The sequence below is a fragment of the Kitasatospora sp. NPDC001540 genome, assembly GCF_042894345.1.
Classification (GTDB): Bacteria; Actinomycetota; Actinomycetes; order Streptomycetales; family Streptomycetaceae; genus Kitasatospora; species Kitasatospora phosalacinea_C.
On the sequence record NZ_JBIAVO010000002.1, the window covers coordinates 428094 to 484284 of the forward strand.

Consider the following 56191-nt stretch of genomic DNA (forward strand, 5'->3'; position numbering starts at 1 on the left):
GCGCGGGACGACTCCCTCCCGCCCAAGGGCTCCCCCGCCCCGTCGCCTCCCCGGCCCGCCCGGCCCGGCGGGGGGCCCCCCCCCCGGGGGGGGCCCCCCCCCCCGCCATGTCCGGGAGCCGGTGCGCCCGGGAGCCGTCGTGCTCAGTCGTCGGTGCGCTCCACGCCGCCGGTGCGCTCCAGGGTGCCGACGGTCAGCAGGTACTGCCCGGCCAGGTACGTCGCCATGATCAGGAAGGCGTGCGCGGGCAGGTGCCGCCAGTCCGCCAGGTCGGTGGCGATCAGGGTGTCGGAGAACAGGAACAGCGCCCCGCCCAGCCCCGCCCGCACGTTGACCTGCGAGGCGGTCACCGCGGTGGCGGTCAGCAGCAGGCTGTAGAGCGCCACCGGGACGCGCATCCCCGCGTCCAGGTCCGGCCAGAGCAGCACGATCAGCGCCGCCCAGAGCACCGCGTAGCAGCCCCCGACGATCAGCGCCCGGCGGCGGTCGGCCAGCGCGCCGAGTTTCACGAACATCGTCACGTAGCAGACGTGGCCCGCCGCGAACGAGGCCATCCCGGCCAGGAAGGCCACCGTCCCGCCGATCTCCAGCAGGATGTCGCCGCCCGCGCCGAACAGCAGCGCGGGCACCAGCAGTCGCGGCGTGCCGGGTTTGGCGAGGGCCCACACCCAGGCGGCCAGCAGCGGCATCAGCAGCGGCTTGGTGCCGTACTGCAGGGGTTTGATCCCGAAGCAGATCGCCAGCAGGTGCGCGGCCGAGACGACGGTGAAGGCGATCAGCAGGGCCCGCGCGGTGCGCGGGTCGCGAAGGGAAGTCATGCGGCGGCACTCTCCGGTCCGGTGGCGGCGGTGGTCTCGGTGCGGGGCGCGGGGTGCCAGCCGGGCCCCTTCGTGAGGTGGCGCAGCCGGTCGCCCCAGGTGCTCGCACCCCGTATGTCCCGGGCGATGGAGGCGTATTCGTGGGTGGCCACCCGCAGCGGGTTGAAGGTGCCGATGTTCTTGGTCAGGCCGTACACCGGGCGTTCGGCCTCGGCCGCGAAGGAGCCGAACAGCCGGTCGAAGACGATCAGGATGCCGCCGAAGTTGCGGTCCAGGTAGCCGCCCTGCGAGGCGTGGTGGACCCGGTGGTGCGAGGGGGTGTTGAAGAGGTACTCGACCGGGCGGGGCAGCTTGCCGATCCGCTCGGTGTGGATCCAGAACTGGTAGACCAGGTTCGCCGAGGAGCAGAACGCCAGCGCCGCCGGGTGCACGCCCGCCAGGATCATCGGCACGTAGAACACCCAGGTGGTGGCCGAGGTCCAGGGCTGGCGCAGCGCCGTGGACAGGTTGTAGTGCCGGCTGGAGTGGTGCACCACGTGGCAGGCCCACAGGATCCGGACCACGTGGTGGCCGCGGTGCGACCAGTAGTAGAAGAAGTCCTGGGCCAGCAGCATCAGCGGCACCGTCCACCACAGCACCGGCACCCGCAGCGGCGTCAACTCGTACAGGAAGGAGTAGATCGCCACGATCGGGACCTTCCACCCCGCGTCGAACAGCAGCGAGCCCAGACCCATGGTCAGGCTCGTCGCGGTGTCCTTCGCGGCGTACCCCTGCTCCTCCTCGTCCGGATGGAAGCGGTACGAGACGATCTCCAGGACGGTGAGCAGCACGAAGGCCGGTATCGACCAGAGCACGACATCGGGCAGGTGTGGCATGCCCGGAACCCTAGGGGACGGCGGCTACCTGCGGAAGAGGTTGTTACCGGCGCGTAGTGCCGGATTCGGTGTCTAGGCTTGGCACCGACATGGAGCGGCAGCAAGCAGCCGTCGGGGCCGTCGCGGCGACCGGCGGAACGGGGACGGGGCGCACGGGGACGGGGCGCGCGGGCGGGGCCGGACGGCCCGTCGCCCAGGCGCGCCCGGGCGCCCGCGCTGCCGCCCGCCCCGGGCCCGAACTCGCCGCGGCCGCCGAGGAGTTGGCCGCCCGCTTCGCCGCCGCCGCGCCCGCCGAGGCCGACCTGCTGGCCAGCGCCGTGTTCGGCGCGTACGGGGCCCGGCACCTCGGCGGCGCGCCCCGGCAGGCCGAACCCGCCCCCGGCACCAGCTGGTGGCACGGGCCGACCGTCCACCACAGCACCTCGCCGCTGTTCCGGCCGCTCGGCTACCGCCGGATACGCCGGGAGGGCCCCGTCCAGGCCGCGCCCCGCCCCACCGGCGGCGGCCGCCACCGCAAACCCGAACACCCCGCCGCCACCGGCGACCTGACCGCCGCCACCGAACTGCGCACCGCCGCCCGGCTGTTGATGGCCCACCCGCTGGTCACCGCCGACGGACCGCACGGCGCCGGACTGCCGCTGATCCGCCGTCACGCCGAGACCCTCGCCGAACGCTTCGGCGCCCTGCTCGGCTACCGCCTCACCCTCGGCCCCGCCCACGCCCGCCTGCACAAGGCCCCGCTGCCCGGCCGCCCGCTCCCCGGCCTCGACCCCGCCGGGTACGCCGCCCTCGCCCGCGCCCTGGCCGGCGCCCCCGCCCCGGCCCCCGTCCGCGCCCTGCTCGACGACTGGCGCCCGCCCGCGGTCCTCGCCGCGGACCTGCTCACCGCGCCCCCGCTGCCCGCCGTCGGCCCCGAGGTCACCGTCCGCCGTCTGCTCGCCGAGACCCCCGTCGTCCTGTACGACGACCTCGCGCCCGCCGCCCGCGCCCACCTGCTCGCGGCCGCCCCCGCCGAGACGGAACGGTTCGCCGACTTCCTCGGCCTCACCGCCGAGATCCGCGCCGAGGGCGTCGCCCTGCTCGACCCCGCCGACGAACTCACCGACCTCGCCCTCCCCGGCCCCGGCACCCTCGCCCAGGCCGCCCTGCTGCTCGCCGAACGCCTCGTCGAGGACCTCCGCCCCGCCGACACCGCGACCGCCCCGCCCGCCGTCCTGGTGCCCGACGCGCTCATCGACGGCACCCTCGGCGACATCACCGACGACTACGGCATGAGCGCCGGGTGGGACGCGGGCTACCTCGCCGACCTCGCCGCCTTCCGCCGCGACGCGCTCGACCTCCTGCACCGGATGGGCCTCGCCGCCCCGGCCGGCCGCACCTGGCTGCTGCGCGCCCCCGCCGCCCGCTACGCCCCCCGCGCCGAACCCGAACCCTCCACCGGCGGCGGACGGCACTCCCGCCCGCCGGCGGTCCCGGCCCCGGGGCGGGAACGGGACCGGCAGGGGGTGTGACGGGGCTCAGGGGCGGTAGGGCTCGGGGGCTCAGGGCGTGAGCGGTCGGACGTGCTCGGCGACCGGGCGGAACTCCTGGACGGTTCCGTCGTAGCGGACGCGCTGGCCCTGGTGCAGGAAGCGCTGCTCGTCGGTGTCGGCGACCACCGAGTCGTAGTAGACGGCGACGTCCGGGCCGCCGCCGTCCGGGGCGATGTAGCCGTAGGCGTGGTGGGTGTCGAACCACTTCACGGTGCCGGTCTCCATGGCGGGGCTCCCTTCGGACCGATCACCCCAGTATCGGCCGGGCCGCGGGCCTCCACCACTCGTTCGGCTCAGCGCCCGGCCGGGGCCGCGGCCCGCGCGGGCCCGCCCTGGTGGCGGACGGTCTCCACGGTCGCGCCGACGCCGAGCGAACCCAGGGCGACGGAGGCCGCGACAGCGGCGCAGGCGAGCAGGCGGCGGTGTCGGCGGGGCAGCGGGAAGCGCGGGTTCCGGGCCGACGCGGCGGTGCGGGCGTTCATGGCACCGAGCCTGGCAGCGGGGTGTTACGCGGTCGCGAAACGCGGGTGAAGTCTGGAAGGGATCTCGGCGTCGGAACCCCCACCCCCGCGTCCCCGCCGCGTCCCCGCCGCGCCCCCCCCGCGTCTCCGCAGGTCGAACGGGGTGGCGGGGCGCGGGTGGCGGCCACCGGCAGGCCCGGGCGCCCCCCGGCACGGCGGCCGCGCCGATCCCGGACACCGTCCGGTCCGGCGGGAAGGCGTCCGCGTCCGGCGCGGCGGGCTGACGTTCCGTCGGGGGATCGGCAGAGGTGGACACAACGGGAACCGGGTCCACGACCCGGAGCACGGCTCGGCGCGGCCCGCCGGAACCGGACGGGCCGACGGGCGGCTCAGGAGGGCAGCGGCGGGGGCGGCGGCTCGTACGGCGTCAGCACCAGCCGGACCATCTCCTCCAGCCGGGTGCGGGCGTCGTCCAGCGTGGTCCGCCCCGTCACCCAGGCGGTCAACTCGCCCTGCCAGGCGTGCCCCACCATGTGCCGCACCAACTCCCCGGAGGTCGGCGGGACCTCCGGGATCACCGCCCCCAGCGCCGCCCGGTCCGCCCGGGCCAGGCCCTGCAACGCCTCGCTGGCGAACGGGTCCGTGGACGTCGCCACCGCCACCCGCAGCCGGGCCAGTTCCGGCTGCCGCTGGTACGCCCGCATCCCCCGCCGCACGAACCGCACCGCCCGCTCGGTCGGCGAGGCGCTGCGCCCCGCCCCCACCTCGCCGACCAGGTCGGCGAGCAGCAGCCGGTGCCAGTCCGCTATCGCGGCGGCGAGCAGGTGGTCCTTCGACGAGAAGTACCGGTACGCGGTACCGAGGGCCACGCCAGAACGCTCCGACACCTGTTTCATCTGGAGCCGTTCCACGCCGATCTCGGTCACCAGGGCCAGGGCGGCGGACAGGAGGGAGCCGCGGCGTTCGAGCTGACGGGGGGACATCGCCTCCACCGGACGAGGTGACAGGTCAACCTTGGTCACCCGAACCATGATACGGGGCGCCCCCACGACGCGGTATGACGCGAGAGGTCACCGGTGGGTGACGACGGCCCCTCGGTCCGGGCTCCTCAGTCGGGCTCCTCAGCTCGCGCGGGAGCGCCCCGGGCGCAGTTCGCGCAGCAGGGTCTCCTGGACGGCGGAGGCCACCAGCGCCCCGTCCCGGTCGTAGAACTCGCCCATCGCCAGGCCCCGGCCGTCCGACGCGGACGGGCTGCGCTGCGCGAACAGCAGCCACTCGTCGGCGCGGAACGGGCGGTGGAACCACATCGCGTGGTCCAGCGAGGCCAGCGAGACCCGGGGCTCCTCGACCCGGTGCACCCGGTGCGGCTGGAGGTGCAGGGCGGCGGTCGAGGCCAGCGTCAGGTCGGAGAGGTACGTCAACGCGCAGACCTGGAGCAGCGGATCGTCCCCCGGCAGCGGCCGGTCCGTCCGCAACCAGACGAACTGCTGCGGGACGCCCGGCACTTCCGGCGGCAGGCCGGGGGCACCGGCCGGGACGAAGCGCATCTGCAGGGCGCGGAAGACGGCCGCGCCCGCGAACTCCTCCGGGGCGTCCCGCTCCCAGGCCAGGTACGGGTCCGGCAGCTCCTCCGGGCCCGGCACCGGCGGCATCGTGCGCTGCCGGTCGTCCGCCGCCTCCGGGCGCTTGAACGAGGCGGCCATGGTGAAGATCACCTCGCCGCGCTGGACCGCCGTCACCCGACGGGTCGCGTACGAGCTGCCGTCCCGGGCCCGGTCCACCTGGTAGACGATCGGGCGGCGCGGGTCGCCCGGCCGCAGGAAGTACCCGTGCAGGCTGTGCACCCCGCGGCCCACCTCCACCGTGCGCCCCGCCGAGGTCAGCGCCTGCGCCGCGACCTGCCCGCCGAAGGCGCGCAGCGGGGCGCCCGCGTGGCAGTGGCCCCGGAACAGGTTCTCCTCCAGCTCCTCGATGCCGAGCAGCTCCGCGAAGGAGCGCAGACCGGAGGGGTGTTCGGGTGTCGGGGCGGTGGGGGCGGTCACCCGGCTCATGCTAGAACAGGTTGCAGTGAGTGGGTCCTGTGGGGCCCGTCACGCGGCGGGAGACCCAGCGGCCCTGTCGGGGGCGGCGGTTAGCGTTCCGCCCATGACCACGGCCGTCCACGCCCTGCGCTACCCGCAGCCCTCCGCCCTGCGCCCCCACCGGCTGGACCTCGCCACCAGCGGCGGCGCCACCCCGCACGGCGCGGTCGACCACCCCCGGTTCTTCACCGGCGCGCTGCGCCACCCCGACGCCGCGGCCGCCGCCCTGCTCGCCGTCGCCGACATCGCCGCCGCCCGCTACCACCGGCCCACCGGCGCCGCCTCGCTCGACCCCGTGGTCACCGCCGACGGCGACCGGCTGCGCTTCGAGTCCTTCTCCGGCTGCGGCGGCGTGCACGCCCGGCTCGACGTCCTGCCCGAGGGCCTCGACGGCGCCGCCACCGGCCACGGCACCACCAACGTCGACGTCAACGCCCCGCTGCGCGAGGCGCTGCGGCTGCGCACCCCCGGCGAACGGCTGCGGCTCGCCGTCGGCGCCGAGGAGATGGCCGTCGGCGTCGGCACCGGGGAACTGGTCGAACGCAAGGTCCCGCTGCCGCAGCGCTGGCTCAAGGGCTTCGCCGAGACCCAGGTGCTCACCGCCCGCTTCGACCGGCGCGCCGAACTCACCGCCGCCGAAGCCGTCCGCTTCCTGCGCGCCCTGCCCGTCACCGGCCGCGGCACCGTCCGCTGGGTCGTCCCGGCCGGGCCCGGCCTGCGCCCCGCCTCCCGACCCGGCCCCGGCGCGATCTGCCTGCCCGGTCCCGAACGCCTCGTCGCGCTGCGCCCGCTGCTGCGCCACGCCACTGCCCTGTACGTCTACGCCCCGCCCGGCGCCCCCACCGGGCCCACCGCCTCCGCCTGGGAACTCACCTTCCCCGGCGGCCGGTTGACGCTCACCCTGTCGCCCGACAGCTCCCGCGGCTTCTCCGGCGAGGGCGGCCTGCTCGACCTGCTCGCCCACGCCACCGACCCGGACGAGGACGTCGAGGCGCTGGCCGCGCTGCTCGCCTGGGACCCGCGGATCGAACCCGCCGACCTCGCCGAGGACTCCGGCCTGACCCTCGATCGGGTCCGCACCGCCCTCGCCCACCTCGCCACCGCCGGCCAGATCGGCTACGACCTCGCCGAAGCCGCCCACTTCCACCGCCAACTCCCCTACGACAGCGGCCGGGTGGCGGACCGGAACCCCCGGCTCCGGTCCGCCCGCGCGCTGCTCGCCGCCGACGCCGTCGGCCCGGTCACCGGCGACTTCCGGGTGGTCGCCGTCGGCGACCACGCCCACCACGTCCGGACCGCCGCCGACGGCACCCCCCTCGGCTGCACCTGCCGCTGGTGGGCCCGCCACCGGGGCGACCGCGGACCGTGCAGCCACGTGCTCGCGGTCCGGATGACCGGTACGGACGGAGCGGAGCAGCGGTGAGCACCGAGATCACCGAGATCACCGAGGAGCTGGTGACCGCGGTCCGGGCGGGCGACTTCCCGGCGGTCGGCCGCCTCGTCGAAGCCCTGCCGGACGCCCGGCGCCGGGCCGCACTGCCCCGGCTCGGGCGACTGCGCCGCGAGCTGCGCGACAGCGCGACCTCCCGAGCCGGGGCGGCCACCGCCCTGCTGATCGCCGGAGCCGTCTGCCACACCGCCCCCTCCGGCGCGGCCGACTGGATCGGCGGCCGCGACTTCGACGTCCGGCACTGGGCGCACCCCCCGCTGGTCGCCCTGCTCGACGCCCGCCCCGCCGACTGGCAGCGGGAGGTGGCCCTCCGACTGGCCCGCCGCCCCGCCGACCGCACCGGCTGGGACAACCCCGCCCCCTACCAGATCGCCGAGCACCTGCTGCGCCGCAGCGACACCCCGCCCCCCGCCGAACCCGGCTTCGTCACCGACTGGATGCGCGACCGGGACCGCCCCGAGCCCCGCCCCTGGCGGCGCGCCCTGCCGCCCGGCCCCGACCTGTACGCCCGGCTGCGCGCCGACGGCTTCACCCCCGTCCTGGCCCCGCTGGTCTTCGACACCGGCAGCGTCCAGGAGCTCTCCGGCCCCTGGGCCGCCAAGGGCCCCGAACAGCGCTGGCCCGCCGTGCTGGCCCGGCTCGCCGCCGAGGGCGTCATCGACCGCGCGGCGCTGCTCGGGCGCGGCTTCGCCCGACTGGTGCGCGGGGGCGGACAGGGCGAGGTGCGGGCCTACCTGGGGGTGCTGCGCGAGCTGGCGCCCGGTGTCGCCGAACTGGCGGAGAACCGCCGGGCGTTGCTGGCGATGCTGGACGGTGACTCGGTGGTGGCCGGATACGCGCTGGAGTCGTTGGTGGCGCTGGACGCGTCCGGGTTGCTGGGGGAGGGGGAGGTGAGGGAGGCGGCCGAGGCGGTGTCGGCACGTCCGGAGAAGAAGTTGCTGCGGGCGCAGTTGGGTTGGCTCGACCGGGTGGCTGCCGGTGGCCGGGTGGAGGCGGCGCTGCGGGGGTTGGCGGGGTGCCTGGGGCATCCGGACCGGCAGGTGCAGGGGCAGGCGCTGAAGGTGATCAAGCGCTATGTCGACTCTGCGGCGGGGGAGGTGCTGGCGGAGCTGCGGGCGGCGGCGCTGCTGCTGGACCCTGCGCACGCCGGGGTCGCGGCGGAGGTGTTGGGGGTGGCCGTGGAGGCGTCGGTCGGCGGGGTGGCGGACCGGCTGCCGGAGGTGCCGCGTCCGGTGGCGGTGCCCGCGCCGTTCGGCACGCCCGCCGAACTGGCCGAGGAGCTGGCCGCCGCGATGGCCGCCCCCGACGAGAGCGTGGCCTTCGAACGCCTCCTGGACGGCCTGGTCCGCCAGGTCTGGACGGACCGGGCGGCCCTCGCCGCCGCCCTCGCCCCCGTCCTGCCCGGGCACGAGTGGCGGGTGCTCGGCGTCCTGGCCGGTGCCGCCACCGGTGCCGTCCCCCGGCCGCGCGTCCTGCGGGCGCTGCAGTCCCGGCAGGCCCGGCTGTTCAGCGCCTGGGAATTCCGCGGCCCTGTCGGCGAGTTCTTCGCCGCCCGCCTGCACGAGACCGCCTGGCGGCTCGCCGCCGATCCCGTGCCGTTCCTGCTGTCCACCCCGACCTGGTGCCACGGGGCCCTGGACGCGCGGGAGTTGGTGGCCCGGCTGGCCCGGTACGAGGAACTCGGCGTTCAGCCCGGTCCGGTGGACTTCGCGCAGGCGCTGCTGCGCACCGTCGGCGACGGGAGCGAGGGCGCGGAGGCGCTGACCTCGCCCGCCGGGCGGCAGTTGGCGGCCTGGCTGCGCGGCGGCGGACTGCCCCACCGGGAGAGCGTCGTGGTGCCGCCCGGCACCTGGAGGTTCGGCGTCCGGTGCGCGGACTCCCGCCGCTACGCGGAGCAACCCGAGCTGCCGGAACAGGACTTGGCGCACCTCGCGATACCCGCCCTGGACGTTCCCGGCGTGGAGCCGGCGGACGGGGTGCCCAGGGCGGTCCGGGAACTGCTCGGCCCGTCCGAGCCCTTCTTCCGCCGCTCCGCCGTGGAGGACTCCGTTCCCGGCGCCCGCTGGACCGCGCTGCTCCCGCACCACCGCGAGGAGTCGGCGCTGCGCCTCACCGGCCAACTCGCCGACTCCGCCCAGGACACCCCCGTCCGCGGGAACCCCCAGGTGCTGCCGCTGCTGGCCGAGACGGACGGCCCCTGCGGATTCGCCGTCCACCAGGCACTCGCCTACGGCCTCGGAGCCGGCCACGCCGAGGACCGCTCCGCGACGGTCGAGGCCGTGCTCTCCCTCGCCGCCCAACGGCAGCTCGACCCGGCCGCGTTGGCCCGCGAGGCGCTCGAACTGCTCACCCTCGGCGCCGTCAAGCCCAACCGCCTCGCCGCCACCCTCGCCGAACTCGCCGACCCCGCACCGGGGCTCACCTGGAGCATCCTGGCGATCGTCGTCCCCGGTCTGCTCGACGGCCGACCCCCGCGCGGCGCGGCCGACTTGCTCGCCGTCGCGGTCGACGCCGCCCGCCGCAGCGGCGCCCGCGGCCCGATCGACGCGGTCACCCGCACCGCCGCCCGCAAGGGCGCCACCAAACTGCTCGCGGAGGCCCGTAGCCTGGCGGCGCTGCTCGGGTGACCGCCGCTCGGGTAGCGCGGCCGGGGCGGCCGGTGCGCTGCGGCTACCGGTCCGCCTCCCGGCGGGCCCGCCGGACCTCCCGGTCGACGGCCCAGGCGTCGGCGACCGGGCCGAGGTGGCGGAGCTTGTCCGGGTTGATGACCGAGCGGACGGCCTGGACCTGCCCGTCGAGCACGTCCAGGACCAGGGTGTGCAGCACCCTGCCGTCGCGGTCGCGGAACAGCGCGCCCGGTTGGCCGTTGATCCGGTGCTGCTCGCAGGTGATGCCGGTCAGCGCCATGAACGGGTGGACGGTGGCCAGCAGCCGGGCCACCTGCTCGGCGCCGACCACGGTCCGGGCCAGCTGCGGGGCCTTGCCGCCGCCGTCCCCGACCAGCTGGACGTCGGCGGACAGCAGGCGCCGCAGCCCGTCCACGTCCCCCTGCGAGAGCGCCTCGAAGAAGCGCCGCGCCAGCTCCTGCTGCTCCTGCCGGTCCGCCTCGAACCGGGGTCGCCCCTCGCGCATGTGCCGCCGCGCCCGGACGAGCAGTTGGCGGCAGGCGGCCTCCGAGCGGCCCACCGCCGCGGCGACCTCGTCGAAGCCGAAGGCGAACACCTCCCGCAGCACGAACACCGAGCGCTCCAGCGGGCTGAGCCGCTCCAGCAGCAGCAGCGCCGCCATCGACACCGAGTCGGCCAACTCCGCCGCGCGGGCCGGGTCCTGGTACGGGTCGTCGAGCAGCGGCTCCGGCAGCCAGGCCCCGGCGTACTGCTCCCGCCGCACCCGGGCCGAGCGCAGGACGTCGATCGAGATCCGGGTCACCGTGGTCGACAGGAACGCCTTGACCGACGCCGGGCGGGTGGGCGAGGCGTCGTAGCGCAGCCAGCTCTCCTGCACCGCGTCCTCCGCCTCGCCCACGCTGCCCAGGATCCGGTAGGCGATCGAGAACAGCAGCGGCCGCAGCTCCTCGAACTCCTCGACCTTGCCCATGTCGCTCTCCCCCTCGTCCTGCGGCCGTCACGGTCGGCCCGGTCCATTGTGGTCACGGCGGTCGCCGCCGTGGCGGCGGCGGAGGCCGTCAGTGGAAGCTGCCCGCCCGGTAGTTGCCCGCCGGTTGCCGCGTGACGGCGTTCAGCCGGTTCACCATGTTCAGGAACCCGACCAGCAGGACGAGGACCGCGAGCTGGTCCTCGTCGTAGTGCCGGGCGGCCTCGGCCCACACCTCGTCGTCGACCCCCTCGGCCGCGTCCGCGACCCGGGTGCCCTGCTCGGCCAGCGCGAGCGCGGCGCGCTCCGCCGGGGTGAAGACCGTCGCCTCCCGCCAGGCCGCGACCAGGTGCAGCCGCACCTGCTCCTCCCCGGCCGCGACGGCCTCCTTGGCGTGCATGTCGAGGCAGGCCGCGCAGCCGTTGATCTGGCTCACCCGCAGCGCCACCAGCTCCTGCGTCCGGGCGGGCAGCGGCGAGTCCTTCAACTCCCGGCCCGCCGCCATGACGTACTTGAGGGCCTTGCCGGCGGCCGGGTTGGCGAAGTAGTTCAGTCGTGCGTCCACGGGGGGCTCCTCGGTGCTCGTCGGTGCTTGCACCCCCTGGGACGAGACGGGCCCCGCACCTGTGACACGGTGCGGGGCCGGGAGCTTCCGGAGGGCTCAGAACAGCGGGACCTCGCCGTCCTGCCCCGGTGACTTCCCCGGCGACTGCCCTCGGGACCGGTCGGCGGTGGGGCGGGCCTCGGCGAGCGGGGCGTCGGGGCGGGCCGGGGCGGTGGTGAGGGCGGCCGGGCTGTCCGGGACGGTGGTGGGGCCGGGGGCGAGGCCGTCGGGGACGAGCAGGTCGGCGCCGGAGGGGACGGCGGCGACGGAGCGCCACCAGAGCTTGGCGGCGGGCGGGTCCGCGGGCTCGAAGGGACGCCCGGGGCGGGGTAGGGCGAGCGTGACCCCGGCGTCCTGGGCGGCGGCGACGGTGCGCTCGGCGGGCTCCTCCCACGGGTGCGGGGCCAGGTCGAAGGTGGCCCAGTGCACCGGCAGCAGCACGTCGCCGCGCAGGTCGCGGTGGGCCTGCACGGCCTCCTCGGGCGTCAGGTGGACCTCCGGCCAGTGCTCGGAGTACGCGCCGACCTGCATCATCGTCGCGTCGAACGGCCCGAAGCGGCGTCCGATCTCGGCGAACCCGGGGAAGTAGCCGCTGTCGCCGCTGTGGAAGAGCCGGTGCCGCTTGCCCTCCACCACCCAGGACGACCAGAGGAACCTGCCGCTCGGCCGGGGCCCGCGCGAGCAGTAGTGCCGGGCCGGGGTCGCGGTCAGCCGCAGGCCGTCCAGCTCGGCGGTCTCCCACCAGTCCAGGTCGACGATCCGGCGCGGCGAGACCCCCCAGTGCTCCAGGTGCGCGCCCACGCCCAGCGGCACCGCGAACACCGCGTCGCCCGCGGCCAGCGTCCGCACGGTCGCCATGTCCAGGTGGTCGTAGTGGTCGTGCGAGATCACCACCACGTCCACCGGCCCGAGCTCGGCCAGCGGCAGCGGCACCGGGTGCAGCCGCTTGGGGCCGATCCAGTCGAACGGGGAGCAGCGCTCGCTCCACACCGGGTCGAACAGCACCCGGACGCCGTCCAGCTCGGCCAGCACGGTGGCGTGGCCCAGCCAGGTCAGCCGCAGGCCGGAGGCGGGCGGGGTGGCCAGCTCCACCGGCAGCAGCCGGTGCAGCGGGACGGCCGCGGCCGGGGCGCGGCGGTTCGGGTCGACCGCGAGCTTGGTGCGCATCAGCGCCAGCGGGGTGTACGCGTACGCGAGGCGGCGGGTCGGCACCGGGTTGCGGAACGAGCCGTCCACGAAGTGCGGGGAGTTGCGGACCCGGTGCAGGCGCCAGCCCGACGGGTCGGCGCCGAACGCGTCCGTGCGCATCCGCTGCCAGGTCTCCCGGGGCAGTGTCCGGTACGAGCGCTTCGCGTCGCGCAGCGCTAGCCCGGCTTCGGCGGCCAGCTCGCCGGCGCGGAACAGCCAGGAGACGGGGCGGGACACGGGAACCTCCACGGTCGGACACCGGACGGCGGCGCACCGGAAGGGACGGCGGGACGCAGCGCGCCCCGCGGCGTCGACGGCAGGCCGGAGGACGACACCCGGCGGCCGGGAGCCCCCGGCGCCGGACGGCGCATCTCGGACCGGGACATTACCGGCAGGAAGGTGAGAAAAGCGGCAAATCGTCGCCGACGCGCCGCGCACGGGTGACGAGGACCGGCCATGCGGAGCAACGAGAACGGACCGCCCCGGGGCACGGGGCGGTCCGTTCTCGTTGCTGCGGTGCTGCGGTGCCGCGGTCGGGGGCGGCGGGGTCAGGCGGCCGGGTAGAAGCGGGTGATGGTCTCCGCGACGCAGTGCGGCTTGGGGGAGGCCTCGCTGGAGATGGTGAACCGGACCACCGCCTGCACGACGCCGCCGGGCAGCTCGTCCGCCGAGACCAGCACCGCCGTCGCCCGGACCGCCGAGCCCACCGGCAGCGGAGCCGGGAAGCGCACCTTGTCGGAGCCGTAGTTGAGGGCCATCGCGACGCCCTCCACGCCGTAGCACTCCTTCGCCAGCACGGGCAGCAGCGAGAGCGTCAGGTAGCCGTGCACGATCGTCCCGCCGAACGGGGTCAGCTTCGCCCGCTCCGGGTCGACGTGGATCCACTGGTGGTCGCCGGTCGCCTCGGCGAACAGGTTCACCCGGTCCTGGTCGACGGTGTGCCACTCGCTGGTGCCGAGTTCGGTGCCGACCGCGGAGGTCAGGTCGGCGAGCGAGGCGAAGGTCGTCACGGGGCGCTCCACGGGTGCGTCGGGGCAGGGCACGGCCCGGGCGGGGCCGCCTCGCAGAGTATGCCTACTCGCCGGTCACATGTCAGCGGGGGAGGGGACGGGGAGGATCGGGGCGGTGGGGGCGGGGGCGGGTCGGGTCGCGTCCGGGAGGAGGCGGCGGCCGGAGACCAGTTCCGGGCTGATCGCCACGTACTCCGGGCCCGGCTCCGGGACCCACGGGCGCAGGCCGCCCGAACGCAGTGCCTCCCGCTCGCCGGTGTCGCGCACCACCTCGGCCCGGCCGTGCACCAGCACGCTCCAGCCGCAGCGGCCCGCCCGGTCGAAGTCGTCCACCTGGAACGCCGCCACCGTCCCGTCCAGCGCCCGGGCCGCCCGGGTGCCGGTGCGCAGGGCCAGGACCAGCCGGCCGTCGGCCGCCACCCGGAAGGCCACCGGCAGCACCGCGGGAAGCGCGTGCTCGGTGTACACCACCCGCCCCAGCGGCACGCTGCCGAGCAGCCGCAGGCACTCGGCCTCGCTGAGGGTCTCCACCCGGTCGTCACGGTCCATGCCGTCGATGGTGCCCCCGCCCGTCCCGCCCCGACCAGGGCCCATGGTCCCTGAGCTGGGGCTCATCGGGCCGATTCCGCCCCGCACCGACACCCCTCGGCGATACCTTGGCCTCCGGCGGCGTCCCGAGGACGAGTCGGCGGGCGGCGCCGCGGACCAGGGGCGGTACAGGCGGAGGGGGCGGTACGGGTGAGCGGTGGCATCGAACTGGTGACGATCGGCGCCGACGGCGGCCCCGAACGCGGCCACGGCGGCTCCGCCCGCGCCGCCGAGGGCGCCCGCACCCTCGCCGACGCCCTCCCCGGCCGCACCTTCGACGCCGGGACCCGCGGCAGCACCGTCACCCGCCCCCCGGCCGACGCCGACGCCAACACCCTCCTCACCGCCCTGCGCCAGGCCGCCCAGCGCCCCGCCCGCTGGCTCGTCGTCGGCCTGGTCGGCCAGCTCGTCGCCGACCCCCGCGGCCGCCGGATCGCCCTCGTCACCGCCGGCTCCACCCCCGACAACGCCTACCGGCGCGGCCTCGCCTGGGACTGGATCACCAGCGCCATGGTGCACGGCGAACAGGAGGAGACCCTGCTGATCGTCGACGCCGTCGCCGACCGCGACACCTGGGCCGCCCTGCAACGCGAGGACGGTGCGGGCGAGTTGCTCACCCACTCGCGCGTCCCGCTGTGGGGCCGGATCGGCCGCTGGAGCGCGGGCCGACGCGGCCGCGACGGCGTGCTCCCCGGCGCCGAGGGCTCGTTCAGCTGGGCCCTCGGCCGCGTCCTCGAACACGGCGTGCCCGGCGCCCCCGCCGCGCTCGGGCCGCTCGACCTCCAGGCCGCCGTGGAAGGACAGTTGGGCTGGGGCGAACCGGCCAACGCGGGAGAGGCCAGGCTCCTGGTCCCGCGTGACGGGGGGAGACTCCTGATGCGGAATCGGGCCGCTGTGAGAGGAGCGCTCGCCGGATTGCCGTTTTCCGATGAACTTCTGGCAGTTCTGTGGCGAGAAAGCGCCCCAACCGATCCGCCTTCCGCGTAAGGTCAGGAAGCCCCGGGTGTTGCCGTGCCGGGGCGGGGTGGCGAAGAATCGACCTCCGAGCGACCTCAGAACGAACCGGGGACGGCAGACGACATCCGCGGTCCGGATCCACCACAGGTCCGGCCGCAACAAGGTGGGGCTATGCGGCAGCGCTCAATTCTGGTGCGCCCTGGGGCGATTGGGATCAGCGGGTTGCTCCTGCCATTCCTGCTGACGGCCTGCACCGCCTCCGGCACGGGATCCGCCGACCGACTCGGCACCCCCTCGGCCACCCTCCCCCGGGCCACCGCGACCACCACCGCGGCCCCCACCCGGACCGGCAGCCCCGTCCCGAAGGAAGGGGCCCAGGCGCTGGAGGGCAGCGACGCGGTGACGGCTTATCAGGCGTGGTGGCGGGTTCAGATCGACGTGCTCGGGCGATCGGATTCGGACGTAACCCCGCTCCGGCAGTACGCCACCGGCTCGGCCTTCACCGACACCGTGATCTCGCTCACCCAACTCCACGACGCCAAACTCGTCATGACCGGTGAACCCAGAACCGCACCCACACTCAAAAGCCTTGATCTGCAAGCGAATCCGCCCACCGCCACGGTCGCGGACTGCCTCGATGTGTCCGGCTGGCACCAGGCGGACGCCACCAGCAAGGGGATCAAGGATCCGCAACAGCGGCTGTCGCGCTTTCCGGCGACTGCCGTGCTGAAGAAATACGGAAACCGCTGGCTGGTTGCAGACTTCACCCGTGAGGTGGCCGAGACATGCTGAACTCCACGTGGCGCAACGCCATTTGCGCATTGACCGGGATCGGATTGGTGACCCTCGCCATCCCGTCCGCGAACGCCGCCGGAAGCACCGACACCCACCCCTGCGCGGCGCGCGTCATCTGCACCGAGCACCACGGCACGAGCAGCCCCCCGGCCACGGGCGGCGGAGGCACGTCGGGCGGCGGCGGGGGCGGCGGGAGCAGCACCTGCACCTGGAACCAGCAGGTCGTCCCGTGCTACGTGCCCCAGTGGGGCTGGTTCTCCGAGGGCTGCTACTACCAGGAGTCCAACCCGCAGCCGCTGCCGGGCGAGGAGGCCTGGGGCGGGCACAGCGAGAAGGACGGCGCGATCTACGACTCGGCCTGCATCACGAACACCAACGAGATCCAACCCTTCGGACAGACCTTCCTGGCGCAAGCCCCCGGCGCCCGGCCGAAGAAGACGCCGGAGGAGGTCGCGTTCGACGCACTGATGAAGATCGAGGTCGGCGAGCCCGTACTGCACGCCGCCCCGGCGGGCGACGCGGTGGTCGGATCGCCGGTGTGGCTCTGGATCGACCCCGACAAGGGCGTCGTCGGGCCGCTGAGCAAGGAGTTGACCGAGGACGGGATCACCGTCACCACCACGGTCACCCTGGCAGAGGTCGAGTGGACGGTGGACGACGGTCAGGGGGAGAAGAAGGTGCAGAGCTTCACCTGCAAGGACGCGGGGGTTCCGTACCGCCCGAACGGCTCCCCGACCTGCAGCCACGTCTTCACCCAGAGCTCGGCCCGGATGCAGGACCACGCCTACAGCCTCAGCGCGACGCTGAAGTGGCACGTGACGGCCCGGACGCGGGACAACACCGACATCAACATGATCGCCTACGACTGGACGCCCACCTACACCCAGGCGGTGCTGCGCGTCCCGGTCAACGAGGTGCAGGTGCTGAACTGACCTGCCACGGGGGCCGGGTGGCCCGGAGATCGACGAACCGTCACGAGTGAGAGGCCGCAGAGCGGTGGAGAACCGAAGCATGCCGACCCCGCCGCGCCGACTCGGTGCGCGGCGGCGGCGACCCGCCGTGCTGGCGATGGCGGCGGCGCTGATCGCGGCGGGCGGGCTGGGCGGGGCGGCGCTGTACAACAGCAGTGGGCAGCGGATCGCGGTGCTCGCGCTGGCGCGGGACGTGCCGATGGGGCAGGTGATCAGTGCGGACGACCTGGTGGTGGCGCACATCGCGGGGGACCCGGTGCTGCACCCGCTGGACGCGCAGGACCTGCAGGGGACGGTCGGGCTGCGGGCCACCACGGACCTGAAGCGGGGGGCGCTGCTGGTCAAGTCGGACCTGACCAGTGACCCGGCGACGCAGCCGGGGCAGCAGATCGTCGGCATCTCGGCGAAGCGCTCCCAACTGCCCGCGACCCGGCTGCAGCCGGGCCTGCAGATCCTGATCGTCAACACGCCCGACAGCGGGAGCGGCACCACGCGCACGCCGGAGACGATGACCGCCGTGGTCGCCGCGGTCGGCAAGCCGGACACCGACGGCAGCACCGTGATAGACGTCGCCGTCGGCCCCGCCAGCGGGCCGCAGCTCGCGCTGTGGGTGGCCAGCGGCAAGTTCCAGGTGATCCTGGCGCCCCGAACCGCCGGGGGGTCCTGATGACGGTGGTGGCCGTGCTCGGCGGGCCGGGCGCGCCGGGGGCCACCAGCAGTGCGCTCGCGCTGCTGCTGTCCTGGCCGCTGCGCCCCGGCCGCCGGGTGCTGCTGGTCGAGTGCGACCCGGACGGCGGGGCGGTGCTGGCCGGGGCGCTGGAGGGCCGGGTCGAGGCCGTGTACGGGCTGCGCAACCTGGCCGTCGCCGACCGGCGCGGGCTGCTCGCCGAGACACTGTGGGAGCAACTGCTCGACGTCTCCCCGCAGGGCACCGGCGACCGCCTGCTGCTGCCCGGCCTCACCGACCCCGCCCAGGCCCCCGGCCTCGCCTACACCTGGGAGCCCCTCGTCGAGGCCCTGCACGCGCTCGAGCCGCAGGGCTACGACGTGCTGCTCGACCTCGGGCGCTCCGGCGCGCACGGGCCGATGGCGGTGCTGCCGCGGCGGGCCGACGTGGTGGCCGCGACCGTCCGCACCACCCTGCGCGGGCTGTCAGCCGCCCGGCCCCGGATCGCCGCGCTGCGCGAGGACCTCGACACCCACGGCACCGGCTCGGACGGCCTCGGGCTGTTGCTGGTCACCGAGGGCCCCTACCCGGAGAACGAGGTCTCCCGGCAGTTCCGGCTCCCCGTGCTGGGGGCGCTCGCCCACGCGCCGCGCACCGCCCGGGTGCTCTCCGACGGCGGCGACACCACCGACCGGCGGTTCATCCGCTCCGAGCTGATGCGCACCGCGCGCACCGCCGCCGACCGGATCCAGGACCTGGCCGCCACCCGCCGCCGACGCCTCGGCGGCCCGCAGCCGCAGCCGCCGCAGCAACAGCCGCCGCGGCAGCAGCAGTTGCCGCCGCAGGTGCAGCCGGTGCCGCAGGTGCCGGCCCCGCAGCCGGTGCCGCTGTTCGTGGCGGGGCCGGTGGGCGGGCAGCCGTACCAGCCGCCGCAGCCGCAACAACCGCAGCCGCAACAGCCGTACCCGCCGCAGCAGTTCCAGTCGCAGCAGTTCCAGCCGCAGCCGCAGGGGCAGTTCACGGGGGAGTGGCCGGTCCGGGCCGAGGCGCCGCAGATCTCGTACGCCGCGCCCGCGCCGTACATAGCGCCGCCCGCGGTGCCGCAGCCGCCGGTGCCCGCGCCGTTCCCGGGGCAGACGGGGCCGGAAGGGGAGGAGGGGTGGCATGCGCGCTAGTCCGTACCAGGGGCCGGTGCCGCCGCAGCAGCCGGTGAACGGCCAGGTGGCGTACGGGGGTTCGGCCGACGCGGCCGGGTTGCCGTGGGGGAAGCCGCCCGTACAGCCGCAACCGCCGACGCAGCCGCAGGTGCAGACCGGGCCGGTCGGCCGGGCTGCGTCCGCGGCGGCGGCCGCGGTGCCCGCGCTCCCGCAGGCGGGGGCGCGTCCGGTGGTGGACACCAAGGTGGCGCGGGAGTTGAAGCGGCAGGTCGCGGCGGAGCTGCACCAGCAGCTGTCGCGGCTGTCGCAGGCGTCCGGGAGCGAGGCGGACCGGGCGACCCGGCGCCAGCGCGGGCGGGCGCTGATCGAGGAGGCGGTGGCCCGCTGGTCGGACGCGTACGCGCAGACCCACGGCATCCCGCCGACCCGGGAGCAGGACCGGGTGCTCGCCGAGGCGGTGTACGACCTGCTGTTCCGGGCCGGGCGGCTGCAGCCGTACCTGGACGACCCGGAGATCGAGAACATCCTGATCAACGGGTGCGACGACGTGTGGGTCTCGCGGGTGCACCAGCCGCTGCGGCAGGTCCCGCCGGTGGCCGACAGCGACGAGGAACTGGTCGAGCTGCTGCAGGACCTGGCTCGCCAGCACGGCGGCAGCGAGCGCAGCCTGTCGACGGCCAGCCCGATGCTGGCGCTGCGCCTGGAGGGCGGGATGCGCCTGCAGGCGATGACCGAGGTGACGCCCCGCCCGTACGTGGCGATCCGCCGCCACCGGGTGGCCAGTGCGACGCTCAGCGACCTCGTCCAACTCGGCACCGTGGACAGCACCCTGGCGGCGTTCCTGGCGTCCGCGATCCGGGCCCGGAAGAACGTGATGATCACCGGGACGCAGGGTGTCGGCAAGACCAGCCTGCTGCGCGCGATGGCCGCCGAGATCCCGCCGGACGAGCGGATCGGCACCCTGGAGTCCGAGTTCGAGCTGTGGCTGCACACCCTGGGCCACCTGCGGCAGGTCGTCCCGATGGAGGCCCGCGAGGGCAACGGCGAACGCGTGGACGGGCGCCTGGCGGGCGAGTTGACGATCGGCGAACTGATCCCGGCGGCGCTGCGGATGACGCTGTCGCGGATCATCGTCGGCGAGGTCCGCTCCGCCGAGGTGGTGCCGATGCTGCGGGTGATGACCAACGGCGAGGGCGGCTCGATGTGCACCCTGCACGCCCGCGGCCCGCACATGGTGGTCGACCGGATCGCCGAACTCTGCCTGGAGTACGGCGCCCACATGACCGACACCCTCGCCTACCGGCTCACCGCCAACGCCGTCGACTTCATCGTGCACGTCACCATGATCGACGAGACCGCGGTCGGCGGCCGCCGCCACCGCTTCGTCTCGCACGTGCTGGAGGTGGCCGGCCTCGGCGAGTCCGGCCGACCCGCGCTGAACACCATCTTCGGGCCGCGCCCGGAGATCGGCGAGGTCCGGGCCGTGCCGCTCACCCCGCCGCACTGCCTGGACGACCTGCGCCGCGCCGGGTTCGACGCCGGACTGCTCGGCTCCCCGTACGGGGCGTGGGGCGCGCCGCTGGCGCTGCGGATCGGGGGGACGCGCTGATGCTGCTGTACGTGCTGTGCGGACTGGCGGTGACCGGCGGGCTGGTCGCGCTGGTGGTCGGCCTGGTCGGACGCCCGGTGGACGAGGAGGAGCACGACAACCCGCTGGAGGGACGGCTGCACACCCTCTGGTACGGCGCGCCCGGCACCGCCTCGCCCGGGATGGCCCGGCTGCGCCGGATCCAGCTGGTGCTGGCCCTGCTCGGCGCCCCCGGCGGCTGGCTGTTCACCGGCATCCCGCTGGTCGGACTGCTCGTCCCGGCCGCCGTGTTCGGCCTGCCCTGGCTGTTCGACGCGACCCGCTCCGACACCCGCCGGATCGAACGCCTGGAGGCGCTCGCCGAGTGGACCCAGCGCCTGGCCGACGTGCTGCTGCTCGGCGTCGGCCTGAACCAGGCGATCATGACCAGCCGGCGCACCGCGCCCGCCGCCCTGGAGACCGAGATCACCGACCTGGCCGCCCGCCTGCAGGCCCGCTGGCGGCCCGAGGACGCGCTGCGCGCCTTCGGCGACCAGGTCGCCGACTCCACCGCCGACAAGGTGCTCGCCGCCCTCGTCCTGCGCGCCGGGGACAGCGGCCCCGGCCTGGCCCGGGCGCTCGCCGACATGGCCGACTCGGTGCGCGAGGAGGTCCGGCAGCGGCGCGCCATCGAGGCGGACCGCGCCAAGCACCGCACCACGATCCGCTGGATGGTCGGCATCATCCTGCTGGTCATCGTCATCGGCGGGTTCAACTCGCACTACACCGAGCCCTACACCACCGTCACCGGCCAACTGGTGCTCGCCGTCGTCGCGTTGGCGTTCGTCGCGGTGATCGCCTGGATGCGCTCGCTGGCCCGGCACACCCCGCTGCCCCGGGTCCTGGAACCCGACCGCCGCTCCAGGGCCGGCCGCCTGCCCGGCCGGGGCCGGAAGTCCGCCGACGGCGCGCCCGGGGAGTTCGGCGCGCCCGGGGCGTCCGGCGACGACGAAGCGCTGCTGAAGGAGGCCAGGTGATCTCCCCCTGGGCGGTCCTCGCCGGCGCCGCCGCGGCCGGCGGCGTGGCCCTGCTGCTGGCCGAACTCCGGCCCGCACCACCGGACCTGGGCCAGGCCCTGGACCGGCTGCACCGCGTTCCCGAACCCCGCCGGGCCGAGGACGAGGACCTCGCGCTGCCCTGGTACGACCGGATCGGCGAAGGGTCAGCCCGGCTGCCCGGGGTGCGCGTCCCGACCCGCGAACTCGCCCTGATCGGCCGCAGCCCGGCCCGCTTCATGGCGCACAAACTGCTGTTCGCCGCCCTCGGGTTCGCGCTGCCCGGCTACCTGACGGTGATGGCCGCCGTGATCGGCGACGGCCTCCCGCTCGCCGTCCCGCTGCTGGTCGGGCCGCTGCTCGCCGGGCTGCTCTGGTTCGTCCCCGACGGCATCGTGGCGGGCGAGGCCAAGGAGGCCCGCACCGAGTACCTGCACGGCATCGCCGCGTACCTGGAACTCGTCGCGCTGGAACGGGCCGCCGACTGCGGGCCCGCCGAGGCGCTGCGCCGCGCCGCCTCGGTCGGGCGCGGCACCGTGTTCCGGCGGATCCGCGACGCGCTGGAGCGGGCCGCCACCGACCGGCTCCCGCCCTGGGACGGACTCGACGCGCTCGCCCAGGAGCTGGGCCTCACCCCGCTCCAGGACGTCGCCGACATCATGCGGATCTCCGGCGTCGACGGCGCCGCCGTCTACGACACGCTCCGGGCCCGCGCCAAGAGCCTGCGCGGCGAACTGCTCTCCGAGGAACTCGCCAAGGCCAACACCGACAGCGAACGGATGGTCGCCCCCGGCTCCGCCCTGACCCTGCTGATGACCGTCCTGATCGCCTTCCCGGCGGTCTACCAGATGCTCAACACCTCCTGAACCCGAGCAGATCCGACCCCGCACCCCACCGCCCCTCCCGTCGAAGTCCTGGAGACCACACCATGACCCGAATCCGCACCGTGGCGACCGCCCTGCGGCCGCTGTTCCCGCTCCATCTCGTCCGCCCCGCCCTCGAGTACCGCCTCGTCAAGCTGCGCGCCGCCCGCGAGTCCGGCGACCGCGGCGCGATCAGCATCGAACTCGCCCTCGCCGTCATCGTGCTGGTCGCCATCGCCGGGACGGTCGTCTACGCGATCACCCAGCTCGGCCACAAGGTCCAGGGCAACATCCAGAAGGACGTCCCCGCCGGCGGCACCGCGCCGTGACCCGCCGCCCGCACCGGCCCGCCACCCGGCCCGCACCGGCCGGGTGGCTCGCGCGTGCCCGCAGCTCCGACCGGGGCGCGATGGCGATCAGCCTCGCCATCGTGTTCCCAGCCGTGCTCTTCGTGATCCTCCTGGTGGTGCAGGCCGGCCTGTGGTGGTACGCCGAGCAGGCCGCGCTGGCCGCCGCCCGGGAGGGCGTGGAAGCCGGACGGATCAACGGCGCGCCGCCCGGTGCGGGCGAGGAACGGGCCACCGAGTTCGTCCAGCGGCTCGGTGACGTGGTCGAACTGGGCACGCCGCCGCGGCAGACCGGCGGCGACCCCGACCTGTACCAACTGACCGTCACCGTGCGGCCGCTCACCCTGTTCCCGTTCGCGGATACGGCGATCAGCAAGACCGCCACCGCGCCCCGGGAGAAGTTCGTCCCGCCGGTGGTGCCGTGAACGGCGGCGGAGCGGTGGGGAGGGCCGGCTCCCGCCCCCGGGACCGTGGTTCGTTCGCGATCGAAGCGGCGGTCCTGGTGCCGGTGGTGCTCGGCTTCGCCCTGATGGCGGTCGCCGCCGGACGCCTGCAGACCACCGGCGCGGTGGTCGACGCCGCCGCCCGCGCCGGAGCCCGCGCCGCCTCGCTGGCCCGCACCCCCGACGCCGCCCGGCAGGACGCCGCCGACGCCGTCCGGCAGGCGCTGGCCGCCCGGTCGGTGAAGTGCGCGGCCGAACCCACCGGGGACCCGGTGTACGGCACCCTGGCGACCACCGGCGGCGCCCTGACCACCGTCACCGTCCGGGTCTCCTGCACGGTGCCGCTCTCCGACCTGGTCGGACTGGACGGCCTGCCGGGCAGCAAGACCGTCACCGGCACGTTCACCTCCGTGCTGGACCGCTATCGGGGAAACTGAGAGGACGTCAACAGACCGTGGGGGGAGGGAACGTGGACGAACCAGGCTTGAACGGTCAGGACCGGGGCAGCATTTCGGTCATGGTCGCCATCACCGCAGTCAGCCTGGTCGCCGTGGTCGGCCTGGTGCTCGACTTCGGCGGCCAACTCCGGGCCACCGAACGGGCCGACGCGGTGGCGCAGGAAGCCGCCCGGGTGGCCGGACAGCAACTCGACATCGACCGGCTGCGCTCCGGCGGCGGCTACCAGGTCGACCCCGGGCAGGCCGAGTCCGCCGCCCGGGCCTACCTCGCCTCCCAGGGCGTCGAGGGCCGCGTCGAGTACCCCCGCTACCCCGACCTGAGCGTGATCAGCGTCAGCGTCACCAGCACCTACCGGACCGCGCTGCTCGGCGTGGTCGGCATCGACACACTCTCCGTGCAGGGCCACGGCAAGGCCACCCTGCTGCACGGCATCACGGAAGGGAAGACCGGCTGATGGCCGCGCGCGGAGCCGACGACCAGCACCGCAAGGGCCGCCGGGAGCGGCAACCGCACCGCACCGCCACCCCCGGCCGCGGCGGACCGCAGCCCGTCCCGCCGGTCGCCGGACGGCGCCGCCGACGGGGCGCGGGCGGCTCGGTGCTCGCCGCGCTCGGCGCCCTGCTGGCACTCGTCCTGCTGCTGGCCGGCGTGCCCGCCCTGCTCGGCTACGGCACCCTCGCCGTCGCCGCGGCGGGCGACCCCGTCCACGGCGACCTGCTCGCCGCGCTCACCAGCCCCGACGACGGCAGCCTCTTCCTGTGGCTGCTGGTCGGGGTCGGCTGGATCGGCTGGCTGTGCTTCCTGCTCTCCGTCCTGGTCGAGATCCCCGCCCAACTGCGCGGCCGGGTCGCCCGCCGGATCCCCGCCTTCGGCTGGAGCCAGCGCATCGCGGCCGGCCTGATCGGCTCCGTCCTGGCCCTGCTCCCGGTCGCCGGATCCGCCTTCGCCGCCACCCCCGAACTCACCCAGCGACCGGCCGCCGCAGCCCAGTTGGACGCCGCGCCGACCTACGCCGCGCTGCCCGCCGGGGCCCCCGCGGCCGCCCCCGCCGCCGACCCCCAGCAGCAGCCGGTCTACACCGTCCGCGACGCCCGGCCCGCCGACAGCCTCTGGTCCATCGCCGAACGCCAACTCGGCTCCGGCGAACGCTGGACGGAGATCGCCAAGCTCAACGCGGGCCGCCCGATGGACGATTCGGGCACCCGCTTCGACGCCGACCGGCCGATCCAGCCCGGCTGGCGGCTGCTGATGCCCGCCGACGCCAAGCCCGACGCCGCGAGCGGTGCCACCGGTGCCACCGCGGGCAGCAGCACCGCGCCCCCCCTGCCCGCCGCACCCGCCGCGCCCGCGCACGGCAGCGTCACCGTGCACTCCGGCGACTCGCTCTCCGCCATCGCCCAGCGGGAGTTGGGCGACGGCGACCGCTGGCCCGAGCTCTTCGCCGCCAACAAGGGCGTCGCCGCCCCCGACGGCGAGCGGCTCACCGACCCGGACGTGCTCGTTCCCGGCACGGTGCTCACCGTGCCCGGAGCCGCGACCAGCCCGCAGCCCCCCGCACCGGAGGCGCAGCCTCCCGCACCGGGGACGCAGGCTCCCGCGCCGGAGGCCCAGCAGCCCGCACCGGAGGCCCAGACCCCCGCGCCGGGGACGCAGACGCCCGCGCCGGACGCCCAGAGCCCCGCCCCGCAGCAGGCCACCCCGCCCGCGGCCGAGGCGCAGACACCCGCGCCGCAGGACACCGCGGCCGCCGCCGACCTGCCCGCCGTCCGCGACCAGCGGACCGTCGCGAAGAGCGGCGACGACTACACCGTGGCGCTGGCCGCCTCCGGCCTCGGCGTGCTGATGGCCGCCGCGCTGATCACCCTGGTCGCCCGCCGCCGCACCGACCAGCAGCGGGCCCGCCGCCCCCGGCACCGGATCGCCCTGCCCTCGGCCGAGGCCGGCCGCTTCGAGGCCGAGCTGAAGGCCCGGCAGGACGAGCACGGCCTGGACCTGCTCAACCGGGCCCTGCGCACCCTGGGCCGCAACACCGTCCGCGGCGAGAAGCGGCTGCCCGCCCTGGTCGCGGCCCGGATCACCGTCGCGGGCACCGTCGAACTGCACCTGGCCGCACCGGCCGTGCCGATCGCCCCGTTCCGGGCCGCGCACGCCCCGAACGTGTGGTGGTGCCCGGTCGACTCCACCGAGCTGCTCTCCGCCGGGCAGGCCGCCAAGTACGCCGCCCCCTACCCGGCGCTGGTCACCCTCGGCACCACCCCCGACGGCTCCACCGTGCTGGCCGACCTGGAGACCGTCCGGCTGGTGCACCTGTCCGGGCACCCCGAGGACGCCGAGGACGTGCTGCGCAGCCTCGCCGTCGAACTCGCCCACAGCCCGCTCGCCGACCGCCTGCACCTGCACCTGGTCGGCATCGCCACCGACCTGCCCACCGCCGGGCCGGCCGCCGACCGGGTCCACCACCACCCCACCCTGGAGGCCGCGCTCGCCGCCCTCGGCCCGCGCACCGCCAAGGCCCGCGCCACCCTGATCGGCGCGAACGTCGGCAGCCCCCGCGAGGCCCGCAGCCGCGGCAGCGCCGACGAGGCCTGGCTGCCGGAGATCGTGCTGTCCGCGCAGCCGCCCTCCGGCGCCGTCCCCGCCGAACTCGGCCGCCTGCTCGACGGCCGCCCCCGCACCTGCCTGGCCGTCCTCACCCGCGCCCCCGAGCGCGGCGCCGGACCGGTCGCCCGCTGGACCCTCCCCGCCACCGGCCACGCCGCCCTGCCCGGTCTGCACCTCAGCGTCGAACTCCAGCGCCTGAACCGCGAGCAGTACGCCCAGCTCGGCGAACTCGTCCGCGCCTCCGGCGACTTCACCCAGCACCCGGCCCCCGACTGGACCGTCGACGGCCCGCACAACGGCCCCGAGGACGAGGCCGAACTCCCGCTGCCCGTCCCGGCGCTGGCCGCGGTCGGCGCCGCGATAGGAGCCGTCCCCGCCCCGTTCGGCACCGGCCTCGGAGAGCCGGAGGACGAGGAGCAGGAGGGCGCCGTCCGGGCCGACGGCACGCTCGACGCCCGCCTGATCGCCCTGCTCGGCGGACCCACCGGCCCGGGCGGGGTGGGAGCGGGTACGGCCGATGCCCCGGCGCGGACCAGCCTGGACAAGTCGACCGGCGGCGACGGGGGCGGCGGTGACGGCGCCGAGGGCCGGAAGGAGGAGGGCGACGGGGCCGGACCGCGACTGCTGGCCCGGGTCGTGCCCACCGGCAGCAGCCCGTTCGCCGGGCTGGTCCCGACCGCGCCCACCAACCCGTACGCGGTGGTGCCGGTGGTGCCCGTCCAGCCCGCCGCGCTGCCGCCCACGGCGCCGACGCCGACGTCGACGCCGGAGCCCGTCCGGCCCGTCCAGCCCCCGGCGCCCGCCGAGCCGCGGCACGCCGCGAACGGGCAGGCCCGCAAGGTCACCACCCCGCCGCACGGCACGCCCGTCGACCCCCGGATCGCCGCCGCGCTGCCGCCCGCCGCGCCCGCCCGGCCGCCGGTCCCGCCCGTTCCGTCGCAAGCCGAACCTCCGTCCCCGGGAGCCGAGTCCGGGACCGAGCCGGTGACGGACGACGGCACCCGGTCGTTCGGGCTCGCCGCCCCCGCTCCGGTCGAGCAATCGGTGGAGCAACCGGTGGAGCAACCGGTGGAGCGGCCGGTCGAAGCGCCGGTGGTGCCCGAGCCCGCGCCGGAGCCGCTGCCCACCCACGACCAGGCGGCGGCCCCCGACCCGCGTTCCCCGGCCCGGCCGTCCGCCCGGCCCGGGAGCGGTCCGGCCCGCACCGACAGCGACGACCTGCTGGCGATCCTGCGCTCCCCGGAGGCCCACCACCTGCGGTCCGCGCCGCGGATCCGGGTGCTCGGGCCGGTCGACGTCCTCGGGGCGGCGGGCAGCGCCGACCCGGCGGGCCGACCCCGGCTCACCGAGCTCGCCGCGTACCTGGCGCTGCGCCCCGGCAGCGAGCACACCGCGATCGACCGCGACCTCCACCCGGGCGCCGCGCACCTCGACCCGAAGGCCACCGCGGAGCGCCTCGCCGAGCCGCTGCCGGTCAAACTCGCCGCGCTGGCAGGCTGGTTGGGCACCTCCCCGGAGGGGCGCGACTACCTGGGCGGGCGGCCCGCCGACACGTACACCCTGGCGCCGACCGTCAGCTGCGACTGGGACGAGTTCCGCAGCCTGTACCGGCGCGGCATGCGCTCCACCTCCAGCACCGCCGACGCGGCCCTCGCGCACGCCCTCGCCCTGGTCCGCGGCGCCCCGTTCGCCGAGGCCCCGGCCGGGACGTACGCCTGGGCGGAGACCGAGCGGCAGGACATGCTGGCCGCGATCGTCGACACCGCGCACGAACTCGCCGCCCGCCGCCTGCAGTACGGCGACCACCGCACCGCCGAGGCCGCGATCTTCCGCGCCCTCGCCGTCGCCCCCGAGGTCGAACTCCTGCACCGCGACCTGTTCTACGCCTACGCCTCGGCGGGCGCCCGCGACCAGCTCGTCCGCTCCGTCAACCGCCTGGACGCGCTCAGCCGCCGCACCGGCCGCGACCTCGACCCGGACACCGTGGCCCTGCTCCGCGACCTGCTCACCGGCAGCTGAACCGGAAGCCGGCCCCCACCGCCGACCGCCGTCGTCCCGCCCCGGGCGGGAGCGGCGGGCGGTCAGTCCTCGGGCAGGCGCCGGTGCCACCAGGCCGTCGGGCGGGTGCCGTCCGGGCGGGTGGCGAGCGGGTCGGGCAGGGTGCGGCGGAGGAACTCCTCGTCGAGGCGTTCGACCAGGGCCCGCAGTGGGGTGCGGGCCGGGCGGGGGAGGCGGTGCAGGGCCGTCTCCAGGACGTCCCGGGCCGCCAGCGGGTCGCAGCAGGGGCAGTTCGCCCGGGGCAGGTACAGGTAGCGGCCGGGGCGGCGGAGGAAGCGTTCGTACGTGTGCAGGGCCTCGGCGACGGCGCCCGCCCTCAGGCTCAGGGCCTCGATGCGGTGGACGGCCGCCCGGGTGCGCCGGGGCAGCCCCTGGAGGCGGCGGACGGGACGGGTGGGCCGCCGCCGCGGTAGGGCGCGGACGGCGCCGGGCGGCTTACGCGCCACGGGCCTTTCGGGGACGGTTCACGCGCGCCATGATGCCAGGTCGGGCGGCCGTTCGTCAGCCCGTTCGCCGGGACGTTCCGTTGCTCCGTCCGGAAAATTGCTCCGTGCGGGGACGAACGCCGGACGGCGGGTTCGTCGCGGTGGTGCCGGTCAGTTCCCGTCCGCCGCGGCCTCCAGGGCGGCGACGTCGAGCTTGCCCATCTGCAGCATCGCCGCCATGGCCCGGCGGGCGCGCTCCGGGTCCGGGTCGGAGAGGAGTTCCGTCATCCGGCGCGGCACGATCTGCCAGGACAGGCCGTAGCGGTCCTTCAGCCAGCCGCAGGGGCCCGGCGCGCCGCCGTCCGCGGTCAGCAGCTCCCAGTAGCGGTCCACCTCGGCCTGGTCGGCGCAGTCGACCTGCAGCGAGACGGCCTCGTTGAAGGTGAACTGGGGCCCGCCGTTCAGGGCCAGGAACTCCTGCCCGAACAGTTCGAAGGACACCAGCATCACGCTGCCGGGCTCGCCCGGTCCGGCCTCCGAGTAGCGCTGCACGTCGGTGACCCGGCCGTACTCGAACACCGAGGTGTAGAACTCGGCGGCCTGCTCGGCCTGGTCGTCGAACCACAGGAAAGTGGTGATCTTCTGAGCCATCGGAAGGGCCCTCCGTTCCCGTACGGTCGCCCGGCCGCCCGGCCGGACCCCTCCGACAGTAGGGCGGGCCCGGCGCTCCCCGGCGCAGGCGCGTCGGGGCGGACGGGCGTACCGGGGCGGGCGGGCGCATCAGGGCGTACCGGGGCGTACCGGGGCGGGCGGACGTGCCAGGATGGGTGGCATGACCCTCCCGGAGCCGCTGCAGCTGTCCGCCGCCGAACAGGAGGCCGACGACGCCGCCCAACGCGCCCTGGCCGCACCGCTGCTGGCGGAGTTCGCCGCCCGCCTGTCCGCCGCCGCGCCGGTGCGCGCGCTGTGGGTGCACGGCTCGCTGGCGCACGGGGACTACCGGCACGGGCGCAGTGATCTCGACCTGGTCGCCGTCCTCCCCGCGGCCCCGGACGAGTACCTGCGGGAGCGACTCGTCGCGCTGCACCGGGAGTTGATCGGCCGGGACCCCGACGCGGCGCGGCTGCACTGCAGTTACCTGCCGGACGGGGAGCTCGCCGCCGCGGCCGCCGCGCACTTCACCTTCGCCCAGGGCGAGCCGATGCGGCGCCCGGTCACGGCCGTCACCCGCCGCGAACTGCTGGACGGCGCGACGGTGTTGGCGGGCGAGCGGCCCGAGGTGCTGCTGCCGCCGGTGGACGACGCCGAACTGCACGCCTTCATCCGGGCCGACCTGCGCGACTACTGGTACCCGATCACCGCCCGCCCCGACCCGTGGCAGCGCGACATCTGGGTCGACCACGGCCCGGTCACCGCCGTCCGCGCCACCGCCGCCCTGCGCGAGGGCCGGCTGATCACCAAGCGCGAGGCGATCACCCGACTCCCCGCCCTGGACGCCCCGCCCGGCCTGGCCGAGGACATCGCCGCCCGCCGCTACGGCACCCCGCCCGTCCTCACCCCCGAGGCCCGGACCGAACGCGCCGAGCAGGCCCGGCTGTTCACCCGCGCGCTGATCGAGCGGACACTGAACTGACGGAGCGTCAGGTCGCTCCGGCGAACAGCTCGGTGAGCCGCGGCAGCCGGGCGGCGCGCTGCTCCGGCGTCCACACCGGTTCGTCGAACTCGGCGTTGTACGGGCTGTCGTCGCCGACCCAGCCGCGCACGACCGGTTTCGCCACCGCCAGGGTGCCCGGGGCGTCCAGCGGGGCCCGGACCTCGTCCAGGCGCAGCTGGAACTCCTCCACCAGGGCCCGGAAGCCGTCCGTGTCCACGCCCCGGATCATGGCACCCGCCGCCGACACCCACCCCCGCCGGTGCCCCCGCCCCGTTGGCGACGCTCCGTTGGTGACGCCCCGCCCGTCGTGGCCCGTGCTTGACCTCAAGTCCGCTTGAGGTTGCAGGATGGGCGGGGCGGGCCGGAGCGACCGGTCCGGGAGCGGGCGGAGGCGTGATGCGAGCGGTGTGGCTGCGGGAGTTCGGCGGGCCCGAGGTGCTGGTGGCGGGGGCCGCCCCCGACCCGGTGCCGGGGGAGGGGCAGGTGCTGGTCGAGGTCGCGCACGCCAACCTGACCTTCGTCGAGACCCAGTTCCGCGCCACCGGCCTCGGGCCGTTCACGGGCGCCCTCCCGATGGTCCCCGGCAACGGCGTCGGCGGCACCGTCACCGCCGTCGGCCCCGGCGCCGACCCCGCGTGGCTCGGGCGGCGGGTGGTCTCCTCCACCGGCGGCAGCGGCGGCTACGCCGAACTCGCCGCCGTCCCCGCCGACGGCCTGCACCCCGTCCCCGACGGCCTCCCGCTGGACACCGCCACCGCGCTGCTCGCCGACGGCCGCACCGCCCGCCTGCTGCTGGAGACCGCCGCCCCCGCGCCCGGCGAACGCGTCCTGGTCACCGCCGCGGCCGGGGGCGTCGGCACCCTGCTGGTCCAACTCGCCACCGCCGCCGGGGCCCACGTCCTCGCCGCGGCCGGCGGCCCGCGCAAGCTCGCCCTCGCCGCCGAGCTCGGCGCCGCCGAGACCGTCGACTACCTGCAGCCCGACTGGACCCGCGACCGGGCCCCCGTCGACCTCGTCCTCGACGGTGTCGGCGGCGCCCTCGGCCGGGCCGCCGCCGGCCTGCTCCGCGACGGCGGCCGCATCCTCAGCTACGGCCTGGCCAGCGGCAGTTGGACGGACCTCCCGGCCGACGAGGCCGCCGCCCGCGCCCTCACCGTCCTCAGCCTGCGCCCCACCCCGGAGCGCACCCGCGCCGCCACCGCCCACGTCCTCGCCGAGGCCGCCGCGCACCGGCTGCGCCCCGTCATCGGCCAGCGCTTCCCGCTGGAGCGCGCCGCCGACGCCCACCGCGCCATCGAGAACCGCGCCACCCTCGGCAAGACCCTGCTGGACGTCCGCTCCTGAACCGCCCCCGGGCCGCTCCTGGGCCGCTCCGCGCAAACCCGGTCGTGGGCGGCCCGTCCGCACCGTTAGCATCCCGGCATGACGGACCAGCCCACGTACCCGCCCAAGCCCCGCCCCGGCGACCGGATCGCGATCGTCTCACCCGGCTTCGCCGGGCCGGGCGCCTTCCCGCTGCCGCACGAGCTCGGGCTGCGCCGCCTGCGCGAGGAGTACGGCCTGGAGCCCGTGGAGTACCCGACCACCCGCAAGCTCGGCGCCACCCCCGCCGAGCGCGCCGCCGACCTGCACGCCGCCTTCGCCGACCCGGGCGTCGCCGCCGTCATGGCGACCCTCGGCGGCGACGACCAGATCACCGTGGTCCCGCACCTGGACGCCGAACTGATCCGGGCCAACCCCAAGCCCTTCTTCGGCTACAGCGACAACACCAACCTGCTCGACTTCCTGCACCGCCAGGGCATCGTCGCCTACCACGGCACCGCCCTGATGACCCAGCTCGGCCGCCCGCACGCCGTCCACCCGCTCACCGACGCCTCGCTGCGCGCCGCGCTCTTCGGCAGCGGCCCGTACGAACTCACCGAGGCCGCCGACAGCAGCACCGTCCTCGGCAGCTGGGAGGACCCGGCCACCTTCGAGCGCGAACCCGCCGCCGAACCCGCCACCGGCTGGCACTGGCACCGCCCCGACCGGGTCGTCGAGGGCACCAGCTGGGGCGGCAACCTGGAGATCCTGCACTGGATGGCCGCCGCCGACCGGCTGCGCCCCGCCGCCGAACACGCCGGGGGCGTGCTGATCCTGGAGACCTCCGAGGAACTGCCCAGCGCCACCGAGGTGTTCCGGATGCTGCGCAACCTCGGCGAGCGCGGACTGCTCCGCCAGTTCCCCGCCGTCCTGGTCGGCCGCGCCATGGCCTGGTCCTTCGAGCACCCCCACGACGCGCCCGCCCGCGCCCGCTACCGCGCCGAACAGCGCGCCGCCGTCCTGCGCGCCCTGGACGCCTACGCCCCCGACGCCGTCGCCGTGTTCGACGTCGACCTCGGCCACACCGAACCGCAGCTCGTCATCCCCTACGGCGGCCGGATCCGGGTCGACGGCCCGGCCCGCACGATCACCGTCACCTACTGACCCGCACCCACCGACCCGCGCCCACCGGCCCGCCGGACTCGCCCGGCTCGGGCTGCCGTTGGACGCCCGGGTCGCCCCGGAGGAGTTCCTTCGGGCGCTGGTCGAGGCCGAACGAGGGCGCTGCGGGGAGCCGGAGGAGACGGCCGGTCCCGGCTTCGACGCGGCGCGTCAACCCGCTTGGGCGACGGCCTCGTTGCGGCGGGCCGCGTGGCGGGCCACCGGGGGGAGGGCGAGGGCGGCGCAGGCGAAGACGGCGGCGAGGGCGGCCCAGCCGGTGGTGCCGTGGGGGAGGACCAGGGCGGTGAGGGCGGCCGGGGCGAGGGCCTGGCCCAGGGCGACGCCGGTGTGCAGGACGCCCTGGTAGGCGCCGTGGGCGTGTTCGGGGGCCAGGCCGTACGCCAGGGCCCAACTGCCCGCCTGGGAAAGGACCTCGCCGGCCGTCAGCAGCACCACCGCCCCCAGCAGCACCGCCACCGCGCCCCCCGGCGCCCGTCCGGTGGCCGCCGCCAGGGTCACGCAGGCCGCGCTCACCAGCAGGCCGCCGAGCCGGAACGACCGTGCCGCGCCCGCGAGTTCGGAAACCCGGCGGACCGCGAGGACCTGCAGCAGCGCCACCAGCGCGGTGTTGGTGAGCAGCAGCCAGCCCGTCACCGCCGGACGGGCCGAGGTGTGCCCGAGCGTCCACAGCGGCAACCCGACCTCCAGCACCACGTACAGCGTGTTCACCACCGCGTTCAGCACCGCCACCCCCACGAACGGCAGGTCCCGCAGCGGGCGCGCCGCCACCGCCCGGGCGGCCTCCGGCCCGGGTGCGACCCCCGGCGCGACCCCCGTCGGCACCGCCCGCAGCGGCAGCAGCGCCAGCAGGTACGCGGCCGCGCTCGCGCAGATCGCCGTCCGCAGCAGCACCGGCCCGCCGTGCGCCAGCACCAGCGAGCCGAGCGCCGCGCCCGCGCCGATACCGACGTTGTTGAGCGCCCGCAGCACGGCCAGCGCCCGGTTGCGCACCGCGGCGGGCAGCGCGTGCGCGTACAGGGTGGAGCGGGCCACCCCGTTCGCCCGGGAGGCCGCGCCCGTCACGCACACCAGCAGGACGAACGGCCACAGCGACCCGGTGAACGCGAACACCGCCGTCGCCCCCGCCTGCACCACGTGCACCACCGCCAGCACCGGCTTCGCGCCCAGCCGGTCGCACAGCCGCCCCACCGGCAGCGCCGCGGGCACCCCGCACAGGCCCGCCGCCGTCAGCGCCGCGCCCACCACCCCCGCCGAGAAGCCCAGGCCGCGGGTGAACCAGAGCGTCCCCACCGTCAGGAACAGCCCGTTGCCGACCGCGTTCACCAGCAGCAGCGCCGCCAGTCGGCGCACCACCGGGGAGGGGGAGAGCGGGCGGGCGAGGGGCGGGGAGGCGGTGCTCAGGTTCATGCCGCCCAGCACACCCGCGGCCGCCGGGGGCCGGAATCGATTTACCCTGGTGCTTAATGATCCGCTTCCGGCTCCGCCTCGCCGACCTCGCCGCCACCTCCTTCGCGTACTCGCCGCTCCAGGAGACCGTGCTCAGCCTGCGCATGTGGACCCACCACGCCCGCCGCTTCCCCGCCCTGCGCCCCGCCTTCGCCGCGCTGCGCCCCGCGTACGAACGGCTCGACGCGCACCCCCTGCTGACCGCGCTGGTCGCCCACCGCCGCTACTGGGTCCCCGACTTCCTCACCCCGCGCCCCGCCGTCCCCGCCCCCGACCTGCGCGAGGAACTCGCCGCGCTGCGCGCCACCGACCCCGCCCGGCTGCGCCCCGGCGTCGAACAGACCTTCCACCCGCTCGGCGAACCCGTCCCGCCCGTCCTCGCCGCGGGCCTGCGCCACCCCGACCGGCTGCTCGCCGACCTCGCCGACGCCCTGGAGGCCTACTGGCACGCCTGCCTGCGCCCGCACTGGTGGCCCCGGGCCCGCGCCGTCCTGGCCGCCGACCTCGCGCACCGCGCCCGCACCCTCGCCGAGGGCGGCGCCGACGCCCTGTTCCGCGGCATCAGCGAACGGCTCTCCTGGGCCGACGACACCCTCACCATCCGCCGCGGCGGCCCCTGGCCGTCCGCCCCCGACGAGATCCCCGTCGACGGCCGCCGCCTGCTGCTCACCCCCAGCTGCTTCGCCGACGGCGTCTCCACCATGCTCGACCGCGACGCCCCGCCGCACATCGTCTACGCCACCCGCGGCCTCGTCACCCTCGCCGAACGCCCCCCGCCGCCCGCCCCGCAGGCCCTGGCCCAGCTGCTCGGCGCGACCCGCGCCCGGCTGCTGGTGATGCTCGCCGACGACGGCCCCGCCACCACCACCGAACTCGCCCACCGCCTCGCCGTCACCCCCGCCGCCGTCAGCCAGCACCTGGCCGCCCTGCACGCCGCCGCCCTGCTGGAGCGCACCCGCCACGGCCGCCACGTCCACTACCGCCCCACCCCGCTCGGCGCCGCCCTGCGCACGGGGAACGGCCACCCCTGACGGGGCGGGCGGACGGGAGCGGACCGGCGGCTCGGACCGGGGCCTCGGGCGGGCCGCCGAGCGGGCGCGGGACACGCCGTCGGGGGCGATCGTGCGTAAGCGGAGGAGAATCGTCCGCCTGCTCTGGGTCATGCGCAACTCCACGGGCCCGAGCAGGGCCGTCCTGGCCGCCGCCGTGGCCGTCGCCGCCACCTGGACGTCGCTCCCGCAGCCCGCGTTCGCCACGGGCGTCGGCGACTGGGCGGCGCTCAGCAGTGCGTTCGCGAACCCGGCGGGGGTCGGCGGACGGGCCGAGCTCGGGGCGGACCTCGTGCAGGGCACGGCCGCCAACCTGCTGCTCGCCGACGAGGCCGCGCTCACCCTCGACCTGAACGGCCACCGCCTCGACACCGTCGCCGTCGTGCTCGGCGCGGGCAGCACGCTCACCCTCACCGACACCACCCCCGCCCCCACCGCACCGGGCGTGCTCACCGCCGCCGCCCCGCGCCTCGGCGGCGCGGGCATCGCCGTGGGCGGCGCCACCCTGGTGGTCCAGGGCCGGGCGGTGGTCGACGCCGCCGCCCGGGACAACGAGGCGGCCGGCATCGGCGGCGACATGCACCACCGCGAGAACGGCACCGTCACCCTCACCGGCGACGCCCAAGTCACCGCCACCGGAGGCCAGTTCAGCGCCGGAATCGGCGGCGGCGACCGCGGGGCGGCGGCCGCGTCACCATCTCCGGCAACGCCCGGGTCACCGCCAAGGCCGTCGACGGCGCGGGCATCGGTGGCGGCGACTACAGCCCCGGCGGCACCACCCGGATCACCGACCACGCCACCGTCACCGCCACCAGCGACGGCGGGGCGGGCATCGGCGGCGGCTACTGGGGCGGCGACGGCGGCGAGGTCACCGTCGACGGCGCCGCCACCGTCACCGCCACCAGCACCGGCCGCAGCGCGGGCATCGGCGGCGGCCAGGCCGGCCTCACCACCCCGCTGACCGGCGGCAACGGCGGCACCGTCCTGATCGCCGGGAACGCGCAGGTCAGCGCCGTCGGCTCCGTCATCGGCGCGGGCATCGGCGGCGGCTACGGCGGCGCGGGCGGCTCGCTCACCGTCCGCGGCAACCCCGTCGTCACCGCCACCGCCACCACCTCCGGCGCGGGCATCGGCGGCGGGCAGGCCGGTGCGGGCGGCACCGTCGTGCTGGAGGGCTGCACCGTCGCCGCCGCCAACAAGGCCGTCTACGACTCCTCCGCCGTCGGCCAGGGCGCGGTCGCGGGCAGCGCCTTCGGCTCGCTGGACGTCCGCGCCCCCGCGGTGCTGATCGTCCCCGGCGGCGCGGCGCTGCGCGTCCCCGCGGGCGTCACCGTCACCGGCGACGGCTCGCTGCGCAGCGGCGGCACCGGCAACGGGCTGGTCGTCAACGACGGGGCGATCCAACTGCCCACCGACGGCGTCCAGTGGCGGCAACTGGGCGTCCTGCCGCACAACTTCCTGATCACCTTCGACGCCAACGGCGGCACCCCCACCGAGGCCGTCCGGGTGTTCGCCACCTCCTTCGCCGCCGGGGCCCGCACCGTCCCCGCGCCGCCGACCCGGGCGGGCTTCGCGTTCACGGGCTGGAACACCGCGGCCGACGGCAGCGGCCGGGCCGTCGAGATCGGCCCCGACACCCCGCTGGACGCCGACCGCACCGTCCACGCCCAGTGGGCCGCCGAGACCGTCACCGCGCTCGTCCCCCGCGGCACCCCCGAGGAGGGCGTCGACCTGCCCGTGGACCTCCGCGTCACCGCCCGGGACGCCGCCGCCGGAACCCCGCCCGGCACGGTGACCCTGCACGTGGACGGCACCGCCGTCGGCACCGCGACCCTGGACGCGGACGGGCGCGCCGTCCTGACGTACCCGCACCCGACGGCGGGCACCCACGTGCTGCACGCCGTGTACGCCCCGTCCGGCAGCGAGTGGCGGGCCTCCCGCAGCCCGGACGTCCCGGTCGAGGTGGTCACCCCGTCGCCCTCGCCGAGCCCGAGCCCGACCCCGAGCCCGAGCCCGACGCCCTCCCCGTCCCCGACCCCGAAGCCCTCGCCCTCGCCGGAGCCCGCGCCCAGCCCCACGCCGCACCCCGGGCCGACCGACCGGCCCCGGCCGCACCACCACGGCGGGGGGCTGCCCCCGACCGGCGCGGGCGGGATCGGCACGGTCGCCGCGGGCACGGCGCTGAGCGTGCTGGTCGGACTCGGAGTGCTGCTGTTCGCCCGCAACCGCCGTCGACGGGAGGGGCGTTGACGGAGTGACGGGGTGACGGACGCGGGGCGGGACGTCGAGGTCCGATTCGCGCCGGTCCGCCCCCGGCCCGGCTGGTGGACTGTCCAGGGACACCCCACCGCCCACGGACAGGACCTCCGGCATGGCCACCACCACCACCCACCGCCCGCCCGCCGCCCCCGGTGACCGCCCCGACCGGCGGACGGGGCAAGGTGGTTGGCCCGCCGTGCTGGCCGTCACCACGGGCGTGTTCTCCCTCGTCACCACCGAGATCCTGCCGATCGGCCTGCTCACCCCGATCGGCGCCACCTTCCGGATCTCCGACGGCACCGCCGGGCTGATGATGACCCTCCCGGGCCTCGTCGCCGCGGTCGCCGCACCGGCGGTGACGGTCGCGACCAGGCGCGCCGACCGGCGGACCGTGCTGTGCGCCCTGCTGCTGCTCCTGACCCTGGCGGACCTCCTCAACGCCCTCGCCCCCGCCTACTGGGCCGTGCTGGCCGCCCGGGTCGCCCTCGGCCTGGTCATCGGGGCGTTCTGGTCGGTCGGCTCGGGGCTCGCCGCCCGGCTCGTCCCGGCGCACCGGCAGGGCCGGGCCACCACCGTGTTCTTCACCGCCGTCCCGCTCGGCTCGGTCCTCGGCGTACCGGCGGGCGTGTACCTCGGCTCGCTCGCGGGCTGGCGGGCCGCCTTCCTGGTGGCGGCCGTGCTGACCGTGCTGACCCTGGCCGCCCTGCTGCTCTCGCTCCCGCCGCTGCCCCCGGCGGCCGTCACCGACCTCGGCGTGCTGCGCGGCCTGCTCACCGGACGGGGCACCCGCAGCGGCCTCGCCGCGACCTTCCTGATCGTGCTGGCCCACTTCGGCAGCTACACCTACGTCACCCCGTTCCTGGAGACCACCGCGCACGCCGGGCCCGGCCTGGTCACCGGCCTGCTGCTGGGGTACGGCGCCGCCGGGCTGCTCGGCAACGCGCTCGCCGGAGGCCGCGCGGCGGGCGCCCTGCGGCCGGTCTTCGGCGCGGCCGTGCTGCTGCTCGCCGCCGCGACCCTGCTGATGCCGCTGCTCGGCACCGGCGGCCCGGGCGCCGCCGTCCTGCTGACGCTGTGGGGCGCGGCGTACGGCGCCGTGCCGGTGTGCTCGCTGAACTGGTTCCTGGCCGCGGCCCCGCACGCCCCGGAGGCGGCGGGCGTGCTGTTCACCTCCTCCTTCCAGGCGACCCTGTCGATCGGTGCCCTGACTGGCGGCCTCGTGGTGGACCGCTCCTCGCCCGCCACCGTGATGGTGCTCGGGGGCGCCGTCGCCCTCCTGGCCGCCGCCGTCGTGCGCGGGTACGGCCACCGGGTCCGGCCCGAGCCGGTGACCGAGCAGCGGGACAGCGGGACTGACACCCCGTCCGGCGCCCGGTGACGGGACGTTCGAAGGACTGCCCCGCCGCACTGCCCTGCCGCACTGCCCCCTGCGTGTACTGCTCGGCGCACTGCTCGGGGCCGGTCGGCGGCCCGCCGGGGGCCAACACCCGCGCTCCGTCGCAGCGTTCGGGAACGGGCCGGGGCGCGGTCCGGACGGGGGCCGGCCCTCGTGGGACCCGGCCTGGCCGGTCCGGCTGCCGACCACGTATCGTGGCCGGGATCGGAGCGTGGTGCGGGACACCACGGCGTACAGGCACGGCGTCGCGCCGGCGACGGACGGGGGCGGTGACCGAACGGTGGCTGACGTGGCATCGACGGCCGGGGGCGGGTCGGCGGGGACCGACCCGGAGGAGACGCCCAGGCCCACCCCGAGCGGGCCCGCCGTGCAGCAGACGCCCGAAGTCCCGCCCGGCGCCGACCCGTTCGCGACCTCCATCAACCTGGTGATCCCGGACGCCGCGCTCAGCACCACCGGTACCGTCCCGCTGCCGCCCGCCGCCACCCCGGCGGGCGGCACCGCCGTCCCGCCGCCGCCCGCGGCCCCGCCCGGCGGTACCGGATGGACCGGCTCCTTCCCGATCACCCCCGCCGCGCCCCCCGCTCCCGCGCCCGCCGTCGCGGACGCCCCGCACCCCGCCCACGGCATCGGCGGCGGCCTGCGCGGACGCGTCCTGGTCATCGAGGGCGGCTACGGCGGCGGACGCCGCTGGGGCCGCGGCGGCGGCGCGCACGCCTCGGTGCTGTCCGCCGCGCTGGCCGGGGTCGCCCCGCAGGTGCTGCTCTCCGCGGACCAGGTCGACGCCGTCCACCTGCCCGGGGCCAGCGACCCGCAGACCGTCCTCGCCCACCTGCGCGCCGCCGCCCGGCACCCCGGTCCGCTGCTCATCCACCTCGGCGGCCACCTGATCACCGACCGGCGCGGCGAACAGCTCTACCTCTCGCTGCGCGAGAACAAGAGCTCCGAGAGTCTGCCCTGGTCCGCGATCGCCACCGAACTGCGGCACCGCGGAACCGAGTTGGACACCCTGGTGATCGGCGACCTGAGCGCCGACCAGGTCGTCTGGCCCGCCCTCGCCGCCACCGCCGGGCAGCAACTCGCCGACGGCGTACCGCTCTGGGCCGTCGTCAACCACGACCCCGACCAACTCGGCACCTTCACCCTCGGCCTGGTCGAGGCCCTGCACCGGGGCCGCCCCGGCGCCGACCAGTTCCTCACCCCCGAACTCGTCCGCCAGCAGGTCAACTCGGTGCTGCGGGCCGACACGGTGGTGATCACCTCCCACCCCGCCGACCGGCCCTACTTCCGCAACACCGCCCGGCAGATCGGCACCGGCGAACCCGCGGCCCCCCTCCAGGCCCGCCCCGACACCGCCATCCGCGCCGCGGCCGGAGTCGGAGCCGGTGGCGCCGCCCCGGGCGGTGGCACCGCCGTCGCCGCCGCGCCCGAACCCGTCCGGCCCCGGCTCTCGCCCGGGTGGACGCCGCGCGGCCTGGTCTCGCTGCGCAAGGCGGGCGTCCCGGCGACCCCGCCGCGCCGCGCGATGGTGGTCTCGCTGGTCAAGGGCGAGCCGATGGTGCCCGCGGACGCGCGGTCCACCGTCCCGCTCACGCCCACCGCCGCCGCCCCGGCTCCGGCGGCTCCGCCGGTGGCGCTGGACAAGCCGGGGCGTGGGGCGCCGCGGGTCGAGCTGGGCAAGGGCACCGTCGACGCGGCCGGCGACACGGCCGCCGCCACCGCTGCGGACGCCGCGACCGAGCCGCTGCCGACGCTCGAACCCGCGTCCGCGTCCGTGCCCGCGGCGTCCGTCGCGCCCGCGACGCCCGCCGTGACGTTCGCCAAGGAGGCGGCGCCCGCCGGGCCCGCCGACACCCTGGCCGCGACCCTGCCGATCGACCGGCCGGTCACCATCCCGATCGTCGAGCGCGGCCCCGAGCCCGAACCGGCGCCCCGGCACGACCCGCTGGCCGCCACCACCCCGCTCCCCGGCCGGGGCGCCCCCGCCGCGGTCCCCGCGTCCACCGGGACCGCGTCCACCGGGACCGTCCAGCTCGGCAAGGGCACCGACGTCCCGCCGCCGCAGCCCTCGGCGGACCGCGTGCAGGCGCCGCCCAGCGAGTACCTGGAGGCGATCGGCGACATCGTCCGCAACGCGGAGGCGGGCGACCACGAGGCCGCCTCGGCGCTCGCCCTCGCGCTGGAGGAGAAGGCCGTCGCGGCGTACGGCGCCCGGGCCACCGTGGTGCTGCAGGTCCGGCAGGTCCGGGCGCACGTCTGCCGGGTCGGCGGCCGTCCCGCCGTCGCGGCCGAGCTCTACCGCCAGGTCGCGGCGGCCCTGCTGCAGAGCGACGGCCCCGAGCACCCCGAGACGCAGCGCGCCGTCACCAACGCCGAGGCCTGCTGGCGTGCCGTCAAGGACCCGGTCGAGGCGATCCGGATCGCCCCCGACATCATCGAGCTCCGCGCGCACCTCCCCGGTCCGGAGAACCGCAAACTCCGCGCCGCGGAGCGCTACTTGCGCCAGCTCGCCGAGAACCGCCGCTGAGGGGACGGCCGTTGGGGAACGGTCGGGTGGTCAGTCGCCGAGGATCCGTTCCCACAGCAGCGAGTCCCGCCACTCGCCGTCGAGCAGGATCGCGGAGTGCGCGACGCCGTACGGGCTGAACCCGTTGCGGCGCAGCACCCGTTGGGACGGCAGGTTCTCCAGGCCGGTGGACGCCTCGGCGCGGCGCAGCCCGAGCTCCTCGGCCATCACCCGGAGCGCGAGTCCGACGGCGCGCCCGGCGTGGCCCCGGTTCTGGGCGGTGCTCGCGATCCAGTAGCCGAGGGAGCCGCGGCGCAGGTGCGGCTGCGGCAGGACGGCGCTGACGGTGACCTGTCCGACCACCTCGCCGTCGGCGAGCACCACGCCCGGCCAGAGCGTGCCGGCCCGGTGCCCGGCCAGCAGCCGGTCGATCCGTTCGGCCTGGCCCTGCGCGGTGAGGAGGGCGGGCGGCTGGGCCGGTTCCCAGCGCCGCAGGAGTTGGACGTCCCGGGCCCGGTGGGCGGCTATCGGGGCGGCGTCGGCGGGTTCGATCAGGCGGATCTCGGTGCGGTCCGGCACGGGCTTCCTCCGTCGGTGGGTACGGGCGGGCGCGGGAGGGGCGCGGGGCTTATTCGCGGATCTCGGCGAGGGAGTCCGCCATGGCGGCCCGGGCGCGGGTGAACCAGTCGGCGAGGACGGCGACTTCGGCGGGGGAGTAGTCGGCGAACAGCTCGGCCAGCCGGGCGTAGAAGGGGCCGTAGACCTGGAGGATGCGTTCCTGGGCGTCCTCGGACATCAGGACGCGCACCCGGCGGCGGTCGGTCGGGTCGGGCTCGCGGCGGGCGTACCCCGCCTTCTCCAGCCGGTTGAGGACGCCGGTGACGGCGCCGGTGGTGAGCTGGGCGCGTTCGGCGAGGTCGCCCGCGGCGAGCGGTTCGCCGGACGCGGTGGCTTCGATCACGAAGCCCAGGCAGGTCAGGTCGGTGACGTTGAGCCCGAGCCGGGCGGCGATGTCGTGCTGGCCGAACTGGGCCAGGGCGATCATGCGGTCCATGGCCTGCAGGGCCTGTTCAGGCGTCGCCCGGGGGCGCGGCTTGCCCTCCACTCGATAACTCCTTAGCATCTAAGTTACTTAGCTCGTGAGATAAACGGTCCGGTGGGCTGTCACCCGATCCGGCCCGACCTGTCTCCGCATCCGCCCATCACACCAAACGAGGACACATGAGCGCACACGGCGACCACGACATGGGGCACACCGTCGCGGGATGGACCGGTTCCGCCCTCGGCATCCTCGCCTTCACGGTGGCCGGGGCCGGGCTGGTCCTCGCCTCGCCCGCCGTCCTGTGGGCCGGGGCCGCCCTGGCCCCCGCCGCCGCGCTCGCCACCTGGGCCCTGCACCTCGCGGGCTGGGGCAAGCCCAGCGGCCCGCGCCCGCCGCACCTGCGCCACTGGCGCACCCGCGACCGCACCGCCCGCCACGGCCACCCGGACTGCACGGGCTGCCGCCTCGCCGGCCGCGGCCGCCGCCGCACCGCGACCGAGCCCTCCCTCGTCGCGCAACCGCATCGCGCGTGAACTCCCGCTGACTCCGGGGTAGTTGACCCACGCAGGGGCAGTAGCATGCTCCGCATGCCGTTCTCGCCCTTCCGTGCCGTGGTGTTCGACTTCTTCGGCACGCTCACCCCCGCCGTCCCGTCCCAGGTGCGGGACGAGCACGCCGCGCGCAGCGCCGCCCCGCTGGGCATCGACGCGCAGCGCTGGCGGAGGGCCTGGGACGAGTCCTGGCCGGAACGGGCCGTCGGCGGACTCGGCGACCTGCGGGAGACCGTCACCGCGCTCGCGGCGCGCTGCGGGGTGACGGACCCGGACCAGGGCGCGCTGTGGCGGGCGTGCGAGGCCCGCCGCGCCGCCCAGCACGAACTGTTCGAGGCGCGGCCGGACGCGCTGCGGGTGCTGGAGTCGATCCGCCGCCGGGACGTCCGGATCGGGGTGCTCAGCGACTGCTCCGCCGAACTCGCCGACCACTGGGCGCTGGTGCCCGTCGCCCGCTGGGTGGACACCGCGGTGTTCTCCTGCCGCGAGGGCCGCCGCAAGCCCGACCCGGCCCTGTACGCCGAGGTGGCGCGGCGCCTGGGCGTCACCCCCGAGCAGTGCCTGTACGTCGGCGACGGCGACAGCCGCGAGCTCGGCGGCGCCGCGGCGGCCGGGATGACCGCGGTCCAACTGCGCGCCGAGGACTGGGCCGAGCACGAGACCTACGACCGCGAGAGCGACTGGACGGGCCGGCGGGCCACCGCGCTGGCCCAGATCGCCACCGGGCTCGACTACCCCGTCGTCCTCCAGCCGGAGCACGAACAGCCGCCGACCGGCCCGTCCCCGTTCCCGCCGCAGCCTGCGGTCCAGACCGTGCAGCAGCCGAAGCCGGGCCGCCGCCGACCCTGGCGCTGACCGCCGCCGCCCGCCGCCCCGGCGCGTTCCCTCAGGGTGTCCGGGGGAGCGGGCCGTCCACCGGTCCGTCGTGCGCGAGCGCGGCGAGGAGGCGCAGCTTCTCGTCGCTGTCGCTGTCCTTGTCGGGGTAGTAGACGACGAGGATGACGTCGTCCACGGGGAGCTTGTCCCGGTGGAGGTGCAGGTCGCCGACCACGGGGTGGTGGACCGTGGCGGTGCCCCCGCCGAGGGGGCGGACGTCGTGGCGGGCCCACAGGGTGCGGAAGTGCCCGCTCGACAGGGCGAGTTCGCCGACGAGTTCGACGAACCGGGGGTCGTCGGTGTCGTCCCCGACCGTGGCGCGGAGGGCGGCGACGGAATCGGCCGCGGCCCGGTCCCAGTCCTGGTGGAAGGCCCGTTCCTCGGGGTCGAGGAGCAGCGAGCGCAGCCGGTTCAGGCCGGGGCGCAGCCGGGGGGAGAGCGCGGTGGCCAGGGGGTTGGCGGCCAGGACGTCGAACGCCCGGCCCTCGACGAACGCGGGCACGGTCAGGTGGGCGAGCAGCTGGTGCACCCGCGCCGGTACCTGCTCGGGCCGCTTGCGGCGCGGCGCCCGGGGGCGCGCCGCCGCGAGGCCGAGCAGGTAGGTCCGCTCGACCTCGTCGAGGTGCAGGACGCGGGCGAGCGACTCCAGGACCTGCGGCGACGGGTTCCGGTCGCGGCCCCGCTCCAGGCGCAGGTAGTAGTCGGGGCTGATCCCGGCGAGCAGCGCGACCTCCTCGCGGCGCAGCCCGGGCACCCGGCGGTTGCCGCCGGGCGGGAGCCCCGCCCGCTCCGGGGAGACCAGCTCGCGCCGGGCCCGCAGGTAGCTGCCGAGCCGGTTGCCGGATCCGTCGTCGTCCCTCATGCCGCCCACCGTACTGCGGTGCGGGTGCCGGAGCGGGGGCCCTGTCAGGACCAGGGAGAACGGGGGCCCTCCCGCGACCCGGCCGGTGCCGCCGAGACTGCGGGGGAACCGTTCCGGCAGGGACGGGAACCACCACCGGCCGCCGCCGGTCCGCACCCCGGCGGCGCCCCGAACGAAAGGGAGGACCCCGTGGACCTCTCCGACCGCACCGTCCTCGTCGTCGGCGGAACCTCCGGCATCGGACGGGAGCTGGCCCGCCGGTTCGCCGCCGCGGGCAGCACCGTGACCGTCGGCGGCCGCAACCCGCGGGCGCTCGCGGAACTCGCCCGGGAGGGCTTCGGCACCGTCGCCGTCGACGTCACCGACGGCGCCTCGGTCGCCGCCGCCCGCGACGCCGTGCTCGCCCGCCACCCCGGACTGGACACCGTGGTGACCAGCTCGGGCGTCATGCTGCTGGAGGACCTGCGCGACCCCGCGCACTTCGCGGCGACGGCGACGACGATCGACACCAACCTGCTCGGCACCGTCCGGGTCGTCGACGCCTTCACCCCGCACCTGATCCGGCGGGGCGGCGGCACCTTCGTCACGGTGTCCTCCGGCATCGCCTTCCTGCCGTTCCCGCCGATGCCCGGCTACGCCGCGTCGAAGGCCGCGGTGCACGCCTACTCCGAGGCGCTGCGCGCGCAGCTCGACGGGACCGGCGTCGACGTCGTCGAGCTCGTCCCCCCGGCCGTCGCCACGGCGGGGCAGCAGGCGGTGAACCCGCACGCGCTGCCGCTCGACGACTTCGCCACCGAGGTCATGGACCTGCTCGCCCAGGACCCCACCCCGCGCGAGATCCTGGTGCGCGGCGTCCTCGGGCACCGCTGGGCCGAGCGCGACGGCACCTACGACGAACTCGTCGTCCAGCGCTCCCGGGCCCTGAGCCTGCTGGGCCGGGACTGACCGCCCGGCCTGCGGGACGGCCCTAGCGTGCGCCGCCGTTGACGTACAGCGTCTGGCCGCTGACGTACGAGGCGTCCTCGCTGGCCAGGAACGCGACCACGGCCGCGACCTCCTCGGGGCGGCCGACCCGGCGCAGCGGGGTGCGTTCGGCGACCTCGGCCTGGTGCTGCTCCGGGGTCGCGCCGACCCGTTCGGCGGTCGCGGCGGTCATCGAGGTCGCGATGTAGCCGGGGGCGACGGCGTTCACGTTGACGTTGAACGGGCCGAGCTCGATGGCCAGGGTCGCGGTGAGGCCCTGGATCCCGGCCTTCGCCGCCGCGTAGTTGGCCTGGCCGCGGTTGCCCAGGGCGGAGCGCGAGCTGAGCGAGACGATCTTGCCGTACCTCTGCGCGACGAAGTACTTCTGCGCGACGTGCGCGCAGTTGTAGGCGCTGGTCAGGTTGACCGCGAGGACGGTGTCCCAGTCCTGCTTGGGCATCTTGAAGAACAGGTTGTCGCGGGTGATCCCGGCGTTGTTCACCAGGACGTGCACCCCGCCCAACTCCTCGACCACGGCGGCGAACACGCCCTCCACCGCGTCGTAGTCGGCGACGTCGCACCCGTAGGCCCGGGCCGTGCCGCCCGCCGCGAGGATCTCCTCGACGGTGCCCTTCGCCCGCTCCGCCGTGAGGTCGACCACGGCGACCGCCGCGCCCTCCGCGGCCAGCAGCCGCGCCGTCGCCGCACCGATGCCCTGCGCGGCGCCGGTCACCACCGCCACCTTGCCGTCGAACCTGCCCACCGTCGTACTCCGTTCCTGACGATCCGTCATGTTCATTGGGGGGATGGGGAGTTCAGTCGCGCTCGACCAGGACGGCCGAGCCCTGGCCGACGCCCACGCACATGGTGGCCAGGCCGCGCCGGGCACCGGTGCGGCGCATCCGGTGCAGCAGGGTGGTGAGGATCCGGGCGCCGGAGCAGCCGAGCGGGTGGCCCAGGGCGATCGCCCCGCCGGAGGGGTTGACCAGCTCCGGGTCGATGCCCAACTCGCCGACGGAGGCCAGCGCCTGGGCGGCGAAGGCCTCGTTGAACTCGGCGGTCTCCAGGTCGGCGAGCTTCCAGCCGGAGCGCTCCAGCACCCGCCGGGTGGCCGGGACGGGCCCGATGCCCATCACGTCGGGGTGCACGCCTGCGGAGGCGCCCGCCACGTACCGGCCCAGCGGCTCCAACTCCAGCTCGGCGAGCGCTCGTTCGCTGACCAGCAGCAGGGCGGCCGCGCCGTCGTTCATCGGCGAGGCGTTGCCCGCGGTCACCGTCCCGCCGGGGCGGAAGACCGGCTTCAGGGCGGCGAGCTTCTCCGCGGTGGTGTCCGGCCGGATCGACTCGTCGCGGTCGACCAGCGTCCCGTCCGGGCGGGCGACGGGCAGCAGTTCGGCGTCGAAGTGCCCCGACTCCCGCGCGGCGGCGGCCAGTCGGTGGCTGCGCAGGGCGAACGCGTCCTGCGCCTCGCGGTCGATGCCGTAGCGGGCGGCGACCTCCTCGGCGGTCTCGCCCATCGACAGCACGCCGTGCAGCTCGCGCATCCGCGGGTTGGTCAGGCGCCAGCCGAGCCGGGTGTCGAAGGTCTCCATCCGGTGCGGCAGCGCCTCGTCCGGGCGCGGCAGCACGAACGGGGCGCGGCTCATCGACTCGCAGCCGCCCGCGACCACCACGTCCGCCTCGCCGGAGCCGATCGCCCGGGCCGCGCTGGTGACCGCCTCCATCCCGGACGCGCAGAGCCGGTTGACGGTCGCGCCGGGGACGGTGTCGGGCAGCCCGGCCAGCAGGACGGCCATCCGGGCCAGGTTGCGGTTGTCCTCGCCCGCCTGGTTGGCGGCGCCCCAGTACACGTCGTCGATCCGCGCCGGGTCCAGCGCGGGAACCTCGGAGAGCAGTCCGCGCAGCACGGTCGCCGACAGGTCGTCGGGCCGGACGGCGGACAGTGCGCCGCGCAGCCGCCCGATCGGGGTGCGGCGGGCGGCGGCGATGAAGACCGGAAGCACTTCGTCGGGCTCCTTGTCGGTGGGTCGGGGGATCGGGGAGGGGGACAGGGGAGGGGCAGTAGGGGTCAGAAGGCGTTGACGCCGGTGAGGGAACGGCCGATGAGCAGCTTGTGGATCTGGCTGGTGCCCTCGTACAGGGTCATCACCCGGGCGTCGCGCAGGTACTTGCCGACCGGGTACTCGTCGATGAAGCCGTACCCGCCGAACACCTGCAGCGCGTTGTTGGCGCAGCGCACCGCGGCCTCGGAGGCGTACAGCTTGGCGACCGAGGACTCGGTGGCGAACGGCAGGCCGCGGTCGATCAGGTCGGCGACCCGCCAGGTCAGCAGCCGGGCCGCGTCCACGTCGACGGCGATGTCGGCCAGCAGCTCCTGCACCAACTGGTGGGCGGCGATGGGCTTTCCGAACTGCTCGCGCTCCCCGGCGTAGCGCACCGCCGCGTCCAGCGAGGCCTGGGCGATGCCCACGCAGCCCGCCGCGACCGACATCCGGCCCTTGGCCAGGGCCGCCATCGCGACCTTGAAGCCCTCGCCGACCCCGCCCAGGCGCGCACTGTCCGGGACGCGCACCCGGTCGAAGGAGAGCTCGGCGGTGGCCTGCCCGCGCAGGCCCAACTTGCCGTGCACCAGCCGCCGTTCGAAGCCGGGCGCGTCGGTGGGCACCAGGAAGGCGGTGACGCCGCGGTGCCCCGGGCCGCCGGTGCGGGCGAAGACCAGGGCGACGTCCGCCCACGTCCCGTTGGTGATGAACATCTTCGCGCCGGACAGCAGCCAGTCGGCGCCGTCGCCGCCGTCGCGCTCGGCCCGGGTGGTCAGGTTGGCGGCGTCCGAACCGGTGCCGGGCTCGGTCAGCGCGAAGCAGCCCAGCGCCTCGCCCGAGCACAGCCGCGGTAGCCAGGCGCGCTTCTGCTCCTCGGTGCCGAACGCGTTCACCGACTTGGCGACCAGCCCCAGCGAGACGGAGACCACGCCGCGCACCGAGGAGTCGCCGCGTCCCAGCTCCTCCAGCACCAGGCAGTACGCCAGGTGGTCGCCGCCGCTGCCGCCGTACTCCTCCGGCAGGGTCAGCCCCAGGAAGCCCAGCTCGCCCAGCTTCCTGACGACCCCCAGGTCGATCGACTCCGCCCGGTCCCACGCGGCGGCGAAGGGCACGATCTCGCGGTCGGTGAAGGCGGCCGCCAACTCCCGTACGGCGGACTGCTCCTCGGTCAGCTCCAGGTCCACGCGGCGACACCCCGAACACTCGGCACACACTCGGCGATCCTGCGGTGCCGATAAACTAGCACTGCAAGTTTTACGGTGACTGTAGCCCGCACCGGCCGGAAGCGGAAGAGCAGCGGAAGGGCGGCGGATGAGCACCGGAAGAGCGCCCGTCGGGCGCCCGGGAGCACCTGCGACAATGACCCGGACCCCACCGGCCCCGCACCCCAGGAGGCGGAGATCGCCCGACCCCGCACCCCCCTGCTCAGCCGGGACCGCATCATCGCCGCCGCCCTCGCCCTGGTCGACGCCGAGGGCCTGGCCGCCCTCTCCACCCGCCGCCTCGCCGCCGAGCTCTCGGTCAGCGGCCCCTCGCTGTACAACCACTTCGCCACCAAGGACGACCTGCTCGACGCCGTCGTCGACAGTGTGATGGGCGAGGTCGACCTCAGCATGTTCGACGCGCCGGACCACTGGCGCACCGCCCTGCACGCCTGGGCCCGCTCCTACCGCGCCGCCCTCGCCGCCCACCCCCACCTCGTCCCCGTCCTCGCCCAGGGCCCCGGCCGCCGCCCCCACGCCCTGCGCCTGGCCGACGCCGTCTTCGGCTGCCTCGTCGACGCGGGCTGGCCCCCCGGCCAGGCCACCCGGATCGGCGCCCTGATGCGCTACTTCGTCACCGGCTCCGCCCTCGGCTCCTTCGCCGCCGGGTTCCCCGACGACGCCACCCTCTACGACGCCGCCGACTACCCCCACCTCGGCGACGCCCACCGCCTCGCCGAACACCGCCGCACCATCGACCAGGGCGCCTTCGACACCGGCCTCGACGCCCTCCTCGACGGCCTCGAACTGCGCTACCGCCGCCTGCGCTGAGCCCCGGCGGGAACCGTCGCCCCGGCCCCGCACGTCCATCCGTGCGGAGACCGGCGGCAGAGGGGGACGGATGAGCTGGGCGGATGCGGCGGCCGGTGCGGCGAGCGCCGGTGCGGGGCTGCTGCTCGCCGCCCTCGGTGCGGCCGTCGCCGTGCAGCGACTGCGCCAGGACGCCCGGCTGCGCCGCCTGCGGGCCGACGGGCTCAGCGCCGAGGCCGAGGTCCTGGAGACGTACGTCAGCACGCACCGGCACACCGAGACCCGGCAGGTCCACACCGACCGCCGGGCCGTCCTCCGCTTCCGCACCGCCGACCAGCTGCCCGTCCGGGTCGAGGACGACGGCGACACCCCGCGCGCCGTCGGCGACCGGGTCAAGGTCCGCTACCTGCCCGGCCACCCCGAGGGCGCCCTGCCCGCCGACACCGTCGACCGGCCCCGCACCGCCGCCACCCTCGGGGCGCTCCTCGGGGCGGCGGCGCTGCTGGCGGCCGGGCTGCTGGTCGCCGCCTTCGGGGTGGCCCTCGTCAGCGGCGGCGTGCTGCCCTGAGCCGAGGTCAGTCGGTCCGGTGGTCCCGGCAGCCCCCGACGCAGGCCGCGGGCTCGGGCAGCGTCCAGTCGAACGGCAGGAAGTCCGCCGCCTCCTGCGAGTCCGCCACCAGCTCCGGCAGGCCCGCCGGACGGCGCAGCAGACAGCGGTGCCGCAGCAGTTCCTCGGCCTCGGCCCGGGTCAGCTGCTCCACCTGGTGGTGGTTCGACAGCCGCTCGGGCCGACGGCGGACGTTCAGCCGGTCGCCGTCCGCCGTCCGGAAGTCCATCCGGTGGCTGGTGCTCCACTGCGAGTTCGACCCCCAGCCGTGCGACAGGTCGACCGGGCGCCGCCCGCGCCGCCGGTGCGCCCAGTACATCGGCGAGGCGTCCGCCCAGCCCGGCTCGGCGACCCGGACGCCCGCCCGCACCCGCACCCCCGCCCGAGCGAACAGCAGCTCGCCGAACGTGAACCCCGGCCAGAGCACGTCCAGCAGTTCGATCGGCGCGTCCGGGTCCTCGGCGGGCACCAGCTCGGCGATCTCGTGCAGGAACGGGTCGAAACCGTCCGCCGCGCCGACCTCCGTCATGCCGAGCCGGGTGAAGAACGCGGTGAACCCCTCCCGGCTGACGCCCAGCCGGACCCCCTCCTGGACCGGCCCGTCGCCGTACGGCGGCTGGAACTCCAGGGCGAGCACGCCTGCGGTCCGGCCCAGGGCGTAGAGCTCGCACTCCAGCAGGTTCTGCTCCTGCTCCGGCAGCGCGGTGAACGTGTCGTACACGGACGCCGGGGCCAGCAGCGCCGGATACCCCGGCAGGGCCAGGGCCGCCCACGACTCCAGCAGTGCCGCCGTCGTCCCCGTGCCGCCCATCCACATCAGCGCCCGGTACAACTCCCGCCCCGCGCCCACCGGTTCGGATCCGCAGGTGGGGAACAGCGCCGCCCGCAGCGCCTGCCGCACCTCCTCGGCCGGGTCGCCCGCGTGGTACGGGTGCTCGCTCGGCTCGATGCCGTCCAGGAACTCCTGGTAGCGCAGCGCGAAGTGCACGTGCACCAGCGGTGCGGCCAGCTCCAGCGCGTCCTCCGGCCTGCTGTCCGGCGCCAGCTCCCGCCAGGCCTCGACCCAGCGCGAGCGGACGTCCGCCCAGCGTTCGGGGGAGAGGAACGCGGCGGGCCGCAGGCCGTCCAGGGCCGGGTGGCCCCAGGCGGCGTCCGAGAAGTCCAGGACGGTCGCCCGCTCGCCGTCGAAGCGCCAGTTGCCCGGGTGGAAGTCGCCGTGCACGAGCGTCGACGGCAGCCCGCAGCGGTCGAGGCGGGACGCCAGCTCGGGCAGCCACCCGGCCAACTCCCGGGCCTGCGCGTACTCCTGCTCCGACAGCTCCGGGCGCAGCCGCTCCAGCAGCGCCGGGAAGCGCTCCGCCAGCGCGGTCGGCGAGCAGTCCGTCAACTCGCCCGGCCCGTCCGCCGCGACCGCCGCCTGTACGGCCGCCCAGCGGTCGACGGCCGCCAGCATGCCGTCCTCCGGCACGCCCCAGCAGTCCACGCCCGGGACGTCCGCCAGCAGCACCCGCCGCCCGTCCGCGGCCAGCACCCGCGGCACCAGCCCCGGATCGACCGCCCCCGCCCGGGCGATCACCGCCGCCTCCGGCACGGCGAACGGCGGCGTGCTCTTCAGCCAGACCGGGCCGTCCGCGGTCGGGAAGCGCGAGAGCGCCGACAGGTTCCAGCTCCGCACCTGCTCCACGGATTCGGTCCTCGGGTGGCCGAGCTTCGCCAACTCGCCGTCCGCCCAAGCCCATTCCGCGGCCAGCCCGTCCGCCGACGCCCACCGCAGCCGCAGCGGGTGCCCCTCGTCCTGCCACTGCCCGGCCGTGGTCAGCGCGCCCGTCGGACGCTCGGACGCCGCCGCCAGGTACACCGTCTCGCCGCCCCGGCCGCCCTCCCCGCCCGCCACCGACAGCAGCCGCAGCACCGCCAGCGGCACCCCCGCCGCCCGCGACGCCGCCGCGGCCACCTCGCCGACCTGCGCCCAGTACGGCGAGTCCGTCGCGAACGGGCCCACCGCCCCCAGGAGTTCGCCCTGCCACTCGACCACGACGGTCGCCGTCCGCTGCTCAGTCATCTGCACCCGGGCATTCTCCGGACGGCCCCGGGCCCGCGCCACCGAATAACGGACGGCACCGCTGCCCGCCCCGGCCGCCCGCCTCGCCCGCCCTACTCGTCGAGCAGCGCGGCGCCGTGCTCGCCGTACCGGGCGCCCCGCGCGCCGCCGGGCGGGACGGCGGCGTCGACGGCGGCCAACTCGGCGGCGCCCAGCCGGAGGTCGAGCGCGGCCAGGTTGTCGCGCAGGTGCGCGCGCCGCGAGCTGCCCGGGATCGGCAGCACGTCGTCGCCCCGGGCCAGCAGCCAGGCGAGCGCGACCTGCGAGGGCGTGGCGCCCAGGTCGGCGGCGATCCGGGCCACCGCCTCCACCACGGCCAGGTTGGCCGCCAGGTCCGCACCGCGGTAGCGCGGAGCGGTGGCCCGGAAGTCCCCCGGCGCGTACGCCACACCGGCCCGGACGGTCCCGGTCAGCAGCCCGCGTCCGAGCGGGCCGTACGCGACCAGGACGGCGCCCAGCTCGCGCACCACCGGCAGCACCTCGCGTTCCACCCCGCGCTCCCACAGCGAGTACTCGCTCTGCACGGCGCCGACCGGATGGACGGCGTGCGCCCGGCGCAGGGTGGCCGCCGAGACCTCCGACAGGCCGATCCGCCGCACCTTGCCCTCGGCGACCAGCTCGCCCAGCGCGCCCACGGACTCCTCGACGGGTACGGCCGGGTCGATCCGGGCCAGGTAGTACAGGTCGATCCGGTCGGTGCGCAGTCGACGCAGCGACGCCTCGCAGGCCCGGCGCAGCTCGTCCGGCGCCCCGGCCGGGAGCAGTCGGCCCCCGGGGTCGCGGCGCAGCCCGGTCTTGGTGGCCAGCAGGGCGCGCTCGCGGTGCGGGGCGAGGACGCGGCCGAGCAGCTCCTCGTTCGCCCCGTCGCCGTAGAAGTCGCCGGTGTCGAACAGGGTGACGCCCGCGTCGAGCGCCGCCAGCAGGGTCGCCGCGGCCTCCCGCCCGTCGACCGCGCCGTAGCTGCCGGCCATGCTCATGCAGCCGAGGCCGAGCCGGGGCAGCGGCACCCCGCCGGGCGCGCCCGCCGCGCCCGCCGCGCTCACCGTGCCTCCAGGGCGGTGCGCAGGAAACCGAGGATCTCCGCCCGCGCGGCGACGGCCTGCGGTTCGAGGCCCGGCAGGGTCAGGAACGCGTGCGGGGCGTCCGGGTACTCGGTCAGCCGCACCGGCACCCCCGCCGCGCGCAGCCGCTCGGCGTGGCGGCGGCCGTGGTCGGCGACCGAGTCCTGGGTCGGCACCACCACCAGCGCCGGGGCCGTCCGGCCCAGCCCCGGCGCGTGCAGCGGCGACAGCGCCCGCGCCGCGGCCTCGTCCCCCGAGGGGACGGACAGCCGCCGGACGAGGCGCAGCAGCGGCAGCGTCGGGCCCGGCCGGTCCCCGTACGCGGCCACCGACGGGTGGTCGAACATCGCGGCGGTCACGTCGGTCACCGGGTTGACCAGGACCTGGGCCCGCAGCGGCAGGCCCTCCGCCGCCGCCCGGACGGCCGACAGGGCGCTGATCAGCGCGCCGCAGCTCTCCCCGAGGACCGCGACCCGCTCCGGGTCGACGCCCCACCGTTCGGCGTCGCGCACCAGCACGGCCAGCGCGTCCCACCCGTCGGCGGCGGCCTGCGCGAGCGGCAGGCCGGGGGCCAGCAGGCGGTGCTCGACCGAGACGACCAGCGCGGGCAGCCGGGCCGCGAGGTGGCTGGTCGTCCAGTCGCACTGCGTGGCCGTGCCCACGAACCCGCCGCCGTGCACGTGCACCACCAGCGGCAGGCGACTGCCCTCGGCGTCCGGGGCGGCGTCCGATCCGGCCTCCGGTGCGGCGCCCGGGGCGGCGGTCGGCCGGTGGACCCGGACCGGCAGTTCGCGGCCGGGCAGTGCGAGGTGCCGCCACTCGACCGTCGCTCCCGGGTCCGGCTCCCCGAGCAGCGCCCGGGCCGCCGCCGAGGAGCGGAAGCGGTTCTCCGCCGCGCTGTAGGCCGCCAGTTCCTCGGCGGTGACCGTCTCGAAGTCCGGGGCCGGTGGCCTGGGCGTGTCGATGCCGTCCGTGCCCGTTCGTGCGGTGTCCATCCGTCCTGCTCCCCCTCCCGGCGCGCCGCCGGGTGCGTGTCGTCGTGCTCCGGCCGCTCGCCGGGCCACCATTAATGCACGCGGTGCGTGCAACGGCAAGTGCAATGATGGGCGCAGTGCCAGGTGCACCGCCGTGCGCATGGGCTAGGCTGGGGCGGGAAGCGACGGATGGGGAGCGACATGACCGGCCGCAGGCGATGGACCGCCGACGAGATCCTCGACAAGGCGGCGGAGCTGCTGCGCACCGGCGACACCGAGTCGTTCAGCCTGCGCAAGCTCGCCGCCGCGCTCGGCACCGACTCCTCCAGCCTCTACCGGCACTTCCGCAACAAGACCGAACTGCTGCGCGAGGTCGCCGACCGGGTCCTGCAGGCCGCCATGGCCGACCACCGCACCGGGGGAGGCGGCGCGGACGGCGCGGACTGGAAGGAACGCGTCACCGCCCTGGCGCTGCGCCTGCGCGAGGGCTTCGGCGAGCAGCCGCAACTCGCCGCGATCTGGGGGCGTTACGGGTCCGGCGGCGCCGGATCCCGGCTGGTGATGGAGGAGTTGCTGCGCATCCTGCACGACGCCGGTCTGCCGGAGCGGGAAGTCCCGGTGCGCTACCACCGGTTGGTGGTGCTGCTCTCCGCACTGATCTCCGCCGAGGGCGGCCTCGGCTCCGTCGCGCCCGAGGAGTACGAGCAGGGCCTGGAGCAGTTCCGGGTCGCCGTGCTCGGCGCCGACCCCGAGCGCTTCCCCATGCTGGCCCGCTTCGCCCGCGAGGTCCGCCCGCTCGGCGCGGACCGCCGGGCCGCGTTCGAGGAACTGCTGGCCGCCCAACTCGCCGACATCGAAGCGTCCCTCGAGGCGTCCTCGAGCGAAGCGTCCTCGGGCTGACCGCGCCCGGCGGGCCGTAACCACCGCCTACCCGGGGAGTTGTACCGGTCGGCGGATCCCCTCCGCCCCGGACGGGTACGGCGGTGGTGACGGACGTGGCAGGACGCGTGCTGGTGGGCAGGCGGTTGACGGCGGGTGCGGTCGCGGAGCGGTACGACGCGGTGGTGATCGGCTCCGGGGCCGGCGGCCTGACCACCGCGGTCTGCCTGGCCCGCCAGGGGCGCCGGGTGGCGGTGTTCGAGCAGCACTACACCGCGGGCGGCTACACCCACGCCTACCGGCGCCGCGGCTGGGAGTGGGACGTCGGCATCCACTACGTCGGCCAACTGGCCCCGCGCGAACCGGTCCGGGTGCTCTCCGACTACCTGACCGACGGCGCCCTGCGCTGGGCCCCGGTCGGGGACCCGTGCGACGAGTACCGGCTGGGCGGCGAGACGTACGCGGGCCCGGTCGGCTTCGACGCCTACCGGGCCGAGCTGACCGCCCGCTTCCCGGCCGAACGCCCCGGCATCGAGGCCCTGTTCGCCCTGGTGGGGCGGTGCCGGGCGGTGCTCCCCGCCCTCGCCCTGGGCCGCCTCTCCGGCCCGGTGGTCCGGCGGCTGGCCCGCCTGCTGCGGGCGGCCGCCGTACCGCCCGAGGCGATGCGCCCGGCCCGGGAGGTGGTGGAGGGGCTGATCGGCGACGAGCGGCTGCGGCAGGCCGTCCTCACCCGCAGCGCCCTGCTGCTGGCCGACTCCACCGCGAACCTGCCGTTCTTCCTGCTCGCCGTGATGTTCGAGCACTTCCGGACCGGCGCCTGGTACCCGGTGGGCGGCAGCGCCGCGATCGCCCGCGCGATGC

Annotated in this window: 54 protein-coding genes and 1 pseudogene (1 of these 55 running past the window's edge); 31 read left to right on the plus strand and 24 right to left on the minus strand. The window is 76.3% G+C overall.

Annotated features, from left to right (window positions below; genetic code table 11):
• Positions 1-143: 143 nt before the first annotated feature.
• Both ACFY00_RS04855 and ACFY00_RS04860 read right to left on the minus strand, forming a co-directional pair.
• Entirely contained in the window at positions 144-818 is a 675-nt protein-coding gene (locus tag ACFY00_RS04855; protein ID WP_388027244.1) for a lysoplasmalogenase, read from the minus strand.
• Positions 815-1693: a sterol desaturase family protein gene (locus tag ACFY00_RS04860; protein WP_388027245.1), complete on the minus strand. Its 879-nt coding sequence runs from the start codon at positions 1691-1693 to the stop codon at positions 815-817. Before ACFY00_RS04860 ends, ACFY00_RS04855 begins: the two co-directional genes overlap by 4 nt.
• Before the next feature lie 89 nt (positions 1694-1782).
• Here ACFY00_RS04860 and ACFY00_RS04865 point away from each other — a divergent pair, with 89 nt between their 5' ends.
• Positions 1783-3204: a DUF2398 family protein gene (locus tag ACFY00_RS04865; protein ID WP_388027247.1), complete on the plus strand. Its 1422-nt coding sequence runs from the start codon at positions 1783-1785 to the stop codon at positions 3202-3204.
• A 30-nt stretch (positions 3205-3234) separates the two neighbouring features.
• Here the strand turns inward: ACFY00_RS04865 and ACFY00_RS04870 are convergent, their stop codons facing one another.
• From ACFY00_RS04870 to ACFY00_RS04885, 4 genes are all read right to left on the minus strand, one after another.
• Entirely contained in the window at positions 3235-3450 is a 216-nt protein-coding gene (locus tag ACFY00_RS04870) for a cold-shock protein (RefSeq protein WP_388027249.1), read from the minus strand.
• A gap of 68 nt (positions 3451-3518) precedes the next feature.
• Positions 3519-3707 (minus strand): hypothetical protein, encoded by a 189-nt coding sequence (locus ACFY00_RS04875; RefSeq protein ID WP_388027250.1) that lies wholly within the window; start codon positions 3705-3707, stop codon positions 3519-3521.
• A 368-nt stretch (positions 3708-4075) separates the two neighbouring features.
• On the minus strand, positions 4076-4708 hold the full coding sequence (locus ACFY00_RS04880) for a TetR/AcrR family transcriptional regulator (protein ID WP_388027251.1): 633 nt from the start codon (positions 4706-4708) through the stop codon (positions 4076-4078).
• A gap of 99 nt (positions 4709-4807) precedes the next feature.
• Positions 4808-5737, minus strand: coding sequence for an acyl-CoA thioesterase (locus tag ACFY00_RS04885; protein ID WP_388027252.1), 930 nt, complete (start codon positions 5735-5737; stop codon positions 4808-4810).
• A gap of 94 nt (positions 5738-5831) precedes the next feature.
• Here ACFY00_RS04885 and ACFY00_RS04890 point away from each other — a divergent pair, with 94 nt between their 5' ends.
• Both ACFY00_RS04890 and ACFY00_RS04895 read left to right on the plus strand, forming a co-directional pair.
• Positions 5832-7190, plus strand: a complete 1359-nt coding sequence (locus tag ACFY00_RS04890; RefSeq protein WP_388027255.1) for an SWIM zinc finger family protein — start codon at positions 5832-5834, stop codon at positions 7188-7190.
• On the plus strand, positions 7187-9844 hold the full coding sequence (locus tag ACFY00_RS04895; protein WP_388027258.1) for a hypothetical protein: 2658 nt from the start codon (positions 7187-7189) through the stop codon (positions 9842-9844). The genes ACFY00_RS04890 and ACFY00_RS04895 overlap by 4 nt, the downstream gene beginning before the upstream one ends.
• Before the next feature lie 43 nt (positions 9845-9887).
• On the opposite strand, the gene ACFY00_RS04900 is transcribed toward ACFY00_RS04895, so the two are convergent.
• The 5 genes from ACFY00_RS04900 to ACFY00_RS04920 form a co-directional block, all read right to left on the minus strand.
• A complete protein-coding gene (locus ACFY00_RS04900) occupies positions 9888-10814 on the minus strand; it encodes an RNA polymerase sigma-70 factor (protein WP_388027260.1) in 927 nt (308 codons plus the stop codon).
• An 88-nt stretch (positions 10815-10902) separates the two neighbouring features.
• Positions 10903-11376, minus strand: a complete 474-nt coding sequence (locus ACFY00_RS04905; protein ID WP_388027262.1) for a carboxymuconolactone decarboxylase family protein — start codon at positions 11374-11376, stop codon at positions 10903-10905.
• Between the two features lie 96 nt (positions 11377-11472).
• Positions 11473-12840: an MBL fold metallo-hydrolase gene (locus ACFY00_RS04910; RefSeq protein WP_388027265.1), complete on the minus strand. Its 1368-nt coding sequence runs from the start codon at positions 12838-12840 to the stop codon at positions 11473-11475.
• A 311-nt stretch (positions 12841-13151) separates the two neighbouring features.
• Positions 13152-13613, minus strand: a complete 462-nt coding sequence (locus ACFY00_RS04915) for a MaoC family dehydratase (protein WP_388027267.1) — start codon at positions 13611-13613, stop codon at positions 13152-13154.
• A 75-nt stretch (positions 13614-13688) separates the two neighbouring features.
• The gene (locus tag ACFY00_RS04920; protein ID WP_388027269.1) at positions 13689-14162 is read right to left on the minus strand and encodes a pyridoxamine 5'-phosphate oxidase family protein; all 474 of its coding nucleotides are present in this window, start codon (positions 14160-14162) and stop codon (positions 13689-13691) included.
• 189 nt (positions 14163-14351) lie between these two features.
• Here ACFY00_RS04920 and ACFY00_RS04925 point away from each other — a divergent pair, with 189 nt between their 5' ends.
• The 13 genes from ACFY00_RS04925 to ACFY00_RS04985 all read left to right on the plus strand — a co-directional run bounded on the left by ACFY00_RS04925 (position 14352) and on the right by ACFY00_RS04985 (position 28102).
• The gene (locus ACFY00_RS04925; protein ID WP_388027271.1) at positions 14352-15188 is read left to right on the plus strand and encodes a hypothetical protein; all 837 of its coding nucleotides are present in this window, start codon (positions 14352-14354) and stop codon (positions 15186-15188) included.
• 141 nt (positions 15189-15329) lie between these two features.
• Positions 15330-15950, plus strand: a complete 621-nt coding sequence (locus ACFY00_RS04930; protein WP_388027274.1) for a hypothetical protein — start codon at positions 15330-15332, stop codon at positions 15948-15950.
• Positions 15951-15997: 47 nt separating this feature from the next.
• On the plus strand, positions 15998-16885 hold the full coding sequence (locus ACFY00_RS04935; RefSeq protein ID WP_388027276.1) for a hypothetical protein: 888 nt from the start codon (positions 15998-16000) through the stop codon (positions 16883-16885).
• A gap of 79 nt (positions 16886-16964) precedes the next feature.
• Positions 16965-17591, plus strand: coding sequence for an SAF domain-containing protein (locus ACFY00_RS04940; protein WP_388027279.1), 627 nt, complete (start codon positions 16965-16967; stop codon positions 17589-17591).
• Positions 17591-18766 (plus strand): hypothetical protein, encoded by a 1176-nt coding sequence (locus ACFY00_RS04945; RefSeq protein ID WP_388027282.1) that lies wholly within the window; start codon positions 17591-17593, stop codon positions 18764-18766. Before ACFY00_RS04940 ends, ACFY00_RS04945 begins: the two co-directional genes overlap by 1 nt.
• Complete coding sequence (locus ACFY00_RS04950) at positions 18756-20357, plus strand: CpaF family protein (RefSeq protein ID WP_388027284.1); 1602 nt, start codon at positions 18756-18758, stop codon at positions 20355-20357. The genes ACFY00_RS04945 and ACFY00_RS04950 overlap by 11 nt, the downstream gene beginning before the upstream one ends.
• On the plus strand, positions 20357-21352 hold the full coding sequence (locus ACFY00_RS04955) for a type II secretion system F family protein (RefSeq protein ID WP_388027285.1): 996 nt from the start codon (positions 20357-20359) through the stop codon (positions 21350-21352). Before ACFY00_RS04950 ends, ACFY00_RS04955 begins: the two co-directional genes overlap by 1 nt.
• Positions 21349-22236 (plus strand): hypothetical protein, encoded by an 888-nt coding sequence (locus ACFY00_RS04960; RefSeq protein ID WP_388027288.1) that lies wholly within the window; start codon positions 21349-21351, stop codon positions 22234-22236. Before ACFY00_RS04955 ends, ACFY00_RS04960 begins: the two co-directional genes overlap by 4 nt.
• A gap of 62 nt (positions 22237-22298) precedes the next feature.
• Positions 22299-22562: a hypothetical protein gene (locus ACFY00_RS04965; RefSeq protein WP_388027290.1), complete on the plus strand. Its 264-nt coding sequence runs from the start codon at positions 22299-22301 to the stop codon at positions 22560-22562.
• 80 nt (positions 22563-22642) lie between these two features.
• Positions 22643-23005, plus strand: a complete 363-nt coding sequence (locus ACFY00_RS04970; RefSeq protein ID WP_388027292.1) for a TadE/TadG family type IV pilus assembly protein — start codon at positions 22643-22645, stop codon at positions 23003-23005.
• On the plus strand, positions 23002-23460 hold the full coding sequence (locus tag ACFY00_RS04975) for a TadE/TadG family type IV pilus assembly protein (protein ID WP_388027294.1): 459 nt from the start codon (positions 23002-23004) through the stop codon (positions 23458-23460). The genes ACFY00_RS04970 and ACFY00_RS04975 overlap by 4 nt, the downstream gene beginning before the upstream one ends.
• 32 nt (positions 23461-23492) lie before the next feature.
• Positions 23493-23936, plus strand: coding sequence for a TadE/TadG family type IV pilus assembly protein (locus ACFY00_RS04980; protein WP_388027297.1), 444 nt, complete (start codon positions 23493-23495; stop codon positions 23934-23936).
• A complete protein-coding gene (locus ACFY00_RS04985; protein ID WP_388027299.1) occupies positions 23936-28102 on the plus strand; it encodes a LysM peptidoglycan-binding domain-containing protein in 4167 nt (1388 codons plus the stop codon). The genes ACFY00_RS04980 and ACFY00_RS04985 overlap by 1 nt, the downstream gene beginning before the upstream one ends.
• A gap of 62 nt (positions 28103-28164) precedes the next feature.
• Here the strand turns inward: ACFY00_RS04985 and ACFY00_RS04990 are convergent, their stop codons facing one another.
• Together ACFY00_RS04990 and ACFY00_RS04995 are read right to left on the minus strand one after the other, a co-directional pair.
• Entirely contained in the window at positions 28165-28587 is a 423-nt protein-coding gene (locus ACFY00_RS04990) for a hypothetical protein (RefSeq protein ID WP_388027302.1), read from the minus strand.
• A 150-nt stretch (positions 28588-28737) separates the two neighbouring features.
• Complete coding sequence (locus ACFY00_RS04995) at positions 28738-29217, minus strand: VOC family protein (protein WP_388027304.1); 480 nt, start codon at positions 29215-29217, stop codon at positions 28738-28740.
• 181 nt (positions 29218-29398) lie between these two features.
• On the opposite strand from ACFY00_RS04995, the gene ACFY00_RS05000 reads away from it, so the two are divergent.
• The gene (locus ACFY00_RS05000; protein WP_388027305.1) at positions 29399-30199 is read left to right on the plus strand and encodes a nucleotidyltransferase domain-containing protein; all 801 of its coding nucleotides are present in this window, start codon (positions 29399-29401) and stop codon (positions 30197-30199) included.
• A 7-nt stretch (positions 30200-30206) separates the two neighbouring features.
• On the opposite strand, the gene ACFY00_RS05005 is transcribed toward ACFY00_RS05000, so the two are convergent.
• Entirely contained in the window at positions 30207-30437 is a 231-nt protein-coding gene (locus tag ACFY00_RS05005; RefSeq protein ID WP_388027307.1) for a hypothetical protein, read from the minus strand.
• A gap of 179 nt (positions 30438-30616) precedes the next feature.
• Between ACFY00_RS05005 and ACFY00_RS05010 the strand changes: the two genes are divergently transcribed.
• The gene (locus ACFY00_RS05010) at positions 30617-31564 is read left to right on the plus strand and encodes a zinc-binding dehydrogenase (RefSeq protein ID WP_388027309.1); all 948 of its coding nucleotides are present in this window, start codon (positions 30617-30619) and stop codon (positions 31562-31564) included.
• Positions 31565-31642: 78 nt separating this feature from the next.
• A complete protein-coding gene (locus ACFY00_RS05015; protein WP_388027312.1) occupies positions 31643-32686 on the plus strand; it encodes a S66 peptidase family protein in 1044 nt (347 codons plus the stop codon).
• A 168-nt stretch (positions 32687-32854) separates the two neighbouring features.
• Here the strand turns inward: ACFY00_RS05015 and ACFY00_RS05020 are convergent, their stop codons facing one another.
• Positions 32855-34111 (minus strand): MFS transporter, encoded by a 1257-nt coding sequence (locus tag ACFY00_RS05020; protein ID WP_388027313.1) that lies wholly within the window; start codon positions 34109-34111, stop codon positions 32855-32857.
• 56 nt (positions 34112-34167) lie between these two features.
• Here ACFY00_RS05020 and ACFY00_RS05025 point away from each other — a divergent pair, with 56 nt between their 5' ends.
• The 5 genes and pseudogenes from ACFY00_RS05025 to ACFY00_RS05045 all read left to right on the plus strand — a co-directional run bounded on the left by ACFY00_RS05025 (position 34168) and on the right by ACFY00_RS05045 (position 41381).
• On the plus strand, positions 34168-35181 hold the full coding sequence (locus tag ACFY00_RS05025) for an ArsR family transcriptional regulator (RefSeq protein WP_388027314.1): 1014 nt from the start codon (positions 34168-34170) through the stop codon (positions 35179-35181).
• Between the two features lie 714 nt (positions 35182-35895).
• Positions 35896-36027, plus strand: a pseudogene (locus ACFY00_RS05030) (hypothetical protein); the annotation flags it as partial.
• Between the two features lie 336 nt (positions 36028-36363).
• Entirely contained in the window at positions 36364-37449 is a 1086-nt protein-coding gene (locus tag ACFY00_RS05035; RefSeq protein WP_388027315.1) for an Ig-like domain repeat protein, read from the plus strand.
• A 121-nt stretch (positions 37450-37570) separates the two neighbouring features.
• The gene (locus ACFY00_RS05040; RefSeq protein ID WP_388027317.1) at positions 37571-38836 is read left to right on the plus strand and encodes an MFS transporter; all 1266 of its coding nucleotides are present in this window, start codon (positions 37571-37573) and stop codon (positions 38834-38836) included.
• A 298-nt stretch (positions 38837-39134) separates the two neighbouring features.
• Positions 39135-41381 (plus strand): hypothetical protein, encoded by a 2247-nt coding sequence (locus tag ACFY00_RS05045; RefSeq protein ID WP_388027318.1) that lies wholly within the window; start codon positions 39135-39137, stop codon positions 41379-41381.
• A 30-nt stretch (positions 41382-41411) separates the two neighbouring features.
• On the opposite strand, the gene ACFY00_RS05050 is transcribed toward ACFY00_RS05045, so the two are convergent.
• Positions 41412-41939, minus strand: coding sequence for a GNAT family N-acetyltransferase (locus ACFY00_RS05050; RefSeq protein ID WP_388027321.1), 528 nt, complete (start codon positions 41937-41939; stop codon positions 41412-41414).
• A 49-nt stretch (positions 41940-41988) separates the two neighbouring features.
• On the minus strand, positions 41989-42465 hold the full coding sequence (locus ACFY00_RS05055; protein WP_388027324.1) for a MarR family transcriptional regulator: 477 nt from the start codon (positions 42463-42465) through the stop codon (positions 41989-41991).
• A gap of 116 nt (positions 42466-42581) precedes the next feature.
• On the opposite strand from ACFY00_RS05055, the gene ACFY00_RS05060 reads away from it, so the two are divergent.
• Together ACFY00_RS05060 and ACFY00_RS05065 are read left to right on the plus strand one after the other, a co-directional pair.
• Positions 42582-42935: an HGxxPAAW family protein gene (locus tag ACFY00_RS05060; RefSeq protein WP_388027326.1), complete on the plus strand. Its 354-nt coding sequence runs from the start codon at positions 42582-42584 to the stop codon at positions 42933-42935.
• 54 nt (positions 42936-42989) lie between these two features.
• Positions 42990-43808, plus strand: a complete 819-nt coding sequence (locus ACFY00_RS05065; protein ID WP_388027329.1) for an HAD family hydrolase — start codon at positions 42990-42992, stop codon at positions 43806-43808.
• A gap of 31 nt (positions 43809-43839) precedes the next feature.
• Here ACFY00_RS05065 and ACFY00_RS05070 read toward each other — a convergent pair whose 3' ends face one another.
• Positions 43840-44691 carry a helix-turn-helix domain-containing protein gene (locus tag ACFY00_RS05070; protein ID WP_388027331.1) on the minus strand — a complete coding sequence of 284 codons (852 nt, stop codon included), beginning with the start codon at positions 44689-44691 and terminating at the stop codon, positions 43840-43842.
• Positions 44692-44880: 189 nt separating this feature from the next.
• On the opposite strand from ACFY00_RS05070, the gene ACFY00_RS05075 reads away from it, so the two are divergent.
• Positions 44881-45636 (plus strand): SDR family oxidoreductase, encoded by a 756-nt coding sequence (locus tag ACFY00_RS05075; RefSeq protein WP_388027333.1) that lies wholly within the window; start codon positions 44881-44883, stop codon positions 45634-45636.
• A 22-nt stretch (positions 45637-45658) separates the two neighbouring features.
• On the opposite strand, the gene fabG is transcribed toward ACFY00_RS05075, so the two are convergent.
• The 3 genes from fabG to ACFY00_RS05090 form a co-directional block, all read right to left on the minus strand.
• Positions 45659-46417, minus strand: coding sequence for a 3-oxoacyl-ACP reductase FabG (fabG, locus tag ACFY00_RS05080; protein WP_388027335.1), 759 nt, complete (start codon positions 46415-46417; stop codon positions 45659-45661).
• A gap of 52 nt (positions 46418-46469) precedes the next feature.
• The gene (locus ACFY00_RS05085; RefSeq protein WP_388027337.1) at positions 46470-47657 is read right to left on the minus strand and encodes a thiolase family protein; all 1188 of its coding nucleotides are present in this window, start codon (positions 47655-47657) and stop codon (positions 46470-46472) included.
• 65 nt (positions 47658-47722) lie between these two features.
• On the minus strand, positions 47723-48880 hold the full coding sequence (locus ACFY00_RS05090) for an acyl-CoA dehydrogenase family protein (protein ID WP_388027338.1): 1158 nt from the start codon (positions 48878-48880) through the stop codon (positions 47723-47725).
• Between the two features lie 216 nt (positions 48881-49096).
• On the opposite strand from ACFY00_RS05090, the gene ACFY00_RS05095 reads away from it, so the two are divergent.
• Both ACFY00_RS05095 and ACFY00_RS05100 read left to right on the plus strand, forming a co-directional pair.
• The gene (locus ACFY00_RS05095) at positions 49097-49729 is read left to right on the plus strand and encodes a TetR/AcrR family transcriptional regulator (RefSeq protein ID WP_285733429.1); all 633 of its coding nucleotides are present in this window, start codon (positions 49097-49099) and stop codon (positions 49727-49729) included.
• A 70-nt stretch (positions 49730-49799) separates the two neighbouring features.
• The gene (locus ACFY00_RS05100; protein ID WP_388027340.1) at positions 49800-50276 is read left to right on the plus strand and encodes a DUF3592 domain-containing protein; all 477 of its coding nucleotides are present in this window, start codon (positions 49800-49802) and stop codon (positions 50274-50276) included.
• Positions 50277-50283: 7 nt separating this feature from the next.
• On the opposite strand, the gene ACFY00_RS05105 is transcribed toward ACFY00_RS05100, so the two are convergent.
• The 3 genes from ACFY00_RS05105 to ACFY00_RS05115 all read right to left on the minus strand — a co-directional run bounded on the left by ACFY00_RS05105 (position 50284) and on the right by ACFY00_RS05115 (position 54472).
• The gene (locus tag ACFY00_RS05105; RefSeq protein WP_388027371.1) at positions 50284-52377 is read right to left on the minus strand and encodes a phosphotransferase; all 2094 of its coding nucleotides are present in this window, start codon (positions 52375-52377) and stop codon (positions 50284-50286) included.
• A 92-nt stretch (positions 52378-52469) separates the two neighbouring features.
• Positions 52470-53459 (minus strand): aldo/keto reductase, encoded by a 990-nt coding sequence (locus ACFY00_RS05110; protein WP_388027341.1) that lies wholly within the window; start codon positions 53457-53459, stop codon positions 52470-52472.
• On the minus strand, positions 53456-54472 hold the full coding sequence (locus ACFY00_RS05115) for an alpha/beta hydrolase fold domain-containing protein (protein WP_388027343.1): 1017 nt from the start codon (positions 54470-54472) through the stop codon (positions 53456-53458). Before ACFY00_RS05115 ends, ACFY00_RS05110 begins: the two co-directional genes overlap by 4 nt.
• A 180-nt stretch (positions 54473-54652) precedes the next feature.
• On the opposite strand from ACFY00_RS05115, the gene ACFY00_RS05120 reads away from it, so the two are divergent.
• Together ACFY00_RS05120 and ACFY00_RS05125 are read left to right on the plus strand one after the other, a co-directional pair.
• Entirely contained in the window at positions 54653-55351 is a 699-nt protein-coding gene (locus ACFY00_RS05120; protein ID WP_388027374.1) for a TetR/AcrR family transcriptional regulator, read from the plus strand.
• A gap of 95 nt (positions 55352-55446) precedes the next feature.
• Positions 55447-56191, plus strand: the start of a protein-coding gene (locus tag ACFY00_RS05125) for a phytoene desaturase family protein (protein ID WP_388027345.1). 941 nt of this gene lie beyond the right edge of the window; the window shows 745 of its 1686 coding nt (coding positions 1-745); its start codon is at positions 55447-55449; its stop codon lies off the right edge, out of view.

Excerpts from the sequence above, each read along its gene's own strand:
- ACFY00_RS05105 (WP_388027371.1), bottom strand. The coding sequence starts at position 52,377 with ATGACTGAGCAGCGGACGGCGACCGTCGTGGTCGAGTGGCAGGGCGAA.
- ACFY00_RS04955 (WP_388027285.1), top strand. The coding sequence starts at position 20,357 with ATGCTGCTGTACGTGCTGTGCGGACTGGCGGTGACCGGCGGGCTGGTC.
- ACFY00_RS04860 (WP_388027245.1), bottom strand. The coding sequence starts at position 1,693 with ATGCCACACCTGCCCGATGTCGTGCTCTGGTCGATACCGGCCTTCGTG.
- ACFY00_RS05060 (WP_388027326.1), top strand. The coding sequence starts at position 42,582 with ATGAGCGCACACGGCGACCACGACATGGGGCACACCGTCGCGGGATGG.
- ACFY00_RS05010 (WP_388027309.1), top strand. The coding sequence starts at position 30,617 with ATGCGAGCGGTGTGGCTGCGGGAGTTCGGCGGGCCCGAGGTGCTGGTG.
- ACFY00_RS04900 (WP_388027260.1), bottom strand. The coding sequence starts at position 10,814 with ATGGGCAAGGTCGAGGAGTTCGAGGAGCTGCGGCCGCTGCTGTTCTCG.
- ACFY00_RS05040 (WP_388027317.1), top strand. The coding sequence starts at position 37,571 with ATGGCCACCACCACCACCCACCGCCCGCCCGCCGCCCCCGGTGACCGC.
- ACFY00_RS04985 (WP_388027299.1), top strand. The coding sequence starts at position 23,936 with ATGGCCGCGCGCGGAGCCGACGACCAGCACCGCAAGGGCCGCCGGGAG.
- ACFY00_RS04875 (WP_388027250.1), bottom strand. The coding sequence starts at position 3,707 with ATGAACGCCCGCACCGCCGCGTCGGCCCGGAACCCGCGCTTCCCGCTG.
- ACFY00_RS04940 (WP_388027279.1), top strand. The coding sequence starts at position 16,965 with ATGCCGACCCCGCCGCGCCGACTCGGTGCGCGGCGGCGGCGACCCGCC.
- ACFY00_RS05115 (WP_388027343.1), bottom strand. The coding sequence starts at position 54,472 with ATGGACACCGCACGAACGGGCACGGACGGCATCGACACGCCCAGGCCA.
- ACFY00_RS04995 (WP_388027304.1), bottom strand. The coding sequence starts at position 29,217 with ATGGCTCAGAAGATCACCACTTTCCTGTGGTTCGACGACCAGGCCGAG.
- ACFY00_RS05100 (WP_388027340.1), top strand. The coding sequence starts at position 49,800 with ATGAGCTGGGCGGATGCGGCGGCCGGTGCGGCGAGCGCCGGTGCGGGG.
- ACFY00_RS04865 (WP_388027247.1), top strand. The coding sequence starts at position 1,783 with ATGGAGCGGCAGCAAGCAGCCGTCGGGGCCGTCGCGGCGACCGGCGGA.
- ACFY00_RS04945 (WP_388027282.1), top strand. The coding sequence starts at position 17,591 with ATGACGGTGGTGGCCGTGCTCGGCGGGCCGGGCGCGCCGGGGGCCACC.
- ACFY00_RS05025 (WP_388027314.1), top strand. The coding sequence starts at position 34,168 with ATGATCCGCTTCCGGCTCCGCCTCGCCGACCTCGCCGCCACCTCCTTC.
- ACFY00_RS04965 (WP_388027290.1), top strand. The coding sequence starts at position 22,299 with ATGACCCGAATCCGCACCGTGGCGACCGCCCTGCGGCCGCTGTTCCCG.
- ACFY00_RS04870 (WP_388027249.1), bottom strand. The coding sequence starts at position 3,450 with ATGGAGACCGGCACCGTGAAGTGGTTCGACACCCACCACGCCTACGGC.
- ACFY00_RS04970 (WP_388027292.1), top strand. The coding sequence starts at position 22,643 with ATGGCGATCAGCCTCGCCATCGTGTTCCCAGCCGTGCTCTTCGTGATC.
- ACFY00_RS04885 (WP_388027252.1), bottom strand. The coding sequence starts at position 5,737 with ATGAGCCGGGTGACCGCCCCCACCGCCCCGACACCCGAACACCCCTCC.
- ACFY00_RS05015 (WP_388027312.1), top strand. The coding sequence starts at position 31,643 with ATGACGGACCAGCCCACGTACCCGCCCAAGCCCCGCCCCGGCGACCGG.
- ACFY00_RS04890 (WP_388027255.1), top strand. The coding sequence starts at position 5,832 with ATGACCACGGCCGTCCACGCCCTGCGCTACCCGCAGCCCTCCGCCCTG.
- ACFY00_RS05000 (WP_388027305.1), top strand. The coding sequence starts at position 29,399 with ATGACCCTCCCGGAGCCGCTGCAGCTGTCCGCCGCCGAACAGGAGGCC.
- ACFY00_RS04930 (WP_388027274.1), top strand. The coding sequence starts at position 15,330 with ATGCGGCAGCGCTCAATTCTGGTGCGCCCTGGGGCGATTGGGATCAGC.
- ACFY00_RS05120 (WP_388027374.1), top strand. The coding sequence starts at position 54,653 with ATGACCGGCCGCAGGCGATGGACCGCCGACGAGATCCTCGACAAGGCG.
- ACFY00_RS05070 (WP_388027331.1), bottom strand. The coding sequence starts at position 44,691 with ATGAGGGACGACGACGGATCCGGCAACCGGCTCGGCAGCTACCTGCGG.
- ACFY00_RS05020 (WP_388027313.1), bottom strand. The coding sequence starts at position 34,111 with ATGAACCTGAGCACCGCCTCCCCGCCCCTCGCCCGCCCGCTCTCCCCC.
- ACFY00_RS04920 (WP_388027269.1), bottom strand. The coding sequence starts at position 14,162 with ATGGACCGTGACGACCGGGTGGAGACCCTCAGCGAGGCCGAGTGCCTG.
- ACFY00_RS04950 (WP_388027284.1), top strand. The coding sequence starts at position 18,756 with ATGCGCGCTAGTCCGTACCAGGGGCCGGTGCCGCCGCAGCAGCCGGTG.
- ACFY00_RS04855 (WP_388027244.1), bottom strand. The coding sequence starts at position 818 with ATGACTTCCCTTCGCGACCCGCGCACCGCGCGGGCCCTGCTGATCGCC.
- ACFY00_RS05065 (WP_388027329.1), top strand. The coding sequence starts at position 42,990 with ATGCCGTTCTCGCCCTTCCGTGCCGTGGTGTTCGACTTCTTCGGCACG.